53 protein-coding genes and 1 pseudogene (2 of these 54 running past the window's edge) are annotated in these 55,449 nt (G+C 65.4%); 32 read left to right on the top strand and 22 right to left on the bottom strand.

The window, feature by feature from the left end; genetic code table 11:
- The 6 genes and pseudogenes from ACP4XC_RS00530 to ACP4XC_RS00505 all read left to right on the top strand — a co-directional run.
- Positions 1-597, top strand: partial view of an acyltransferase family protein gene (locus ACP4XC_RS00530; RefSeq protein ID WP_427172935.1) — the final stretch only. 615 nt of this gene lie to the left of the window's left edge; only the last 597 of its 1,212 coding nucleotides appear in the window; the start codon falls outside the window, past its left edge; its stop codon occupies positions 595-597.
- Positions 594-1,073 (top strand): annotated as a pseudogene (locus tag ACP4XC_RS00525) (VanZ family protein); the annotation flags it as partial. The gene ACP4XC_RS00530 and the pseudogene ACP4XC_RS00525, both read left to right, overlap by 4 nt.
- A gap of 87 nt (positions 1,074-1,160) precedes the next feature.
- Positions 1,161-1,757, top strand: coding sequence for an acyltransferase (locus tag ACP4XC_RS00520; protein WP_427174971.1), 597 nt, complete (start codon positions 1,161-1,163; stop codon positions 1,755-1,757).
- Positions 1,758-1,766: 9 nt separating this feature from the next.
- Positions 1,767-4,385, top strand: coding sequence for a WecB/TagA/CpsF family glycosyltransferase (locus tag ACP4XC_RS00515; RefSeq protein ID WP_427172934.1), 2,619 nt, complete (start codon positions 1,767-1,769; stop codon positions 4,383-4,385).
- Positions 4,382-5,782 (top strand): O-antigen ligase family protein, encoded by a 1,401-nt coding sequence (locus ACP4XC_RS00510; RefSeq protein WP_427172933.1) that lies wholly within the window; start codon positions 4,382-4,384, stop codon positions 5,780-5,782. Before ACP4XC_RS00515 ends, ACP4XC_RS00510 begins: the two co-directional genes overlap by 4 nt.
- A complete protein-coding gene (locus ACP4XC_RS00505; protein WP_427172932.1) occupies positions 5,760-6,593 on the top strand; it encodes a Wzz/FepE/Etk N-terminal domain-containing protein in 834 nt (277 codons plus the stop codon). Before ACP4XC_RS00510 ends, ACP4XC_RS00505 begins: the two co-directional genes overlap by 23 nt.
- A 101-nt stretch (positions 6,594-6,694) precedes the next feature.
- Here ACP4XC_RS00505 and mscL read toward each other — a convergent pair whose 3' ends face one another.
- Positions 6,695-7,183: a large conductance mechanosensitive channel protein MscL gene (gene mscL, locus ACP4XC_RS00500; protein WP_427172931.1), complete on the bottom strand. Its 489-nt coding sequence runs from the start codon at positions 7,181-7,183 to the stop codon at positions 6,695-6,697.
- 194 nt (positions 7,184-7,377) lie between these two features.
- On the opposite strand from mscL, the gene ACP4XC_RS00495 reads away from it, so the two are divergent.
- Positions 7,378-8,454 carry an FUSC family protein gene (locus ACP4XC_RS00495; RefSeq protein WP_427172930.1) on the top strand — a complete coding sequence of 359 codons (1,077 nt, stop codon included), beginning with the start codon at positions 7,378-7,380 and terminating at the stop codon, positions 8,452-8,454.
- Positions 8,455-8,493: 39 nt separating this feature from the next.
- On the opposite strand, the gene ACP4XC_RS00490 is transcribed toward ACP4XC_RS00495, so the two are convergent.
- Positions 8,494-9,813: an MFS transporter gene (locus ACP4XC_RS00490; RefSeq protein WP_427172929.1), complete on the bottom strand. Its 1,320-nt coding sequence runs from the start codon at positions 9,811-9,813 to the stop codon at positions 8,494-8,496.
- Positions 9,814-9,935: 122 nt separating this feature from the next.
- On the opposite strand from ACP4XC_RS00490, the gene ACP4XC_RS00485 reads away from it, so the two are divergent.
- Both ACP4XC_RS00485 and ACP4XC_RS00480 read left to right on the top strand, forming a co-directional pair.
- Positions 9,936-10,715 (top strand): IclR family transcriptional regulator, encoded by a 780-nt coding sequence (locus tag ACP4XC_RS00485; protein ID WP_427172928.1) that lies wholly within the window; start codon positions 9,936-9,938, stop codon positions 10,713-10,715.
- 93 nt (positions 10,716-10,808) lie between these two features.
- Entirely contained in the window at positions 10,809-11,996 is a 1,188-nt protein-coding gene (locus ACP4XC_RS00480) for a 4-hydroxybenzoate 3-monooxygenase (RefSeq protein WP_427172927.1), read from the top strand.
- A gap of 19 nt (positions 11,997-12,015) precedes the next feature.
- On the opposite strand, the gene ACP4XC_RS00475 is transcribed toward ACP4XC_RS00480, so the two are convergent.
- Both ACP4XC_RS00475 and ACP4XC_RS00470 read right to left on the bottom strand, forming a co-directional pair.
- On the bottom strand, positions 12,016-12,450 hold the full coding sequence (locus ACP4XC_RS00475; protein ID WP_427172926.1) for an acyl-CoA thioesterase: 435 nt from the start codon (positions 12,448-12,450) through the stop codon (positions 12,016-12,018).
- Between the two features lie 161 nt (positions 12,451-12,611).
- Entirely contained in the window at positions 12,612-13,115 is a 504-nt protein-coding gene (locus ACP4XC_RS00470; RefSeq protein WP_427172925.1) for a GNAT family N-acetyltransferase, read from the bottom strand.
- Positions 13,116-13,267: 152 nt separating this feature from the next.
- Between ACP4XC_RS00470 and ACP4XC_RS00465 the strand changes: the two genes are divergently transcribed.
- Complete coding sequence (locus tag ACP4XC_RS00465; protein ID WP_427172924.1) at positions 13,268-13,771, top strand: MarR family winged helix-turn-helix transcriptional regulator; 504 nt, start codon at positions 13,268-13,270, stop codon at positions 13,769-13,771.
- A gap of 70 nt (positions 13,772-13,841) precedes the next feature.
- Here ACP4XC_RS00465 and ACP4XC_RS00460 read toward each other — a convergent pair whose 3' ends face one another.
- Together ACP4XC_RS00460 and purB are read right to left on the bottom strand one after the other, a co-directional pair.
- A complete protein-coding gene (locus ACP4XC_RS00460) occupies positions 13,842-14,519 on the bottom strand; it encodes a histidine phosphatase family protein (RefSeq protein ID WP_427172923.1) in 678 nt (225 codons plus the stop codon).
- The gene (gene purB / locus ACP4XC_RS00455) at positions 14,516-15,958 is read right to left on the bottom strand and encodes an adenylosuccinate lyase (protein ID WP_427172922.1); all 1,443 of its coding nucleotides are present in this window, start codon (positions 15,956-15,958) and stop codon (positions 14,516-14,518) included. Before purB ends, ACP4XC_RS00460 begins: the two co-directional genes overlap by 4 nt.
- A gap of 196 nt (positions 15,959-16,154) precedes the next feature.
- On the opposite strand from purB, the gene ACP4XC_RS00450 reads away from it, so the two are divergent.
- Together ACP4XC_RS00450 and ACP4XC_RS00445 are read left to right on the top strand one after the other, a co-directional pair.
- Positions 16,155-16,463 carry a hypothetical protein gene (locus ACP4XC_RS00450; protein ID WP_427172921.1) on the top strand — a complete coding sequence of 103 codons (309 nt, stop codon included), beginning with the start codon at positions 16,155-16,157 and terminating at the stop codon, positions 16,461-16,463.
- Positions 16,463-17,896 carry a hypothetical protein gene (locus ACP4XC_RS00445; RefSeq protein ID WP_427172920.1) on the top strand — a complete coding sequence of 478 codons (1,434 nt, stop codon included), beginning with the start codon at positions 16,463-16,465 and terminating at the stop codon, positions 17,894-17,896. Before ACP4XC_RS00450 ends, ACP4XC_RS00445 begins: the two co-directional genes overlap by 1 nt.
- Before the next feature lie 8 nt (positions 17,897-17,904).
- Here the strand turns inward: ACP4XC_RS00445 and ACP4XC_RS00440 are convergent, their stop codons facing one another.
- Positions 17,905-18,330, bottom strand: coding sequence for a phage holin family protein (locus ACP4XC_RS00440; RefSeq protein ID WP_427172919.1), 426 nt, complete (start codon positions 18,328-18,330; stop codon positions 17,905-17,907).
- A gap of 59 nt (positions 18,331-18,389) precedes the next feature.
- Between ACP4XC_RS00440 and hisC the strand changes: the two genes are divergently transcribed.
- The 4 genes from hisC to ACP4XC_RS00420 all read left to right on the top strand — a co-directional run bounded on the left by hisC (position 18,390) and on the right by ACP4XC_RS00420 (position 23,574).
- Complete coding sequence (hisC, locus tag ACP4XC_RS00435; protein WP_427172918.1) at positions 18,390-19,508, top strand: histidinol-phosphate transaminase; 1,119 nt, start codon at positions 18,390-18,392, stop codon at positions 19,506-19,508.
- A 150-nt stretch (positions 19,509-19,658) separates the two neighbouring features.
- Positions 19,659-20,900, top strand: a complete 1,242-nt coding sequence (gene pdhA, locus ACP4XC_RS00430; RefSeq protein ID WP_427172917.1) for a pyruvate dehydrogenase (acetyl-transferring) E1 component subunit alpha — start codon at positions 19,659-19,661, stop codon at positions 20,898-20,900.
- Positions 20,897-21,877, top strand: a complete 981-nt coding sequence (locus ACP4XC_RS00425; RefSeq protein WP_427172916.1) for an alpha-ketoacid dehydrogenase subunit beta — start codon at positions 20,897-20,899, stop codon at positions 21,875-21,877. Before pdhA ends, ACP4XC_RS00425 begins: the two co-directional genes overlap by 4 nt.
- A gap of 86 nt (positions 21,878-21,963) precedes the next feature.
- A complete protein-coding gene (locus ACP4XC_RS00420; protein WP_427174970.1) occupies positions 21,964-23,574 on the top strand; it encodes a dihydrolipoamide acetyltransferase family protein in 1,611 nt (536 codons plus the stop codon).
- Positions 23,575-23,724: 150 nt separating this feature from the next.
- Here the strand turns inward: ACP4XC_RS00420 and ACP4XC_RS00415 are convergent, their stop codons facing one another.
- Complete coding sequence (locus tag ACP4XC_RS00415) at positions 23,725-24,063, bottom strand: hypothetical protein (RefSeq protein ID WP_427172915.1); 339 nt, start codon at positions 24,061-24,063, stop codon at positions 23,725-23,727.
- A 218-nt stretch (positions 24,064-24,281) separates the two neighbouring features.
- Between ACP4XC_RS00415 and ACP4XC_RS00410 the strand changes: the two genes are divergently transcribed.
- Entirely contained in the window at positions 24,282-25,883 is a 1,602-nt protein-coding gene (locus ACP4XC_RS00410) for an AMP-binding protein (RefSeq protein WP_427172914.1), read from the top strand.
- Between the two features lie 69 nt (positions 25,884-25,952).
- Here ACP4XC_RS00410 and ACP4XC_RS00405 read toward each other — a convergent pair whose 3' ends face one another.
- From ACP4XC_RS00405 to ACP4XC_RS00390, 4 genes are all read right to left on the bottom strand, one after another.
- On the bottom strand, positions 25,953-26,384 hold the full coding sequence (locus ACP4XC_RS00405; RefSeq protein ID WP_427172913.1) for a universal stress protein: 432 nt from the start codon (positions 26,382-26,384) through the stop codon (positions 25,953-25,955).
- Between the two features lie 56 nt (positions 26,385-26,440).
- Positions 26,441-27,733 carry a PLP-dependent aminotransferase family protein gene (locus tag ACP4XC_RS00400; protein WP_427172912.1) on the bottom strand — a complete coding sequence of 431 codons (1,293 nt, stop codon included), beginning with the start codon at positions 27,731-27,733 and terminating at the stop codon, positions 26,441-26,443.
- A 68-nt stretch (positions 27,734-27,801) separates the two neighbouring features.
- Positions 27,802-28,620 (bottom strand): GerMN domain-containing protein, encoded by an 819-nt coding sequence (locus ACP4XC_RS00395; protein WP_427172911.1) that lies wholly within the window; start codon positions 28,618-28,620, stop codon positions 27,802-27,804.
- Positions 28,621-28,823: 203 nt separating this feature from the next.
- Entirely contained in the window at positions 28,824-29,390 is a 567-nt protein-coding gene (locus ACP4XC_RS00390) for an NAD(P)H-dependent oxidoreductase (RefSeq protein ID WP_427172910.1), read from the bottom strand.
- 123 nt (positions 29,391-29,513) lie between these two features.
- Here ACP4XC_RS00390 and ACP4XC_RS00385 point away from each other — a divergent pair, with 123 nt between their 5' ends.
- Positions 29,514-30,194 (top strand): TetR/AcrR family transcriptional regulator, encoded by a 681-nt coding sequence (locus tag ACP4XC_RS00385; protein WP_427172909.1) that lies wholly within the window; start codon positions 29,514-29,516, stop codon positions 30,192-30,194.
- Between the two features lie 10 nt (positions 30,195-30,204).
- Entirely contained in the window at positions 30,205-31,254 is a 1,050-nt protein-coding gene (locus ACP4XC_RS00380) for a Gfo/Idh/MocA family protein (RefSeq protein ID WP_427172908.1), read from the top strand.
- A gap of 30 nt (positions 31,255-31,284) precedes the next feature.
- Here the strand turns inward: ACP4XC_RS00380 and ald are convergent, their stop codons facing one another.
- Complete coding sequence (ald, locus tag ACP4XC_RS00375; RefSeq protein WP_427172907.1) at positions 31,285-32,403, bottom strand: alanine dehydrogenase; 1,119 nt, start codon at positions 32,401-32,403, stop codon at positions 31,285-31,287.
- Between the two features lie 234 nt (positions 32,404-32,637).
- Here ald and ACP4XC_RS00370 point away from each other — a divergent pair, with 234 nt between their 5' ends.
- A complete protein-coding gene (locus tag ACP4XC_RS00370; RefSeq protein ID WP_427172906.1) occupies positions 32,638-33,858 on the top strand; it encodes a PucR family transcriptional regulator in 1,221 nt (406 codons plus the stop codon).
- A 66-nt stretch (positions 33,859-33,924) separates the two neighbouring features.
- Here the strand turns inward: ACP4XC_RS00370 and ACP4XC_RS00365 are convergent, their stop codons facing one another.
- The 4 genes from ACP4XC_RS00365 to ptsP form a co-directional block, all read right to left on the bottom strand.
- Entirely contained in the window at positions 33,925-34,215 is a 291-nt protein-coding gene (locus ACP4XC_RS00365) for a hypothetical protein (RefSeq protein ID WP_427172905.1), read from the bottom strand.
- Between the two features lie 166 nt (positions 34,216-34,381).
- Entirely contained in the window at positions 34,382-34,831 is a 450-nt protein-coding gene (locus ACP4XC_RS00360; protein WP_427172904.1) for a helix-turn-helix domain-containing protein, read from the bottom strand.
- Positions 34,832-34,943: 112 nt separating this feature from the next.
- Entirely contained in the window at positions 34,944-35,222 is a 279-nt protein-coding gene (locus ACP4XC_RS00355; protein WP_427172903.1) for an HPr family phosphocarrier protein, read from the bottom strand.
- A gap of 34 nt (positions 35,223-35,256) precedes the next feature.
- Positions 35,257-36,942 (bottom strand): phosphoenolpyruvate--protein phosphotransferase, encoded by a 1,686-nt coding sequence (gene ptsP / locus ACP4XC_RS00350; protein ID WP_427172902.1) that lies wholly within the window; start codon positions 36,940-36,942, stop codon positions 35,257-35,259.
- Between the two features lie 162 nt (positions 36,943-37,104).
- Between ptsP and ACP4XC_RS00345 the strand changes: the two genes are divergently transcribed.
- The 5 genes from ACP4XC_RS00345 to ACP4XC_RS00325 all read left to right on the top strand — a co-directional run bounded on the left by ACP4XC_RS00345 (position 37,105) and on the right by ACP4XC_RS00325 (position 42,861).
- A complete protein-coding gene (locus tag ACP4XC_RS00345) occupies positions 37,105-37,833 on the top strand; it encodes a TetR/AcrR family transcriptional regulator (protein WP_427172901.1) in 729 nt (242 codons plus the stop codon).
- 56 nt (positions 37,834-37,889) lie between these two features.
- Positions 37,890-39,869 (top strand): PTS mannitol transporter subunit IICBA, encoded by a 1,980-nt coding sequence (locus tag ACP4XC_RS00340; RefSeq protein WP_427172900.1) that lies wholly within the window; start codon positions 37,890-37,892, stop codon positions 39,867-39,869.
- Entirely contained in the window at positions 39,869-41,017 is a 1,149-nt protein-coding gene (locus ACP4XC_RS00335; protein WP_427172899.1) for a mannitol-1-phosphate 5-dehydrogenase, read from the top strand. Before ACP4XC_RS00340 ends, ACP4XC_RS00335 begins: the two co-directional genes overlap by 1 nt.
- Positions 41,018-41,160: 143 nt before the next feature.
- Positions 41,161-41,610 (top strand): MarR family winged helix-turn-helix transcriptional regulator, encoded by a 450-nt coding sequence (locus ACP4XC_RS00330; RefSeq protein ID WP_427172898.1) that lies wholly within the window; start codon positions 41,161-41,163, stop codon positions 41,608-41,610.
- A gap of 27 nt (positions 41,611-41,637) precedes the next feature.
- Entirely contained in the window at positions 41,638-42,861 is a 1,224-nt protein-coding gene (locus tag ACP4XC_RS00325) for an MFS transporter (RefSeq protein WP_427172897.1), read from the top strand.
- 124 nt (positions 42,862-42,985) lie between these two features.
- Here ACP4XC_RS00325 and ACP4XC_RS00320 read toward each other — a convergent pair whose 3' ends face one another.
- The 3 genes from ACP4XC_RS00320 to rraA form a co-directional block, all read right to left on the bottom strand.
- On the bottom strand, positions 42,986-44,425 hold the full coding sequence (locus tag ACP4XC_RS00320; RefSeq protein WP_427172896.1) for a sugar porter family MFS transporter: 1,440 nt from the start codon (positions 44,423-44,425) through the stop codon (positions 42,986-42,988).
- A 368-nt stretch (positions 44,426-44,793) separates the two neighbouring features.
- A complete protein-coding gene (locus ACP4XC_RS00315; protein ID WP_427172895.1) occupies positions 44,794-46,458 on the bottom strand; it encodes an MDR family MFS transporter in 1,665 nt (554 codons plus the stop codon).
- Between the two features lie 130 nt (positions 46,459-46,588).
- On the bottom strand, positions 46,589-47,101 hold the full coding sequence (gene rraA / locus ACP4XC_RS00310) for a ribonuclease E activity regulator RraA (protein WP_427172894.1): 513 nt from the start codon (positions 47,099-47,101) through the stop codon (positions 46,589-46,591).
- A 168-nt stretch (positions 47,102-47,269) separates the two neighbouring features.
- On the opposite strand from rraA, the gene ACP4XC_RS00305 reads away from it, so the two are divergent.
- The 5 genes from ACP4XC_RS00305 to ACP4XC_RS00285 all read left to right on the top strand — a co-directional run bounded on the left by ACP4XC_RS00305 (position 47,270) and on the right by ACP4XC_RS00285 (position 52,486).
- Positions 47,270-48,586 carry an MFS transporter gene (locus ACP4XC_RS00305; protein WP_427172893.1) on the top strand — a complete coding sequence of 439 codons (1,317 nt, stop codon included), beginning with the start codon at positions 47,270-47,272 and terminating at the stop codon, positions 48,584-48,586.
- A gap of 149 nt (positions 48,587-48,735) precedes the next feature.
- Complete coding sequence (locus ACP4XC_RS00300; protein WP_427172892.1) at positions 48,736-49,311, top strand: TetR/AcrR family transcriptional regulator; 576 nt, start codon at positions 48,736-48,738, stop codon at positions 49,309-49,311.
- 312 nt (positions 49,312-49,623) lie between these two features.
- Complete coding sequence (locus ACP4XC_RS00295; protein ID WP_427172891.1) at positions 49,624-50,826, top strand: NAD(P)-dependent malic enzyme; 1,203 nt, start codon at positions 49,624-49,626, stop codon at positions 50,824-50,826.
- Positions 50,827-50,977: 151 nt separating this feature from the next.
- Positions 50,978-51,478 (top strand): DUF456 domain-containing protein, encoded by a 501-nt coding sequence (locus ACP4XC_RS00290; protein ID WP_427172890.1) that lies wholly within the window; start codon positions 50,978-50,980, stop codon positions 51,476-51,478.
- Positions 51,479-51,520: 42 nt separating this feature from the next.
- Entirely contained in the window at positions 51,521-52,486 is a 966-nt protein-coding gene (locus tag ACP4XC_RS00285) for a hypothetical protein (RefSeq protein ID WP_427172889.1), read from the top strand.
- A gap of 167 nt (positions 52,487-52,653) precedes the next feature.
- On the opposite strand, the gene ACP4XC_RS00280 is transcribed toward ACP4XC_RS00285, so the two are convergent.
- Positions 52,654-53,112 (bottom strand): Lrp/AsnC family transcriptional regulator, encoded by a 459-nt coding sequence (locus tag ACP4XC_RS00280; RefSeq protein ID WP_427174969.1) that lies wholly within the window; start codon positions 53,110-53,112, stop codon positions 52,654-52,656.
- A gap of 405 nt (positions 53,113-53,517) precedes the next feature.
- Between ACP4XC_RS00280 and gluQRS the strand changes: the two genes are divergently transcribed.
- Both gluQRS and ACP4XC_RS00270 read left to right on the top strand, forming a co-directional pair.
- Positions 53,518-54,414, top strand: a complete 897-nt coding sequence (gene gluQRS / locus ACP4XC_RS00275) for a tRNA glutamyl-Q(34) synthetase GluQRS (RefSeq protein WP_427172888.1) — start codon at positions 53,518-53,520, stop codon at positions 54,412-54,414.
- A 9-nt stretch (positions 54,415-54,423) separates the two neighbouring features.
- Entirely contained in the window at positions 54,424-55,101 is a 678-nt protein-coding gene (locus ACP4XC_RS00270; RefSeq protein ID WP_427172887.1) for an HD domain-containing protein, read from the top strand.
- 26 nt (positions 55,102-55,127) lie between these two features.
- Here ACP4XC_RS00270 and ACP4XC_RS00265 read toward each other — a convergent pair whose 3' ends face one another.
- A protein-coding gene (locus ACP4XC_RS00265) for a carboxylesterase/lipase family protein (protein ID WP_427172886.1) crosses the window boundary here: on the bottom strand, positions 55,128-55,449 show its final stretch. Its footprint extends 1,190 nt past the window's final position; only the last 322 of its 1,512 coding nucleotides appear in the window; its start codon lies off the right edge, out of view; its stop codon occupies positions 55,128-55,130.

The following is a 55,449-nucleotide window of genomic DNA, read 5'->3' as shown; positions in this document are numbered from 1 at the left end:
GGCCAATTCGATCGGTTCACTCCTGCGTACCTGGTGCTCTTCGTAGTCGGAAGCGCTGCAGCGTGGCTGGTCCGCCGGGGACAAGGGGCCAGAGCAGGGGCAGCGGTGGCGGCGCTCTTGGGGACGGCCGTCCTAACCTACATGGTTCTCGCGGGCAGCCAACGCACAACATCTGCGTATTTCTGGGTTGACTTAGTCGTTGGCTTGGCAACTGCAGCGCTTTTTGTCGCGCTGGCACAAGGGCGGGTGCAGTGGTTGGCACGCATCATTTCCATCCGCCCGCTTGCGTTTGTAGGATCATTTGCTTTCAGCTTGTACCTGATCCATGCGCCGATTTTGGCGATGATCACCACCTACGTAGTGAAGCTTTCACCGTTGCCAGATGACAGTGCGTTCGGGCTCTTGCTTCTTATAGGCGTTCCGGCATCCCTCGGCGCCGCGTATGTCTTCTTCCTGCTTTGCGAGAGGCCCTTCCTGAAGATCCGTAGCTTCCCTGAGCTGGTTACCGCTCTTCAGCTGTCGTTCCGGAGGAAGGGGATCGGCGGTCACCGCCCGGTGCCTGTCGTCGCCAGAGATCCAGGGGGCAAACGACGATGAAAACCGTCACTAAATCCGGCCTCGGAGATCCCAAGGTCCCGTGGGGCCGTGCCCGCGATGGGCGCACTTCTGACCGCAATCGGGATGCGGCCACCATCAGACACCGTGGGATTATTCTGACGTTGCTGGGCCTATATCTCGCTGCCCTGGCGTGCATCGCATTCTGGCCCACGCCCGTGGACCGCCCGCTGGCCGGTTTCCTTGACGACATGCTCACAGTCCTGCATCGTTATCCGCTGACCGCAGGAATCCGATACGGCCATGTGGAGGGCGTTGCCAACGTCATTCTCTTCACTCCATTCGGCGGGCTGATCGCCTTGCTGCTGCCGCCGCGCCGCTGGTGGCTTGCCGTCCTCACGGGCCTGCTCGCGTCCACTGGAATCGAAACCATCCAGTACGTCCTGCTGACCCAGCGCCAGGCCAGCCTCCGGGATATTGCTAACAACACGCTGGGCGCAGTGCTCGGTGCCGTGGCTTGCAGGCTGATGCGCCGCCAGCGTCGCGTACGCAAGAACGAGCAGCACCCTGGCACAACAAATGCTTCCGGGAGGAGCGACAGCGACATGATAACCATCGCCAACACCGCCGACGTGGCGGATACTGCCGTCATCGGAGACGGGTCGCGGATCTGGCATCTCGCGCAGATCCGCGAAGACGCCACGCTTGGGAGCAACTGCAATATTGGCCGGGGCGCCTACGTCGGTCCCGCTGTCCGGCTGGGAAACAACTGCAAACTGCAAAACTATGCCCTGGTTTATGAACCGGCACGCCTGGCCGATGGCGTATTTATCGGCCCCGCCGCTGTGCTCACCAACGACCTACACCCGAGGGCCATCACTCCCGACGGAATTCTCAAGAGTCCCAACGACTGGGTCGCCGTGGGGGTCACCATCGGCAAGGGCGCATCCGTCGGAGCCCGTGCTGTCTGCATCGCCCCGGTACTCATCGGTGAATGGGCCACGGTGGCCGCCGGTGCCGTGGTCACCCGGAACGTTCCCGCTTACGCCGTGGTGGCAGGCGTTCCGGCCCGCCAGATGGGCTGGGTGGGGGAGGCTGGCCACCCTCTCAAGCACGAGGACGGCGGCAGCTGGCTGTGCCCGGCCACCGGCCGTCGCTATCTCGAAACCAAAGGGCAATTGCTGCCCGCAGAAATTTCATGAGGGGGCGACGTGGAGAAGCTGGATAGCAACAAGGTAATACTGGGCGGCACGCCGGTGGATCTGATGGATCCGGAGCCGGCATTGGAACGGATCCTTGCCCGGGCAACGAGCGGGACGGCTAGGCCGCTGGGAGTGGCCTCGGTCAATTTGGACCATCTGCACCATTTCGGCACCGGCGGCCGCTGGGCGGGTACCCTGCATGCTGATCCTGCCAGCGCAGTGGACTGGCTCTACCTCCTGGACGGCGCGCCGCTGGTCTCCCAGTCACAGCGGCTTACTGGCCACCGCTGGCCGCGCCTGGCCGGAAGCGATCTAGCGTCGCCACTTTTGGCACGGGCTGAGCAGGTGGGGCTGAGGGTCGGTTTTCTCGGCGGTTCAGGGGAAAACCAGAGGATGCTGGCACAAAAGGTCGGCCGGGAACACCCCGGGCTCCAGGTTGCCGGGATGTGGTCCCCAAGCCGGGAGGAGCTCAATTCCGCCCAGGAGTCGCAGCGGATCGCCCGGGATATTGCCGACTCTGGCACGCAAGTACTTTACGTGGGACTGGGAAAACCCCGCCAGGAACTCTGGATAGACCGTTATGCGGAGCTGACCGGGGCAGCCGTGCTGCTGGCCTTCGGTGCAGCGGTCGATTTCCTTGCCGGAACGGTCCACCGTGCACCCCAGTGGGCAAGCGACCATGGTTTGGAATGGGGCTACCGGCTCGCATTGGAACCCAAGCGGCTGGCTGGCCGGTATTTGATCGATGGACCACCGGCATACCTGAAACTGCGAACAGCTTCGCGCGCTGTCCCGCGGGCGCTTGCAGAGACCGTGTCATCAGGGATGCCCGCGGCTCGAACTCCCGGCCGCTTCACCGGGCCCGACGGGATGGCTGACGCCGTAGTCATCGTTGTCACTTACAACAGCGCCGGAGGTGTGGACTCGTTGCTGGAGAGCCTGCGGGCCGAAACAGCGGACCTGACCCTGCGTGTCCTGGTCGCGGACAACTATTCCGGCGACCGCACCCTGGAACTGGTGAGCCGCATGCATCCGGACGTCATTGCCTTTTCCACAGGCGGCAACCTGGGATACTCCGGTGGCATCAACGCCGCTATGCGAAGGGCCGGTGAGGCCGGCACCGTGGTGGTGCTGAACCCGGACGTAAAGGTGGAACGAGGCAGTCTGAAGGCGATGTTGGTTCGCCTGCATGCGTCGAGGGCCGGAGCCGTGGTGCCCCGGTTGCTGAACGAGCATGGTGCAACGAGCCCCTCGTTGTACCGGGAACCGAGCATCACCAAGGCCGTAGGGGACGCACTTCTGGGCCGGCACGCCCCCAACCGCCCCGGCTGGCTTGCCGGTACGGACTTCAACTCCGAAAGCTACGCTCATCCGCATACGGTCGAATGGGCAACCGGCGCTGCGCTGATGGTTCGTCGTGGCGTGGCCGACTCATTGGCTTGGGACGAGTCCTACTTCCTTTATTGGGAAGAGACGGACTTCTTCCGCAGCCTGCGGACCATGGGCGAAACCATCTGGTATGAACCCGCTGCCACCATGACTCATGCGGGCGGAGGTTCGGGAAGCTCGCCGAGATTGAACGCTCTGCTGGCTGTCAACCGCATCCGCTACGTTCGCAAATACCATTCGACGGCATACTCAGCCGTCTTCCAAGGTGCGGTGGTACTCTCCGAAGCCCTGCGTTGCTGGAAGGCTGATCGGAAAGGCATCCTGCGGACGGTGCTCGATGAAGCCAGCTGGTCCACTCTCCCCGGCGCCACGAGGGACAGCGACGACGGAGACTTCCCGCCCGGTTCCGTGATTGTACCGGCTCACAACGAGGCAGGTGTTGTCGCGCGGGTGCTGGCCCCGCTGGCCCCACTGGCGGCTGCTGGGCAGCTGGAAGTCATTGTGGTCTGCAACGGTTGCACAGATGACACCGCGGAGATCGCGCGGGGTTTCGATGGCGTGAAGGTTCTCGAGATAGGGCAGGCCTCCAAGCCGGCGGCGCTGAACGCAGGGGACGCGGTTGCGCTGCACTGGCCCAGGCTGTACCTGGACGCGGACGTCCAGATCAGTGCGGCCGCCGTGCGGGAAGTATTCCAGGCATTGGTTCCGGGGGGACTTCTTGCAGCCAGGCCGGCTGCACATTATGACCTGGAGGGCGCCCACCCGCTGGTCCGCTCCTACTACCGCACTCGGCTTGCTCTGCCATCGTCCCGGTACAAGCTGTGGGCCGGGGGCGCCTATGCTCTTTCGGAGCAGGGGCGCAAGCGCTTTGGGGCGTTTCCGGAATCGAACGCGGACGATCTGTTCGTGGACCGTCTTTTTGAGGCGGAGGAAAAAGCTGTCCTCGACGTCGATCCCGTGGTGGTTCGTCCACCGCGAACCGTCAAGGCCCAACTGGCCGTGCTGCGGCGTATCAACAGGGCCAATGCAAAGCTGAACAGCTGGACAGGTGAGCCGAGCACGGCTCGTCAGACAGGAGTGGAGGTTCTGCAGTCCGTTCGTGGCCCGCTCTCTGCGGTAAACGCCGCGGTCTACCTGGGATTTGCGATGGCGGGCCGCCAAGGTGCTGGAGACTCGGGAGGCTGGGCGCGCGACAACAGCAGCCGGCAACCGCCAATGGGCGGAAGCAGGCGCTCATGATCTTCACTGCGCTGGAGCCGACCGCTGGAAGGGTCAGGCAAAACGGGCCACCGTGGCTCCTCAAGTCCACCCTGTTCGCCGTTATGGTGTTCCCTCCGTACATGGTGCTCGAGCCGGTCGGGGCCAGCGGAAGCCTACCGGAGATGATGGCGTTAACCCTTTTCGGAATTTGGGCAGTCTCCGCGGCCCTGGGTCTCCACGACCCGGTGGGTTTCCGGCACCCGGGACGGGCGGCGGTTCTCTTACTGCTGTTGGCCTCGTGCATAAGCTACGCTCATCTATACGCAGGTCTGAGCGGGGCCAGCACCGTGATTGGACGAGCGGCGGCGGACCGTTGGATGCTGTTGACCATTGCTGCGACGGGAATCGTATTTGTCACCACCGAATCGGTGCGCACCGCTAAGGACGCGATGGTGCTGGTCCGTTGGGTGCTGGCCGGCGGAAGTGTGTGCTGCCTCGTGGCGGTCATTCAGTTCATCACCCACACGAATCCGGTCGGTTGGTTACAGGCGGTCATGGTGGGCTTCATTGATAACCATTCCGGCACTGCGTTCCAACCGCGGGCCTCGTTTATGCGCGTTTCCGGGACTACCATGCACCCCATCGAGCTCGGCGTGGTCAGCGCCATGCTTCTCCCTCTCTCTGTCTGGCGGGCGTTGTACGACGTCGAGGGTCGCAAGCGGCTGCACTGGATTGCTGTGGGCCTGTTTGCGCTGGCGAATGCCATGACCGTCTCGCGGTCCGGCCTGCTCGGCCTCATCATTGCGTTGGCCATCACCGTTCCGTTCCTGCCCCGGCTGGCCAGGCGGTGGGCGGGGGTGATTGTTCCCATTTCAGCGGCTGGCCTGTTCGTCGGGGTTCCAGGTCTGATCGGCACCCTCTTCAACACCTCGACCGCCGGCAGCTCGGACTCATCCATTACGTACCGCACGGAGGACTATCCGATGGCGTTGCGTCTGGTCGCGGACCGGCCCTGGTTCGGGACCGGGCCGGGCACGTGGATCCCAGCGCGAGCCATTGACACTTTCGACAACGAGTACCTGTTCGTGGCCGTGACAATGGGCGTCATCGGGTTGGTGGCGTTCATTGCCTACCTCGTAATCCCGGCACTCGCCGCACTGGCCGCCGCACGTAATGCGGAAGGCAATGAGCTCAGGTTGCTGGCAGCCTCGGCCGCTGCCGCGGGGCTCATTGCCGCGGTGTCCTCGGGGACGTTCGACTCGATGTCCTTTCCAGTCTTTGCCTTGCTTTGTCCGTTTTTCATAGGTCTGTCAGGGGCAACCTGGCTGATGGTTAAGAATCAACTGGACCACCGCCTTAGCACTCCTTCGGGAACTAAGCCGGCAGCGGTCCCTGGGGGGGTAGGAAAATACGATGGATCCGATTTCTGTACTTAAAACTCTGTGGCGGCACAAGTGGGTGGCGCTCCCCGTGGTGATGCTGACCGTCGTCGCCTGCGTCTACGTGATGTTCATTGCTCAGCGCACGTACCAGGCCACCATGACCTACGCGCTGATCACGCCGAAGATGCCCACCGCGGCGGAGATGGAGAAGAACCCGCAGCTAGCCAACGTCAACGGGGACAACCCCTATTTGAGGAGTCCGGACAGTACCCTGCTTTCACAGGTACTCATCACCAAGCTCGGGGGGCAGGACACCGTGCAACGCTTGCAGCAGCAGGGACTCGGCACGGAATACACGGTCTCACAGGCAAGCACTTTCGGGTCGGGAATGCTGTTGCAGATCTCGGCCTCGGGAACCTCGCCCCAACAGGCCGTCGAGACCGCCATGTCGCTGGGCAAGCAGCTCACCACCACACTGCACGATGTGCAGAAGATCAACGGTGCGGATGAAAGCTACTTGTATTCGGCCCTGGCGGTGGACGGGCCGGGGCAGGCCAAGGAAATGTTCTCGAGTAGGCTTCGCACCCTCATAATAGTGGCCGTTGCCGGAGCCGTATTGGTGTTCGGGGCTGTATCCATCGCCCGCTCACTGGAGCTGGCCAGCGCGCGGCGGCGTATCGCAGGCAGACCCGCGAAACATGCGGGTCGTGGAGAACCGGAGCCCGAGCAGCAGGAAGCCGCTGGCGTTCGCCCGAGCTACGGACCGAACCACGGCCGGTCGGACGATTCCTCGGACGAGCCCAGCGACTTCAGGTTTGAGAGTCGCCAGCTGGTCACTGTCCCGGACCGGGAAGACAGGACGTGAACCTGGGAAGGGCGCGGGCGCCTGACCGGCCCCGGGTCCCGGACCGGGCCCACCGCCGGCGGGACCACGGCCGGCGGGACCACAGCCGGCGTGAGTGCAGCCTAGTTCTGGTCGGCGTCAGAGCGCCTCCCGGCCCCTCGGCCGGTGCCCACAAGAAGCTCGTCGTCAGTGGCGGCCGGTCTGGCCCCGGCCGCCAGCTGCGTCAGCAGATCCCGGATCTCGGCCAGCAGGGCAGTGTCCGCCGGCAACGGCTTTTCGCCAGGTTCGGCTGTGGCCAGCCGGTTCTTGACCAAGGTGTTGATCTTGTTCATGGGCGCCACAAAAATGAAATAGACCACCCCTGCGGTGATCATAAAGGTTACGAACGCCGTAATGACCCCGCCAAAATTGACGAAGGTCTTGTCGTTGCCCGGCCAGATGTGAAAACCCAGCCCATCGGCCTCGACTCCACCTGCCGCAGCAATGATCGGGTTGACGATATTCGTGGTGAAGGCGCCCACCAGGGCGGTGAACGCGGTGCCGACAACCACGGCGATGGATAGTTCGATTACATTGCCGCGCAGGATGAAATCCTTGAACCCTTTGAGCATGGGGTGCCTCCGGTGTGCCTCTAGTCTGGGAATTTAACCGACAAACGTTACCACCGGAGTGCCTTTGGGACGGGGTGCAGGCGGGGACTGCGGCATTGTGCTCGTCCAGGGCGCCGGGTCCCACGGCGTAGGATTTTAGGTGGACGCCATCGCCGCCGCCAGACCTGCCCCTGCAACGAGAGCGCGACAACCGAGTGAACTTATTCGCCGAAGTGTTCACCATCGGCCCAGGCAACAAGGACCATCACGTCGCCCTCCGGTGCGCCGTCGGCGTCTTTGTGCCGCTGATTATCCTGGTGATGCTCAACCGGCTGGACCTCGCGATTTTTGCTTCCTTCGGCGCCTTCACCGGGATCTACGGCAGGGGCGAACTGCACCGCAAGCGGCTGTTCATCCAGCTGCGCGCTGGGTCCCTGATGCTGGTGGTCATGTTGCTGGCCACGCTCTCCGCCAGGGCAGGCCACGTCCTGGGGCTTTCCGACTCCGCAAGCACCTGGGCGCAGGTGGCGGCCACCACGGCCGTCGCCGGAGCGTGCTCGCTCATTACCGCCTGGTGGCGGCACCGCCCGGCGGGATCCCTCTTCCACATCTTCGCCTTCGCCGCGATTGCTTCCATTCCGCATCAGCCGCCCCTCTGGCAGTGCATGCTTGTGGCCGTCCTGACCACTGCGTTCTGCCTGCTCATCGGAATCAGCTCCAGGCTGGTGCGAAGCCGGCGGACTCCGTGGACAATGCCCCAGCCGGCCCGGCTCACCCCGCAGGAAAGGCGGGCCGCGCTGCTGGAAGCGGTGGGTTACCTGGTAGCCGCAGGACTTGCCGGAACCCTGGCCACGCTGGCGGGCTTGTGGCTCGGGTTCGGGCACAATTACTGGGCCATGGTGGCCGCCGTCGTTCCACTGGTGGGCCGCTCAACCCGGCACCGGATCAGCCGCGGGATCCAGAGAATCATCGGGACCGTGCTGGGGCTGATAGTGCTCGCCGGAATCCTGTTGCTGCACCCCGCGCCATGGCAGACGGTTCTGGTGATCGCCGCCTGCCAGTTCGGGGCCGAGCTTTTCATCGCCCGCCAATACGTCCTGGCGCAGATCTTCGTGACACCATTGGCGCTGATCTCCACGCTTCTCGCGGCGCCCACCGCACCGGAGACCCTGCTGCGGGACCGGATCGTTGAAACAGTCATCGGCGCCGCCGTCGGCATTGCCGTGGTGGTGGCGCCCGCAGCCTGGCGCAGGTTGCGGGCGCGTACCGCGGGGGAGCGAGTCAGCCCCTAAGGCGCCGCTCGTGAGGGAAGACCCGTTGGCAGCGCTCCGCTACGAAGGCCCGACGGCGGTCCGCTTGCCGGATACTGCTGCGACGGTCTGCGGCACCAGCACGAGGGCGGCCACAGCCAGCACAGCCGCCGTGGCAAAGACGTAGAAGCCCCAGGGGTACGCAATTCCGGCGGCCACCAGCGTACCCGTCACGGCCGGGCCGAGGATGGCGCCGAAGCGACCCACGCCAGCCGCAAAACCAAGCGCCGTGCCACGAAGGCGGGCCGGGAACAGCTGGCTGACCCAGGCGTACACCAGTACCTGGGAACTGAACACAAAGACGCCAGTGACAAAGACTGCCGCGTTGAGCAGCAGCTCGTTCTGGATCTTGACGCTGAGGACGGCGAGGAACAGGGCGGAGAGACCGAACCACAGAAGCACGATCCTCTTCGTTCCGTGCCGGTCCGCCAGGACGCCGGCAATGACCAGGCCGACCACGGCGCCTACGTTAAGCACCAGGAGCAGCGACAAGCCGGCGCTGAGGGTGTACCCGGCGATGGACATGAGCTGCGGGAGCCAGGTGTTCAGTCCGTAGACAAGCAGCAGTCCCATGAAGGATGCCACCGCGACGCCGGCCGCGACCAGCGGGTACGGATTCTTGCCGAGGTCCCGGAAGCTGGCTCGTTCGGCAGGAGCGGAAGCAGCACGGGTGCCGCCCGCAGCTGCAGGCTCGGGCGCGCGTGCCGCGGCAGGCTCGCCCGCACGGCGTGCCGCGGACGCGGGCATTGGAACATGGATCACCGCCGGAAGCGTCTCAGGCAGCTTGAACCACAGGAAGGGAACGAGGGCGAAACCGGCAACACCGCCCACCACGAACATCGTGCGCCAGTCCGGAATAACCATGATGGCCAGGAACGCGGTAGCCACGGCCCCGGCGTGGTAGCCCGTCATGGTCCGGGTGGTGGACTTGCCCGCCGAGCCGGCGGGCGCGTAGTCGTTCATGTAGGCCAGGGCGGCGGGGAGGCAGGCACCCAGGCCCAGCCCCGCGAGCAGCCGGAAGGTGCTGAAAATTGCCACATTCGGGGCAAAGACCACTGCGATGGTGAAGATGGAGAACCACGTCACGCAGGCAACCAAGAGGTTGCGCCGGCCGAAGCGGTCCGAGAGTGGCGCGATGAACAGCGCGCCAAGCCCCACGCCAACAAGCGAGATGGTGGCCGCGAACGTGGCGCCGACGGCGTCGAAGCCAAGTTCGTGCGTCTTGATGAGGGTGGGGATGACGGTTCCAAGCACCACCAGGTCAAAACCATCCAGCACCATGGCCAGCCAGCACAGCCACACGGGCCAGCGCGATTTGTTTTCCAATGACGACGTTGACATTGCTACCTCAGTGTTGTTTGGTACCTGAAATCGGCTCCGGCCGAACTTTCCCTATCCTGAGAGTTGTACCACTCAAGGGTGTCGTGTGGGACACTGTGAACCATTCAATGGAAGTGGGCTGTATGGCAAACTCGGGCTCCGGCGACTCGGTGGTGGACCGCGTGGTGCGCGTCATCGCAGCGTTCCCCGAAGGCGTCACCACCCTCCCGCTTTCGGAACTGGCCGGGCGGGCAGGACTGCCGCTGACCACGGCGCATCGGCTGGTCCGGCAGCTGGCCGGGCACGGCCTGCTCGAGGTCGGCGCCGGCGGTTCGGTGCGGCTCGGGCTGCGCTTGTGGGAACTCGTCAACCGCAATTCGCCCACGCTGGAACTCCGCCAGGCCGCCATGCCCTTCATGGAGGACATTCAGCAGGTCTTGAACCAGAACGTGAACCTCGCCGTCCTTGATGGCTGGGAGGCGCTCTTCATCGAGCGGCTTTCCCGCCGCGGCTCCGTGGCCAACCGGGCGCAGGTGGCCGGCCGGATGCCGGTGCACGTGTCATCGGCAGGGCTCGTGCTGATGGCCAACCAGCCGCGGCACGTGCAGGCCGAGTACCTCGAGGGCTTTACGGATTCCAGCGGCACCCTGACGCTGGAAGAACTGCGCGTCCTGCTCAGCGAAGCCGCGCATCAGGGGTATGCCCAGCTCGCAGGCGTGGTGGACCCGGATACGTGGGGCATTGCCGTCACGGTGATGGATGCCAGGAATCGCACCGTGGCGGCGATCGGCGTCGTGGTTCCGTTGCGGGAAATGCGGTTACAGGCGTTGGTGCCCGCGCTCCAGACCGCGGCCCGGGGCATCGGCCGCCGGCTCGGCGAGACGCAGGCCACCGCCACATTCCATTCAACAGAATTGCTGTAACGGGAATCACGCCTTCGGGCGCACACTGTTAGCCAGATCATCCAACTGGCCCCGGACAGTCCGCCGCGGCCCCGCAATGAAGCGAGGAACATCATGGCAGCCCGTAAAGTCATCACCACCCAAGTGGCTATCCTGGGGGCCGGGCCTGCAGGCCTGATGCTCTCCCACCTGCTGGCGAAGGCCGGGGTCGAATCAACAGTGATTGAGATCCGCAGCCGGCAGGAAATCCAGGAAACTGTCCGTGCCGGCATCCTTGAGCACGGCACTGTCAACATGCTTGTGGACAGCGGCGTCTCGGACCGGGTCCTGCGCGATGGAGACCGCCACGACGGCATCGAGCTCCGCTTCAACAACGAAAGCCACCGGATCGACTTCCAGGATCTGGTGGGGGAGTCCGTATGGCTCTACCCGCAGACCGATGTTTTTATGGACCTTGCGGCACGCCGGGAGGCCGACGGCGGCGACGTCCGCTACAGCGTGACAGACACCACGATTCACGACATCGAGGGCAATCCCAAGGTCTGGTTCACGGATGCCGACGGCGTGGAATACGAACTGCAGGCCGAATTCATCACCGGAGCCGACGGGTCCCGCAGCCATTGCCGCTTCCAGATCCCGGAGATGCAGCGCAAATGGTACTTCCATGAGTACCCCTTCGCCTGGTTTGGCATCCTTGCCGAGGCTCCCCGCAGCTCGGATGAACTTATTTACGCCAACTCCAGCAACGGCTTCGCCCTGATCAGCCAGCGGACCGAGACCGTCCAGCGCATGTATTTCCAGTGCGATCCCAACGAGGACGTGAACAACTGGAGCGAGGACCGCATCTGGGAGGCCTTCCGCAGCCGCGTCAACGGCAATGGCTTCGAGCTCAAAGAGGGCCCGGTCATCGACAAGATGGTGCTGAAATTCCGCAGTTTCGTCCACACACCCATGCGCCACGGAAAGCTCTTCCTCGCGGGAGACGCTGCCCACACGGTGCCGCCCACGGGTGCGAAGGGACTCAACCTGGCCATCCACGATGTCAAGGTGCTCTTCGAGGGCTTCGACAGCTACTACAAGAGCGGCTCCACCGCCCTTCTGGATTCCTACAGCGAGCGTGCCCTGGACCGTGTCTGGAAGGCCCAGCAGTTCTCGTACTGGATGACCTCCATGCTGCACACTCCGGCCGACGCGGACGACTTCTCCCGCGCCCGTCAGCTCGGCGAACTGAAGTCAGTGGTCTCGTCCCGCCACGGCAGGGCGTACCTGGCCGAGGCCTACACCGGCTGGCCAGCCGCCTAGGCCGGATGCCTCAGACCCCTCAGTCCTGCTCCAGGGTCCCAGTCAGGTGATGGGTGGGGATGCGGTCGCGGTCATAGGTGATCTCCGTGTAGCCGTGGGGCTCGGGCTTTCCGGTCGGGCTGAGGTTGACGAACACGATCTCCTCGATGGTAAGGATGCTCTGCCGCGTGATCATGTTGCGCACTTCCGCGCGCATCGTCAGTGAGGTCCGGCCGAAGCGGGTGGCGGTCAGACCCATCTCGATGAGGTCACCCTGCACAGCCGAGCTGACGAAGTTGATCTCCGAGATGTATTTGGTCACGGCCCGGCCATTGCCCAGCTGCAGGATGGCGTAGATGGCCGCTTCCTCGTCGATCCATTTGAGCAGGCTCCCGCCGAACAGCGTGCCGTTGGCGTTGAGGTCTTCGGGACGCACCCATTTGCGCGTGCGGAATGTGATGTCTGCCGGTTCCATAATGCGAGATTAGCCGACGGCGGTGCAGCGCCCCCAGTGTGACGGCCTGCGCGCCCCCCCGGGCCGGACCGGCCCTCAGCCCGGGGCCGGAGGCGGAGCCCGCCGTCGTCCGGCCTGTTTCCCTCCGGGCAGGCGAACGCCTGCCGTGGGCCGGGACGCCCTCAGGCCATGGCCGTGTGGGCAGCACTGTGGGAGTCTATTTTCTTCGCATAGCAGTACGAGTGCTCCACGCTGATGTAGGGCCCGAAGTTGGGCACTTCCTCGAACCCGGAACTCTCGTAGAAGTGCCGTCCGTCCGGCTGTGCCGAGCCGGCTTCGGCTGTTATCGAGCTGATGCCCATGCTGTGCGCGTGGGCCTCCAGCGCTGCGAGGATGGAGCTGGCCACTCCCGAACCGCGGGTGTAGGGGATCACGTAGAGTCGCTTGATCTCCGCCGTTGTGGCGTCCAGCATTCTCAGGCCGCCGCATCCAACGGGCTGGCCGGAACTCTTCTCGTAGGCCACGAGAAACACGGCCGTATCCACCTCCGACGGCGGTGGTCCGGCCTCGTGGTTGCTGGTGCCGAAGCGGGCGTCGAGTTCCGCCTGCTGCGCGGCGCGAAGGTCGGCGCCGACCGGGTTGGCCCAGGTGACTTGCCTGATGTTGAGCCGGGGGTTGGTCTGCATCTCTGCCTCGATTCGCCGAAGGGTTATGCAAAATAAGCCTAAGAGCCAGCCGTTTCCACGTTGTTTCCTGCTCGTAAGCGTCCGGAGAACTGTTCAGGGCCAGGCAGAAATTCGTAAGCCTGCCTGGCTATCAGCACGGTTAGTATTGTGCAATGTCCTCGAACAGCAGCGCCGGCTCCGGGTATTGGTACGGCCCTGACGGGCAACTCCACCACAGCGCCGCCGTCCTGCAGTCCTTGCGCGACTACCGCGCGGCCGAGGTGGCGACCCGCCGCTCCACACGGGACTCCATGGGCATGGGAGAGACGGACATCCTTGCCTTGCGCTACCTCCTCCGCGCCGAGGCGTCGCACAAGACGGTCGTGCCCAAGGATCTGAGCTCCCTCCTGGGCATCACCAGCGCGTCAACCACCTCGCTCATTGACCGCCTCGTCGCCGGCGGTCACGTGCGCCGGGAACCCCATCCCACGGATCGGCGCTCGCTTGTTATTGTCCCCACGGCGGAGTCGGACGGGGAAGTCCGCGCGACGCTTGGAGCAATGCACGGGCGCATGATGGCGGTTGCGGAGGGGTTGACGGAAGAGGAGGCCCGGATTGTGGTCCTCTTCCTGCAGCGGATGCGCCACGCCATCGAGGACCAGCCGGACCAACTGTAGGTGGGTGGACCCGGCGGACCTGCGGCGCAGTCAGCTCCTGCGAGGCCGCTGTGCCGCCGGGCGCGGGAGGTTACTGCTGAAGCGGCCGTCCGGTGGGGTCCTCCGCAGCCGGATCGGCCAGCGCCAGGCCTCCCACGGGGCTATCGTCCCAGTGAATCAGCTTCCACCCGCCGTCGGGATCCCCCTCAAGCGCCACGATGCCCGTGTTCGCCAGTACGTGTTTGACCGCAAACTCCGGCTCGACATTGACCGCCCGCAGTCCGGCCCAGACGCGGATGGCGGCCCCATGGCTGACCACCGCGACGGCTCCGCTGTCCCCGAGTTCACGTGCACGGGCCGCAATCCGTGAGATGGCGGCGTCGTACCGTTCAAAGAAGTCATGGCCGCTCGGGCCCGCGGGCATCCGGCGGCCCAGTTCTCCGGCCGTCCATGCGAAGGCAGTGCCCATATAACGCTTGTGCGATTCGTGGTCGGTGAGTTTTTCCAGCGCCCCGGCCTCGATCTCGTGCAGGCCTTCCAGCACCTCGATCTCCAGCCCGCGCAGCCGGGCCAAGGGAGCCGCCGTGACCTGCGTGCGGATCAGGGTCGAGGCGTAAAGAGCATGGATCCGCTCATTCACCAGGGCGCGGGACAGCGCATGGGCCTGACGCTCGCCCAGTTCCGTGAGGCCTGGGCCTGGGTGCGCCGTGTCCAACTGCCCCAGGACGTTCCCCGGGGTCTGGCCGTGGCGGATGAGCAGGAGCCTCATTTGAGGTGGTCCACCAGCTCGTCCGCGATGCCTGTGTAGGTGCCGGGCGTCAGTGCCAGAAGACGGGCTTCGGCCTCGCTGGACAAGCCAAGGCTCTGCACAAACTCCTGCATGCGGGCCGCGTCCACGCGCTGCCCCCGGGTCAGGTCCTTGAGTCGCTCGTAGGGGTTCTCCATGCCTTCGACGCCGGCGATGGCCTCGGCGCGCATCACCATCTGGATGGCCTCGCCCAGGACTTCCCAATTGGTGTCCAGGTCCGCGGCCAGCACGTCCTCCGCGACCTTGAGCCGGTCCAGGCCCTTGGCCACGTTGGAAATGGCCAGCAGCGAGTGGCCGAAGGCGACGCCGATGTTGCGCTGGGAGGAGGAATCGGTGAGGTCCCGCTGCCAGCGGGACGTGACCAGCGTGGAACCGAGCACGTCCAGCAGCCCGGAGGAGATCTCCAGATTGGCCTCGGCATTTTCGAAGCGGATCGGGTTGACCTTGTGCGGCATGGTCGAGGATCCGGTGGCGCCTGCCACCGGGATCTGCACGAAGTAGCCAATGGAGATATAGCTCCAGATGTCGGTGCAGACGTTGTGCAGGATGCGGTTGAAACGCGCGACGTCGGCGTAGAGCTCAGCCTGCCAGTCGTGGCTTTCGATCTGGGTGGTCAGCGGGTTCCAGGTCAGGCCGAGGCCCTCGACGAAGGTCTTGGAGACGTGCTGCCAGTCGGCACCCGGCACGGAGGCGACGTGGGCGGCGTAGGTGCCGGTGGCGCCGTTGATCTTGCCGAGGTATTCGGTCCGGGCGATCCGGTCCAGCTGGCGGGTGAGGCGGTGGGCGATGACGGCCAGTTCCTTGCCCAGGGTGGTGGGAGTCGCCGGCTGGCCGTGGGTGCGCGAAAGCATCGGCACCGCGCGGTTGTCCTCGGCCATGGTGCTTATCTGCGCCACCAGGGCACGGGCGGCGGGCAGCCACACGTCCTCCACGGCACCCTTGACGCCGAGGGCGTAGGAGAGGTTGTTGATGTCTTCGGAGGTGCAGCCGAAGTGCACCATGGCGGTGAGCCGCTCGATGCCGATGGCCGGAAGGCGCCGGCCGATGTAATATTCGACGGCCTTGACGTCGTGGACAGTGACGGCTTCAATCTCAGCCAGCTCCGAGACGGAACCAGCGTCGAATTCGGTGACGACGGCGCGCAGCTTCTCCTGCTGCTCCGCAGTCAGCGGTCGGGCCCCGGGGAGGACGCTGTTGGCGGTCAAATGAATGAGCCATTCAACTTCCACCGCCACACGGTCGCGGTTCAGCGCCGCCTCGGAGAGGTAGTCCACCAAGGGTGCGACGGCGCCCTGGTAGCGGCCGTCCAGCGGGCCGAGCGCAATCTTGTCCGGCGACGCGGCAAGTGCGAGGCGACCGGAGGGCGTACGGGTGTCAGCTGTGGCGGCAGTTTCAGGCATGACCTGATTCTTTCACGAAGTCACGCCACCCCTTAAGCCCGCCCCAGCTTGTGACTGACCTCCCCTCAACAGGGGCGGCACAGCGGCAGTTCCTGGCACCTTGTCCACATACAGGCCGGAGGCCCTGTCCCCGGCACCATCGACATACATAGCCTCGGAACCAGACGAAAGCGAACCACAGGCAGGAGACCGGGAAATGAGCGGCGGCATCTTGGCGGCAGACGCGAACGCGGCGTGTACCGCGCGCAGTTACGAAGTGCAGTTGCTGGGTCGCCGGCTTGCTGTATGTGCGGATGCGGCGGGCGCGGTGCTGGCGCGGTTCCGTCAGGTCGAGTTGGAGGGGTGGCAGTCGCCCGCCGGAAGGGCCTACCGGAACACGGTGGCACTGCAAGCCGCCTGCCTCGGGCGGGTGCGGGATCGGCTGCATGAATCTTCGGCGCTCGTGGCGAGGCATGCGCAGGCCGTGGCGGCCTCGTCCACCCGCACCCCAAACGGCGGCTACTGATGGCAGAGGCCACCCCGTCAGATACCGGCGAACCCCTCGTGCCGAAATACGGCACGGACGGCAATCTGGAGATCCGAGGCGGAGTGGGCGGGATCCGGTTCCAGTTCGAGGAGTTGCTGGCCGGCGCGTCGGAACTTGATGCATTGGGCGAGGCCGTCTCGGCCGTTGAACGGGAGGCCAACCTGGTTTGGGAGCAACTCTGCCCATACCAGAACGACGCCCCCTTTACAGGAACGGCGGCATTGATCGCAGTGGGGGAGGCCAGGCAGGCCGCCAGGGCCGTCCGCGAGGAACTGCAGCTAATCAGCGCGAAGGTGCGCGCCAGTTACAGGGAATATGAGGCGGCGGAATCGCCCTCCAGGTTCGGGATAAACATTCCCCCCAGTGGCCTGATGTTCATTCCACAGCTGTTGGCGGATTTGTCGCTGACCCAATTTCCGGACCGGGACGCCGTCGAGGCCCTGATCACGCCCTTGTCCCTCGCCTTGATGATGGACATCGCCCCCCGGGAACTTGCTCTTTCCCTCAGTGCGGACATCGTCGCCGGGCGGGATGTTTCCGCGCATGGCCCGATGATCCGCAGACTCATGGAGACGCTTGCGTGGCTCAAACCACGGCCCGTCGAAGCCATCGAAGGGATCACCGAGAACGTCGCCGTCGACACATCGCCCGCAGGCCTCCTTGCCATGGTCAGAAGGCTCGAAGAGCGGGATGACGGTCAGATCGACGTGGTCAGGGTGGAGGACGGCGGCCGCCGGACCTTCATCGTGGTCATCCCCGGCACACAGCCGGAGCAGCCTGCCGGTGGCACCAACCCCTTTGATGAAGCCGGCATCGCTGAGGGCTTGGGCTACGGATCCGAGTACATCAGCGCCGCCATCCGCGATGCACTAAGGCAGGCCGGTGCTGAGGCCCATGATCAGGTGGTGGCTGTCGGCTATAGCCAGGGCGGAGTGCACGCCATGAACCTCAGCCGGAACAAGGCGTTCCTCGCCGAATTCGACCTCAAGTACGTGATGACCGCCGGCTCTCCCGTAGGCGCTATCACGCCGGACCCGGGAATCAGTACTCTTCACCTCGAGCATCTTCAAGACTGGGTTCCGGGCGCTGACGGCGCTCCCAGCCCGGACACCAAGGACAGGGTAACGGTCACGTTGACCAACCGAGTGCAGACCGCTGCCGGCGAAGACCGGGGCCTGGGGCCCGGGCATCAGCTAAGCGGTTACGAGGAGGGCGCAAGGGCAATTAATTCCAGCGCAGATCCGTCGCTGCTGGCTTCAAAAGCGGCGTTGTCGGCGGCTCTGGGGGCAGGCGGGGCGGGAACGGTGACGCGCTTCGCGCTCAGCCGAACGCCCCGGGAGCCCGCGGTACATCCGCCTGGCACGGACCGGCGTCCCCCTGGGCGGGACGTGCGGCCAACCGGCGGAAGATAGATCCGCAGCTACCGCCGGACCCCCGTGATGCGTCCGGCGACCAGGGAAATGACGGTGATGATGATGGCCGCCAGGACGGCGGTCCAAAAGAACGAGTCGATAGTGAAGTGCACCGGCGTGTAGCTGCTCAGCCATGCCGTCAGATACAACATGGCCGCGTTGATGACGATGGTGAACAACCCGAGCGTGAGGATGGTGATCGGCAGGGACAGCAGGCTGACGATCGGCTTCACGAGGGCGTTGACCAGACCAAAGATCAACCCGATGAACAGGTAGGCCAGAACAATGCCCAGAGGGTCAACGCCCTGCGTCACCCCGCTTTTAGCCACCGCGTCCGTGGCGGCCGTGGTAGTAATGTCCAGTCCCGGAAGGATCCAGTTGGCGATCCAGAGAGCCAGTCCATTAATGACCACCCGCACGATGAAAGAAAGCATGGCTAATGCTTTCACACCGCGGAGGAAAGCGGCAGGCACGGAGAAGTAGGCTAGTTCACATGACTTCATCAGAGAACGCCGCCGGGGGAATCAGACCGCGGCCCGTTGTTGACCGGCTTCCCCGTTATGCGGCGGGCAAGCCTCCCGCCGTCGTCGAGGGCCTGACGAGCTACAAGCTTTCCTCCAATGAGAACCCGCTGCCGCCCATCCCTGCAGTGTTGCAGGCAATTGCGGCGCAGACGGACTTCAACCGCTACCCGGACCCGCTTAGCACCAGGCTCCGGACCGCCTTGGCGGAGTTCCTGGATGTTCCGGCCGAAGACGTCGTCGCCGGGGCCGGCAGCCTTGGCGCACTCAACCAGTTGCTGGCCACTTTTGCCGGGCAGAACGACGACGGCAAAGCCGATGAGGTCATCTATGCCTGGCGTTCGTTCGAGGCGTACCCCATCTGCGTCGGCCTCGCCGGGGCTGAGAGTGTAAGGATCCCGCTGACGGCGGACGGGCGGCATGACCTGGAGGCCATGGCCGCCGCAGTGACAGCGCGGACCAAGGTGATCTTGTTGTGTACGCCCAACAATCCCACTGGTCCTATCCTTGCCACGCGGGAAACAGAGAGCTTCATCAAGTCCGTCCCTGCGGACGTGGTGGTGGTGATCGACGAGGCCTACCAGGAGTTCGTCCGCGCTGAAGACGCGGTGGACGGCATTGCCATGTACCGCAAATACCCCAACGTCGTGGTGCTCCGGACCTTCTCCAAGGCGCATGGCCTCGCGGGCCTCCGCGTAGGGTACAGCGTGTCCAATCCCGAACTGACCCAGCACCTCAGAGTGGCCGCCACGCCGTTCTCGGTCTCCCAGATTGCCGAAAAAGCTGCGGTAACTTCACTTCAGCACTATGACCAGGTTGTAGAAAGGGTACAAAGCCTGGTGGACGAACGTCAGCGTGTGACTGCCGGGCTCAAGGAACTGGGGTGGTTTGTTCCTGACGCACAGGGCAACTTTGTATGGCTCAACCTGGGTGAAAATAGCTCGGAATTCGCGGCTCTCGCGGGCGAACACGCCTTGTCGGTCAGGGCGTTCGGAGAGGAGGGTGTCCGGGTGAGTATCGGTGAGCCGGAAGCGAACACCCGTTTCTTGGAACTCTGTGCGAACTATACAAAGCCGCCACGGCGTTCCTAGCGCTTAACATGAAGCCCCCGCGCCCCTTACTGCCGATAAAGTAAGGGGCAGTAAGCCAAAATATATGCCGAATCTGGAATGTATTCCACTGTCGGCATATATCCCAGCGATTATTGCGACGCATTCATTTGCGGCAGGCAAGGAGACGGTATGGGCGCCACACATCTGCCCGCTACCGAGTTCGACGGATCAGCGGTAGACGATCAGCTCGAGGCGGAAGCCGAAGCTGCTCTGGGCGAGCCCGCGGCCCAGATGGTGCAACTCCTCGGACCCGACGGGCGCCTGGGCGAGGACACCGTCTTCTCCGAATACGCCAATCGGCTTGATGCCGCGAAGCTGCGTGGCTTCTATGCGGATATGGCGGCGATCCGGCGGTTCGACCAGGAAGCCACGGCGCTTCAGCGCCAGGGCCAACTTGCCCTCTGGGTTCCGCTGACCGGCCAGGAGGCCGCGCAAATAGGCTCCGGAAGGGCGAGCCAGCCGCAGGACTACATTTTTCCCACGTACCGGGAGCACGGCGTGGCGCTGACCCGCAACGTTGACCTCGCGGAACTCCTCCGTCAGTTCCGCGGCGTGTCCAACGGAGGCTGGAATCCCAAGGACACCAATTTCCACCTTTATACCCTGGTCCTTGCCGCCCAGACCCCGCATGCGGTGGGTTATGCGATGGGCATCCAGCGCGACCAGCGGCTGGCCGAGGCCGCCGCGGCAGCCGGAGAGACGGCAGGCCAGGAACCCGAGCCCAAGGCCGCGGTCGTTGTGTACTTTGGCGACGGGGCCAGCTCGGAAGGCGACGTCCACGAGTCCATGGTGTTCGCCTCCTCGTACAACGCTCCCGTGGTGTTCTTTTGCCAGAACAACCACTGGGCCATTTCCGTGCCGACGGCCGTGCAGACACGCATCCCGCTGTCCAACCGCGCGAAGGGATACGGTTTCCCTGGCATTCGGGTTGACGGAAACGACGTCATTGCCGTGCACGCCGTCACCGAATGGGCGCTGGAGCACGCACGCCAGGGCAACGGCCCCGTGCTGATCGAGGCGTTCACCTACCGCGTCGGGGCGCACACCACCGCCGACGACCCCACCAAGTACCGCGAGTCCTCCGAAGAGGCAATGTGGCGGGCCAAGGATCCACTGGAGCGGCTGGAGAAGTACCTCCGCGCCGAGGGGCTGGCTGACGACGAGTTTTTTGCCGAGGTTAAGGCCGACGGCGACGAGCTCGCCGCCTACGTCCGCAAGACCACGTACGATCTCGAAACGCCGGACATCCGGAGCGCTTTCGCCAATACCTACGTTGAGGCGCACCCGCTCGTGGCCGAGGAGTTGGCCTGGTTCGAGGAATACAGCGCAGGATTTGCCGGCGAGGCAGAAGACGAGGCAGGCAACCGATGACCACAATGACCATCGCCAAGGCCATTAACGAAGGCCTCCGGGCCACCCTCAGAAACAACCCCAAGACGCTGCTCATGGGCGAGGACATCGGACCGCTCGGCGGGGTGTACCGGGTCACTGACGGCCTGATAGCCGAGTTCGGCGCCGACCGGGTTGTGGACACACCCCTCGCGGAGTCCGGCATCATCGGCACCGCCATCGGCCTTTCACTGCGTGGCTACCTCCCCGTGTGTGAGATCCAGTTCGACGGCTTTGTGTTTCCCGGCTTCAATCAGATCACCACCCAGTTGGCCAAAATGCACTCACGGAGCAACGGCAACCTCACTGTGCCTGTGGTCGTCCGCATCCCGTACGGCGGCGGCATCGGCTCAATTGAGCACCACTCCGAGTCCCCCGAGGCTTTGTTTGCCCACACGGCAGGCCTGCGCATCATCACGCCCTCCAATCCGCACGACGCCTACTGGATGACCCGGCAGGCCGTTGAGTGCCAGGACCCCGTCATCGTGTTCGAGCCTAAACGCCGCTACTGGCTCAAGGGCGAGGTGGACACTGAATCGGCAGGTCTTGCCGATGACCCGTTTAAGGCCCACGTTGTCCGCGAGGGCGCCGACGCCACCGTGGTGGTCTATGGGCCACTGGTCCCTGTTGCGCTGGCCGCCGCGAACGCCGCTGCGGAGGATGGCCATAGCATCGAGGTTATTGACCTGCGCTCCATTTCGCCGATCGACTTCGACACGGTCACGGACTCCGTCAAAAAGACGGGCCGCCTGGTGGTTGCCCACGAGGCACCCACATTTGGCGGCATCGGCGGAGAAATCGCGGCCCGGATCAGCGAGCGGGCCTTCCATTCCCTCGAAGCTCCAGTGATTCGCGTGGGCGGCTTCCACATGCCGTACCCGGTGGCCAAGGTGGAAGAGGATTACCTGCCGGACATCGATCGCATCCTTGAGGCGCTGGATCGTTCCTTTGCCTACTGACCTTTCGTTGCCTGCTGATCTGCCGCGGCATGCTGACCGGCACCTCTGCCGCTCTGCCGCCTGAGCTTTCCGAAACCGAGGACCCCATGACGCTCAATAAGTTCAACCTCCCTGACGTTGGCGAAGGATTGACCGAGGCCGAAATAGTCTCCTGGAAGGTCAAGCCCGGTGACACCGTGGCTGTCAACGACGTCATTTGCGAGATCGAAACGGCGAAGTCGCTGGTGGAACTGCCGTCCCCGTTCGCGGGCACGGTAACGGAGCTGCTGGTGCAGGAGGGCATCACCGTCGAGGTGGGCACCCCGATCATCAGTGTCTCGGACGCCGTTTCCGGCGAGCCCACACCGGCTGACGTTCCCGCGCCAGCCGTGCCCCCCGCGGCATTATCCGAAACTGTCCGTGCCCCCGTACCCGCCACCACGGCCGCCGCGCCCATGTACGGCACGCTTGCCGCCGACGACACCAGCGAAGCCCCTACCCCCGCAAAGGGTGACTCGACAGCTCGTCCGGCGGATGACTCAGGCCGTCCCCCGGGCGGTCCGCTGGTGGGTTCGGGACCCAAGGCCGACGCCGTCAAGCGGCGCCCGCGCAAGGCGGCCCCCGCCGTCGCGACCGTTTCAGCCCCCGCGGCCCCGACGGCGATCAGGACTGTTTCTGCCCCGGCCCCGGCTGCTGCTGCGGCCCCGGCGCCCCTGGTCGAACCGGTGGAAAGCCAGGGCATCTGGATCAGCGCCGGTGCCGGCTCCGCCGCGGATGCGGGCAGCGAGCGGCCCACGTTTGGCGGTGCCATCAGCGGACTCGTAAACAGGGTGCTGGCCAAGCCTCCGGTGCGAAAGATTGCCCGGGATCTTGGCATCGATCTGGCGGACGTGGTTCCCACCGGCGCCCGCGGTGAAGTGACCCGCGAGGATCTGGTCAGCTACCAGGCGCAGCGCGACGCGGAGGTGGACAAGGCCGATACGTTCTGGGGGAAGTCGGGCCGCCCGCAGGAGCAGCGCATCGAGCGGATCCCGGTCAAGGGCGTCCGCAAGGCGACGGCGAAGGCCATGGTGGAGTCCGCGTTTGCCGCTCCGCATGTGAGCATCTTCGTGGACGTGGATGCTAGCCGGACCATGGAATTCGTCAAGCGGCTCAAGGTCTCGCGTGACTTCGAGGGCATCAAGGTTTCACCCCTCCTGATCCTTGCCAAGGCGGTCATCTGGGCCGCCGCGCGCAACCCCAGCGTCAACGCCACCTGGGTGGACGGCCCCGACGGGTCCGCCGAGATTCATGTCAAGCACTTTATGAACCTGGGTATCGCCGCGGCCACTCCGCGCGGGCTGATGGTGCCCAATATCAAGAACGCCCAGGACCTCTCCCTCAAGGAACTTGCGCTCGCCCTCAACGATCTGGCCACCACTGCCCGCGCCGGAAAGACGCAGCCGGCGCAAATGCGGGAAGGAACCCTGACGGTCACCAATATCGGTGCCCTGGGGATCGATACCGGGACCCCCATCATCAACCCGGGCGAAGTGGCCATCGTCGCCTTCGGCACCATCAAGCAGAAACCCTGGGTGCTGGATGGAGAGGTCATTCCACGCTGGATCACCACGCTCGGCGGGTCCTTCGACCACCGCGTGGTGGATGGTGACCTCTCGGCGCGCTTTATGGCCGACGTGGCGGCCATTCTGGAGGAGCCGGCACTGCTGCTGGATTAGCGGACTCTCCAGCCGGGCTGACCCCCGACGCGAAAGAACCCTGCTGCTGAGCATCTCAGCGGCAGGGTTTCTTTATTATGCTCAGTTCTCTCTATGTCCTGTCCGCTTGCAGTCGGCCGTGGCCATGCCGCGGCCAGCTCCGAGCACGGGTCAGTATGCCGGCACGGAGGAGAGCATCTGCGCCAGTGCGGGGTTTCCGGCCATACCCGCAAGCGCGTAGGTGGCGCCGATCATGGTCGTGGCAAATGCCGCCACGCTCGCTGAAACGATGGCGAAAAACTTCCAGTCTTCGCGCATGATGCTCCGGAAAGTATCCGGCAGGTTCAGTCCGGGCATGATCAGGTTGGGCGCGCTGTCCACAGAGCCGTCGTCCAGAAGGGCGATGACGCAATTCCGGGCACGGTCCACCCGCATGGAGCTGATGTGGTTGCCGTGGCGGGCGAGAAGGATGTCGTGGCCGACCAGTTGGCGGCGCTGAAGCGTGAGCAAGATGTTCCCCTGAGTTGGTTGATTTCCGGACGTCCGCTCCATCGGGGGCATCTACAATTTTACCGCCGCAGCGGCTCTCATCCGGGCGAAAACCGGGTGAGAACGCCCACCAGGAGGCGTGATCAGGGTCAAGTCCCGGGCCGCGCCTCTTGACACCCCGCATTAGAGTGGCACCAGCTGCCGCCGACTCCGGCGGGCGCGGATCAAAGGAGATGTGCGTGTTCTCGAGCCCCTTCCCGGACGTGGAGATTCCGGCACTGAGCATTTACGACTACCTCTTTGGCGGACTCGACGAGGCCCACCTCGACCGGACCGCCATCGTGGACGGAACCAGCGGGGCGGAGACCAGCTACCGGCAGCTGCTGCAGCAGATCAACGCGGTGGCGGGTGCAGTTGCCGCGCAGGGGCTGGGCCCGAACGGGGTGGCGGCCATGCTCTGCCCCAACGTTCCGGCCTTTGCCGCCGTTTTCCACGGACTCCTCCGGGCAGGCGCCACGATCACCACCGTCAATTCGCTTTACACCGCCGATGAACTGGAGCACCAGCTCCGGGACGCGGGCGCCACCTGGCTCTTCACGGTTTCCGCCCTGCTCCCCGCAGCCGAAGATGCCGCGGCGCGAACCGGAATTCCGGCAGAGCACCTCGTGGTGCTCGACGGCGCCCCGGGCCATCCATCGCTGCGGGACCTGCTGGCTGCGGGCGCTCCCGCTCCGCACGTCACGTTCGATCCGGCCACCCACGTGGCGGTGCTGCCCTATTCATCCGGAACCACCGGCCGCCCGAAGGGGGTGCGGCTGAGCCACCGCAACCTGGTGGCGAACGTGGAACAGTCCAGGGGCTTGTTGAATGTCCGCCCTGAAGACCGGCTCCTGGCGTTGCTGCCGTTCTTCCACATCTACGGCTTGACTGTCCTGCTGAACCTGGCGCTGCGCGAACGTGCCTGCCTGGTTACCATCCCCCGGTTCGACCTGGGGGAGTTCTTGCGCATGATCCAGGATCACAAATGCAGCTATCTGTTCATCGCCCCGCCGGTGGCGGTGGCCCTATCCAAGCACCCGCTCGTGGCGGAGTACGATCTCAGCACAGTGCACACGACCCTGTCCGGGGCGGCTCCCCTCGACGGCGAACTCGGGGCCACGCTCGCCGAACGCCTCAACTGCCGGGTGCTGCAGGGCTACGGGATGACCGAAATGAGCCCGGTGTCCCACCTCATTCCGCAGGATGCCTCGGACGTTCCCGTTAGCTCGGTAGGATTCACCGTTCCGAACATGGAGTGCCGCCTGGTGGACCCCGCCACGGGCGAGGAGATCGGGGTTCCGGCGGAGGGAACCAGCCCGCCCGGCCATCTGCTGTGTCGCGGCCCGAATGTGATGCTGGGGTACCTGAACCGGCCTGAGGAGACCGCGGACACCCTTGACCGGGACGGATTCCTGCACACCGGCGACGTAGCTACCGTCCGGGCCGACGGTGTGGTGACAATCGTGGATCGGCTCAAAGAGCTCATTAAGTACAAGGGGTATCAAATTGCCCCCGCCGAACTCGAAGCCCTGCTGCTCACGCACCCCGGGATCGCCGACGCAGCTGTGATTGGAACGAGCGACGCCGACGGCCAGGAGGTGCCCATGGCGTTCGTGGTGCGGCAGCCGGGGGAGGCCGGGGCAGCCCTTGACGGGGCTGCGGTGGCGGACTTTGTGGCGGCGAGGGTGGCCCCGTTCAAAAAGCTCCGGCGGGTGGCGTTCCTCGAGGCCATCCCCAAGTCGTCCTCCGGCAAGATCCTGCGCCGCTTGCTGAAGACGGCCGAGCCAGCTGCCACCCCCTAGCGTTCCCTCGCGGTGGCTTTCGCCTCGGCCGCGGGCCTGGCCGCCAACTGCTGCGTTGGCCCTCGCCTGCTAGTCGACGACGTCCGTCTTGGCAATGTAGACGTCGCAGGGAGCACTGTGGGCGACGGTGTTCGCAACGCTCCCCAGCACCCGGCCAAGCCCGCGCATACGCCGGTTTCCCACCACGATCATCCGGGCGCCCGTGCGCTCGGCTTCCTTGATCAGTGCCTCCGCGGGTTTTCCGCGGGCGGCGGCGTAGGTGACGTTTGTGCCGGCGGCGCTTAGGCTGTCCGCCACGCTTTTGGCGACCTTCTCGGCGTCGCCGGCGTCGGAAACAATCCATTGATCACTGCCGCTGCCGAAGACCTCGGTCCTGTCACTGTCGAACGCGCTGACCACGTGAAGGGTTGCTCCGAGGGAGGCTGCCAGGTCCCGCGCCGTGTGCGCGGCCCTCAAGGCGGTCTCGCTGCCGTCAACGCCGACAACAATAATTCCGGTCATAGTCATGCTCCTCAGGTTCAACGGACTTCCAAACCAAGTATCAACGATGCTTCAGGCTACAGGGACGCGATGGCTTCCCGAAGAACCGGTGCCAGCCGCCGGACGCCTTCACGGATGGACTCCGGCGGGACAGCGCTGAAGGCCAGCCGGATTTTGTTCGACGGGAGATCCGAATGCGTGAAGGCGGCCCCCGGAATGAAGACCACGCCGGCGTCGATCGCCTTTTGCAGTAGCGGGTACGTATCCACTCCGTCTGGAAGAGTGACCCAGATGAAGAAGCCGCCCTCGGGCCGTGTCCAGCTCAGTCCTTCCGGCATGTATTCCTCCAGGGCGGCAAGCATCGCATCGCACCGCTCCCTGTACAGGCCACGGTACGTTTCGATCTGGCCCCGCCAGTCATAGTCGCGCAGGTAGGCGGAGACGAGCATCTGGTTCAGCGTGGGCGGGCACAGCGTCACCGCTTCGGACGCCAGGTAGTAGCGGCGCTGCAGATGCGCCGGGACCAGGGCCCACCCGATCCGGAGGCCGGGTGCGAAGATCTTGGAGAAGGACCCCATATAGATAACGTCATCAGGGTTCGACGCCCTCAGCGGAGCCAGGGGTTTTCCGTGGAACCGAAGGAGTCCGTAAGGGTTGTCTTCAAGTATCAAAATATTCGCGCGGCGGCATATATCTACCACCCGCTGCCGGCGTTCTTCAGCCAGGGTAATGCCGGAGGGGTTGTTGAAATTGGGGATGGTGTAGAGGAACTTGATGTTCTTTCCCGCAGTTTGCAGGGCGGCTATGCGGGCTTCCAGGAGGTCCGGAACGAGTCCGTGCTCGTCCATGGCCACGGCAGCCACTTCCACCTGATAGGCCTCGAAGGTGTTCAGTGCGCCCACGTAGGTCGGGTCCTCCACCAGGACGACGTCCCCTGGGTTGCAGAAGACCTTGGTGGCAACGTCCTGGGCTGACTGTGAGCCAGCAGTTATCACCACGTTCCGGGCCAGCGCGTCTCGGATTCCCTCGGCTGCCATCACCTCGCAGATTTGGGTCCGGAGTTCCTCCGTTCCTTGTCCTCCGCCATACTGCAGGGCGGTCAGGCCCTGCTCGGAGATGATCCTGGCCGCGGTCTGTCCGAGCCGTTCCAGTGGGAGTGACTGCAGGTAGGGGCTTCCCCCCGCCAGTGAGACCAGGCCCGGCCGCATGGAAATGTCGAAGACGTCGCGGACGGCGGACTGCTTGATGTTGGCTGCGCGCTCCGAGAAGAGTTCCTCGTGGCGGTGGGCGGACGTGGCCGCTCGTTCGATGGCGTCAATAGCTTCGGCCGGCAGCAGCTCCGCTGCGGCATCAAGTGTTTCGTGGGTCACAGTGACAGGATACAGCCCATGTTGCTCTCAGGAAAACGTTTGTTTTCTGAGAGATCCTTCTGCGGGTGCTACGGCAGGCCGAGAGCCGCGGTCAACGGGCGCCCGTCCACATAGATCTCCGTACGGGCCGCCCCAACAGCCGCCACCGCTGTGTGGGTGAGCTGTGCCTCCACCCTGGGGACATCGCATTCGCCACGGAGCTGGAAGTCGCCGGTCAGATTCACCACGACCGTGGTGCCGTCGAAATAGCCGGAGACGAAGGACAGCGTGGAGTCCGCGAGGGAGTTATAGAGTCCGGCGGGGCCTTGCGTGTGGCTAAAGAGAATGCTGAAGGAGGTTTGGAGCGGCTCATCGCCGGCTGCAGGTGCGCGGTAGATGGCAACAAGGCTGTCGTTGCAGCCGAATCTCACTCCGCTGCTGCCGCCGTCGTCCACTGCCACGAAGTAAACCGGCGTCCCGTTGGCCGGCCTGCCCGTCTGTCCGGCGAAGTTGCCGCCGGCCTGTGCGTTCGGCAATGTCTCGGCTTGCGCCCAATTTTCAGGCGTTGCGCTGAGGTCCGCTGACGCGCTGCTTCCGCCGGTGGCTTCTGCGCGGCGGGGGGCCGCGGCGCCGGTCGAGGCGCCGGCAGGTGCGGTGGTGCCGGCGCCCGGCGTGGCAGAACCGGCGGCGGACTGCGCCAGGGCACTCCGGGCGACGCCGGGCGCTGCCTCGGGAAGGGGGAGAGGTTGAGGCTGAGGTAGTCCCGTCGGCGACACCCCGGCCGCGACGCCGGAGTTGGCGAGGGTTCCGGCGTCCTCCGCCGTGGTCCCTGCGCAGGATGCCAAGCACAGCGGAAAGGCCAGGAACGCGGCGATGACGGCCGCCCGGGCACCCGGCGTGAACTTCATGAGGCACCGCACTTCCAGCTCCAGTCCGTCCCCCGTATCCACGTTACGGCGGTGCCCCGTTATGTGGAATATGGATTGGGTGACGGTTCTGCGTCAGCTCCGTCACGGATCGGTGACGGCGTTTCCCGTGCGGCTGGCCGAACTGCGGCGGGCAGCCAAACACCCCCGGCATTGTGCGCCGGGGGTGTTGACTGCGGTCCGGATCAGGCTGCGGCCGGAGCGGCCTTTGCCTCTGCCAGGGCGTCAAAGATGCCCTTGATCTGCTCGACAACCTCGGCGTCATCCTTCGGGTGAACCTCAGCGAAGCGGATCATGGAAGCAGGGACGGCCAGCTTGACCTCCTCGAGGACCTGGGCGCCGGCGATGCCAACGGCTTTGCGCGCCTCGTCCTGTGCCCAGACGCCGCCGTACTGGCCGAATGCGGTGCCGACGACTGCGGTCGGCTTGCCGCTGAGGGCACCGGCACCATAGGGCCGGGACAGCCAGTCGATCGCGTTCTTGAGCGAGGCGGGTACGGTGCCGTTGTGCTCGGGCGTGACGAGCAGCAGCGTGTCGGCGTCGTTGGCGGCAGCGCGCAGGGCTGCGGCTGCGGCGGGGACCTGACCTTCGACGTCGATGTCCTCGTTGTAGAACGGGACGTTGCCGAGGCTTTCGTGGATCACAACATCAACTTCGGCAGGCGCATTCAGCTGAATGGCCTCGGCCAGCTTCCTGTTGTGGGAATCGGCGCGGAGGCTACCGACGAGGGCGAGAACGGTGCTCTTGGACATTTGAACTCCTGGTATCGGGCCGCGGGATCCAGCGGCTGGATGATCGTGGAGGCTGTTTGGGGCCTTCACCCATGCTAAACGGACTACGGTCCGCATGTTATTCCCCGGTCTAGAATATTTCTTGTGACCCTCATCCCAGTCGGCGCAGGATCCCCTCGTGGCCCGGACCCTGAACGCAGCGACGCCGCGCGGAACCGCGAGCTGCTTCTCCGCGCTGCCCGTCAGCTGATCGAGGAATGTGGCGCGGATGCGCTCACGATGGACCGCTTGGCGGAGCGTGCGGGTGTTGGCAAGGGAACGGTTTTCCGGCGGTTCGGCAGCCGGGCGGGGCTTATGATGACGCTCCTCAGCGATTCCGAGGCCGCATTTCAGTCTCGTTTTATGTTTGGACCGCCCCCGCTCGGGCCGGGGGCGCCTCCCGTGGAGCGGCTCATCGCCTTTGGTGCCGAGCGGATCGCATATGTGCAGGAGTTTGGCGAGCTTGCGCGGGCTGCCGACGTGTCGGCCCACAACAAATTCGACGTGCCGGCCGCGGTCCTGGGGCAACGGCACCTCGAAATGCTTCTCCGCGCCGCAGGCGTGAACGCTGATCCGTGGCTGATGGCGACCTCGCTCAGCGCCACCCTCGATCCCGAGCGCCTCCTCAACGCCCTGCAGGTCCACAATGTGGCGCCTGAGCGGCTCGTGGAGTCCTGGCGTGAACTTGTCACCCGGGTTACCTGTTGTGGGGACCCGCGGTGCGCCGCCGGGGACGAAGTGCTGATACAACCGCTGAAACGGCCCGTCGATCCGGGGAAGGCGTAGCGTTGGCATCATGAGCATCCGTACCGCAGTAGCCGGCTTCGGGCTGTCCGGCAGCGTGTTCCATGCGCCCCTGATCGCCGCCAACCCGGCTTACTCCCTGGAGGTCGTTTCGACATCCGATGCCGGTCGGCAGTCGGCGGCAAGCGGCAGTTATCCCGGGGTCCGGGTGGTGGGCACCCCGGCCGGCATCCTGGCGCTGGCCGGCGAGCTTGACCTGCTGGTCCTGGGAACGCCGCCAGCCACTCACTACCCGCTGGCGAAAGCCGCGCTGGAGGCGGGGCTGGACGTTGTCGTCGACAAGCCGTTCACGGTGCGCAGCGCAGAAGGCCGGGAGTTGATGGAGCTGGCAGCGCGCCTGGACCGGGTCCTCACCGTCTTCCAGAACCGGCGCTGGGACGGCGACTACCTGACCGTTAAGGCACTGCTGGCCACCGGCGCCCTGGGTGCCGTGAGCCGGTTCGAGTCGCGGTTTGAGCGGTTCTCCCCCGAAGTGTCGAAAGCCTGGAAGGCGGAGGCGACTGCCAGCAGCGGCGGCGGGGTGCTTTTCGACCTCGGCACCCATCTCCTGGACCAGGCCCTGCAGCTCTTCGGTCCGGCGGAAGTGGTCCACGCCGAACTGGAGTCCCGCCGCCCTGGCGAACACGTGGACGACGACGTTTTCCTGGTCCTGCGGCACGAGTCGGGCGTCCTCAGCCACCTTTGGATGAACATGCTCTGCCCCCAGCAGGGCCCGCGGTACCGCCTGCTGGGAACTGAGGGCGGCTACACAAAGCACGGCGTGGACCCCCAGGAGCCGTACCTCGCGGCCGGGGGCAGCCCCCTGGACGCGGAATACGGCGTCGAGGACCGCGACTGGGCCGGGCTGCTGGGCCGGGACGGACACCTTGACCGGCTGCCCACCGAACGCGGCGCCTACCCGGAGTTCTACCGGATCCTCGCGGAGAAGATCAACGACGGCGGCGCGGGCTCGGCCCTGCCGCTGCCGGTAGATCCGGCAGGGCCGACCCACGTCCTCACATTAATAGAAAAAGCACGGGAACTGGCCTCGGAGAGGGCCTAACCAAGACTGCGCTGAACGACGAACTGGGGGTTACGCGGAGACCAGTTCGTGCCAGTCCGCTACGAGCGGCAGGTTGTGTGCCTCGGACACCGAGTGGTGCGCCACATGGCCGGCGGCGATGTTGAGCCCTGATGCCAGTGCGGCATCGCGCTCGAACGCGGCTTTGACGCCATTATTGGCCAATGCCACGCCGTAGCGAAGGGTGACGTTGGTCAGCGCGTAGGTGGAGGTGTTCGGCACGGCGCCGGGCATGTTCGCCACGCAGTAGAAGATCGTGTTGTGAACCTTGTACGTGGGTTCCTGGTGCGTGGTGGGGTGGGTGTCCTCGAAGCAGCCGCCCTGGTCCACGGCGATGTCCACCAGTACCGATCCGGGCTTCATCCGGGACACGAGCTCGTTTGTAACGAGCTTCGGTGCCTTGGCGCCGGGGATCAGCACCGAGCCGATCACCAGGTCCGCGTCCACCACGGACTTCTCAATCTCGTACTTGTTCGACGCGACCGTCTTCAGTCGGCCCTGGTACTGGGCGTCGAGCTCGCGGAGGCGGTTGATGTTGATGTCCAGGATGGTGACATCCGCGCCGAGGCCCAGGGCCATGGCCGCGGCGTTGGTGCCGGCAACGCCGGCGCCCAGGACAACCACCTTGGCCGGGCGGACGCCGGGAACGCCGCCAAGCAGCACGCCCTTGCCGCCGGCCGGAGCCATGAGGGACGTGGCGCCGACCTGAACGGACAGGCGGCCGGCAACCTCGGACATCGGGGCCAGCAGCGGCAGCGTGCGGCCTTCCTGCACGGTCTCGTAGGCGATCGCGGTGACGCCGGAGTTGATGAGCTCGTGGGTCAGTTCGGGCTCGGCGGCGAGGTGCAGGTAGGTGAAGAGGATCAGGCCCTTGCGGAAGCGGTGGTACTCGGACTTGATGGGTTCCTTGACCTTCATGACCATATCGGCGCGTGCCCAGACGTCGTCGGCCTCTGCCACGATCTCGGCGCCTGCGATGGCGTATTCCTCGTCCGTGATGCCGGAGCCGAGGCCTGCGCCGCGCTCCACCAGCACGGTGTGGCCGTGGGTGAGGAACTCGTGGACTCCGGCGGCCGTGATTGCTACGCGGAATTCGTTGTTCTTGATCTCTTTGGGGACGCCGATGATCATTTTCTGGGCTCCATCGTTGGTGGCCTCATGGGCCGGGTGTGCGGAAAACTCGTAGTTCCAGAATAAATCCGGTTGTGAGGCAGCTGACACATTGCGGCCGTCCGGCCCGGGGGAGTTCCCCGAATTTCCGGGGTTTTTGATTTCTCTGACTAGACATCTGTCGAGCCGCGCAACGTCAGGTGTCGCCTGCTGTCCGTTCACGTCCACACCCTTCCGGGCAGTAGTGTTGGCAGCATGCAGCAGCAGGACGTGGAACAACTCGTTGAGCGTGTGGCCTTGAAGCTTGGCCGGGGTCTTTCGCTGGAGGATCTGGACGGCGTGCTGCTCGCGTACAGCTCCAACCAGTCGCACGCGGACAGGGTGAGGGTCAATTTTCTCCTCAGCAAGCGCGTCCCGGTGGACGTCAAGGCATGGCAGTTGTCCCACGGTATTGCCACCGCAGTACGTCCCGTGGTTGTGCCGGCGAACGAGGAGCTGGGCATGCTGGGCCGTGTCTGCGTGCCGCTGCTGGTGCGCGGCTTCCGCGTGGGCTACCTCTGGGTGCAGCAGGACCTTGAAGATCAGAGCGCCACGACGATCCTCACCCAGCTTCCTGGCGTCCGGGAGGAGCTGGAAGTGCTGTCCGGCCTGCTCCTCGAGTCCAACACGGCCGAATCGGAGTTCAGGCGCCGGCGGGAGCAGGAGTTCCTGAATGCGTGCCGTGGCGAGGCCAACGCCGTTGCCGCCGTGGCCGGCTGGAAGGAAGTGCAGGGCCGCGGCCCGTGGCAGCTGGTGACGGTCCTGGACGCGGACGGCTGGGCGGAGGCCTCGGACCCGATAGCGTCCACACTGATTCACCGCGCGGCCGCCCTGCAGGCCACCGTTGGCGTGGACGCTGCTCTTTTCAGCGCCGGAACCGAAACCCATGCCGTGGTGTTGTTCCGCGAATCCAGTGGGCGCGCCGCCCACGCCCAGGTGTTGGTGCATTACCAGTTGGAACTTGCCAAGCGTGCCGGCCGGGAGGTCACCCGGATCATCCTCGGGACCAGCGAGGGGTTCGCGAAACCCCGTGAGCTTGCGGACGCCTACCGCCAGTCCAAGCAGGCCGCACAGGCCGCCGCGGTGGATCAGCAGCTGGGTGAACTAGTGGACTGCCGGTCCACCGGTGTGTATCAGCTGCTCGACTCGGCCGGCGGCGGCGCCGGGGCATGGGCAGATGCGGGCTCTGTGTACTTCCGGATGCTGGAGGACCACGACCGTAACGGAGAGCTGCTTCCTGTGCTCGAACTGCTGTACGACAATGACGGCTCCGTGCAGGACGTTGCCACGCGTTTGCACCTTCACCGAAGCAGCATCTACAACCGGCTGGGGCGCATCCGGCAGTTGCTGGGCGTCGATCCCCTTCGGGGAATGGTGCGCCTGGAACTCCACGCCGCGCTCAAGGCGCGGCGCTGGGCCAACCGGCCAAGGATCTAGCCGGCCGAGGATCCGGCAGGCAAGAAACCGTTAATGGGGCCGGTCCGAGGTTTGGGCGCGTGCGCCTCAGGCGCCGCCGTCGCTCTCCCTGTTGTCCGATTCGACAGCCATGGCGGAGTCCTCCCACGGGCCGCGGCCGGCGCCACGCGGATCCGGGTTTCGTTCACTGGGGCGCAGGTCCACGTCGCGCCGTCGTCTCGCCAAATAGCTGTCCATCCCCTTGGAGACGGCGACAAACGACACACAACTGGCCATAAATGCTGCTGTGTTGTTCAGCCCCATGGCCGTTCCGAGGCAGGCAGTCAACACCATGGCGGCGATGCCTGCCACGATATGCCACCCTCTGAACTTACCCACAAATAAAGGGTAACCCCGGGGTTTAGCGGCTTTTGGCGGTAGGCCGGGATCGTTGCTTGATCCTTATCACTGCTTCACAAACCCGACACCCGGGTGAAATCTCCCGCCACAAAACCCGGTCGTAAAACCAGCCGGAGGCGAGCAGGTTGGAACCCCAGGCGGGATCTCAGTGGCCGGAGTCTTCGGCCGTGCCCTCTTCGATGGGTCCGGTTCCCTCAGCCGCCGTTCCGCGGGCCTGCGCAGCGGCTTTGGACTTCTTTTGGGTCTCCAGCCAGCCCATGATGGCGGCGAGGGGGATGCGCCGGTGCGTGCCGCGGTATTCCACGGGGATTTCGCCGCGGTCCGTCATGTTCCGCAGGTAGGTGTGCGAGATCCCGGCAAGCTCCGCGGCCTGCGAGGTGGTGAGCATCTCCTCGACACTGCTGACGGTCACCGCCTCCCCGCGGCTGAAGCGGCCAAGGAGATCGACGACGGCGTCCCGCGCCACCGGAGGAAGCCGGTGCACGGTGCCGTCCACAAAGACCGTAATGTCGTGGCTGCCGTCGAGGGCCTGCCTGAGTTTGAGCGCTTCGTCGTCAGGAAGCCCGGCCGTCACCCGGGGTGCTTTCAATGCCATGGTGTGAATCCTAGCCCGGCCCGGATGAACCCGGCCACGGTTGAAGCCGGTGCACCATCGAGGCGGGGCCAGGCGGAGGGCGGGCGCCCCTGCAGGGCGCCCGCCCAGGGGCCTATACGGCGTCGAGGTCCGTCTCAAGAAGGGTGACCAGGGTCTCCAGCGCCTGGTCGGCGCCATCTCCCTCGGCCCGGAGCACAACAACATCGCCCTTGGCCGCCCCGAGGGTCATCAGCGAGAGGATGCTGGCGGCGTCGAGGGCTTCTTCGGCCGGCTCCCCCTGCATGGAGATGGTGACGTCAACCCCGACGTTGCCGGCTGCCTCGGCGAAGAGCGCGGCCGGACGGGCGTGCAGGCCGGACCGGCTGGCGATGGTTGCGGTGCGTTCGGGCATTGTTACTCCTGAGTGGGTCATTTCGAAGGGACTGTTAGAGGCCGAGTTCGTCGAGGACGGGAAGTTTTTCCCGGACCCAGGCGCGGGCTTCGGTGGCGCTGGGAGCGGACAGGGCCAGCTTGGCCAGCTCCTGCGCCTCGGCCAGCGTCACGGTTTTGAGCACGGCAGCCACCGCTGCCAGGGAGCGGGCAGTCATGGACAGGGTGGAGACCCCCAGGCCGGTCAGCACGACTGCGAGGGCGGGATCGGCGGCCGCCTCGCCACAGACTCCCACCGGTTTGTTGTGCCCTTCTGCCCGGGACCCTTCAACAGTCAGGCCCACCAGGCGCAGCACCGCCGGCTGCCACGGGGTGTTCAAGGCGGCAAGGGGTCCCAGCTGCCGGTCCGCTGCCATGGCGTACTGGGTCAGGTCGTTGGTCCCCAGGCTGGCGAAGCCAACTTCGCGCAGGATGGCCTCGGCGGTCAGCGCTGCGGAGGGAACCTCCACCATGACGCCGGGGGTCTTGATGCCGGCCTCGGCGCACATGGAGGCGAAGCGGGCGGCCTCCTCCGCCGTCGAAATCATGGGAGCCATGACCCAGACGTCGGCTTCGGACTGTTTCTCGGCCAGGGCGATGGCCTCCAGCTGGCGCTCCAGCACGCCGGGGGTGGTGAAGTCCGTCCGGTAACCGCGGACGCCCAGGGCAGGATTGGGCTCGGTGGAGTCGGTGAGGAAGGGAAGCGGCTTGTCCGCGCCGGCGTCGAGCGTTCGCAGGACCACCTTCTTGCCGGGGAAGGCATCAAAGACACCCTTGTAGGCGGCGGCCTGTTCTTCCACGGTGGGCTCGCTGTCCCGTTCCAGGAAGCAGAATTCGGTGCGGAAAAGCCCCACGCCCTGGGCGCCGAGCCTGGCTGCCGCCTCCGCGTCCTTGGCCCCGCCCACATTGGCGAGCAGCGGGACCGGGTGGCCGTCCGCCGTCGCGCCGCTGCCACTGAACTCGGCCAGCAGGGAGGCGGTGGTGGCCCAGGCCTGCGCCGCCGCACGCATGGAATCGTCCGGGTTGGCCGTGATCATGCCCGCGGCGCCGTCCACGTAAACTTCCGTGCCGTCCTGCAGTTCGTCCACGCCCACTGCCGCCACCACGGCCGGGAGGCCCAGAGAACGGGCGATGATGGCCGTGTGGGACTGGGGCCCGCCGCCAGCGGTGACCAGCGCCAGGATTTTGTTGGGGTCAAGGGTGGCGGTGTCCGCCGGGGCGAGGTCTTCGGCCACCAGGACGAACGGCTCGGGGGATGAGGGGATGCCCGGCGCCGGGACGCCGCGCAACTCGGCCACTATCCGGGCCCGGACATCCAGCACGTCGGTGGCTCGCTCGGCCATGTAGCCGCCCAGATTGTGCAGCATCTCCGAGACGGAGGCTCCGGACTCCCAGATGGCCCGCTGGCTGGAGGTGCCGCGGGCAATGAGCTTGGCCGCGCCCTTGATCAGCATGGCGTCGGTGGCCATGAGCGCGGTGGCCTCCAGCACCGCCTTGCCGTCGCCGGTGGCGTGCGCGGCGCGGGCCTTCAGCTCGTCAGAAACGGCCTGGGCCGCTGCCTTGAGCCCCGCGGTGGCGTCTTCCGGCGCGGTCCCCGCCGGCAACTGCTCTCCTGCCGGCGGTTCGCTGATGGGTTTGGGCATCTGGCGAACGGTGCCAATGATGCGGCCGGGGCTGACGCCAACTCCTGGGAAGTTCTGCACTGAAGGTCCTCATTCTCTGCCGGTAACCAGGCCACGCCCTTGTTGCCTAGGCGTTTGCCTAGACCGCCACGACGGCTACGTCCGACGGCTTGTTGCGGTGCCTGAAAAAATTGTATGTGATGCACTTCATATAGCGTTGCTATAGGTGCTAGGGTAGCGGTTATGAGTTTCGATGGCCAGCTTCCGCCCAAAATGAGGCTGCTGCGTGCGGCAGCCGAATTGCTGGCCAACTCCGCGGGGGCGCCCGTTTCCACCCGCCAGATCACGCAGCTGGCGGGAGTTTCGGCGCCCACCCTTTACCATCACTTCGGTGACAAGGAAGGGCTCTTCGACGCCGTCGTTGCCGCGGGTTTTGAGGAATATGTGGCGGGCGAACGCGATTTTGCGCCGTCCGGCCAGCCGCTGGAGGATATCCGGCGGATGTGGGACAACCACGTGCAGTTCGGGCTGAACCAGCCGGAACTGTACCTGGTCATGTTTGGCAATATTCGCCCCGAGAGCCGGCCTGCCATCGTCGCGGACGCCGAGGCGCTCATGGAGGAGATGCTGAATAAAGCGGCGGTGGCTGGGCAGCTGAATGTCCCTCCACGGGAAGCGGCCAGAAGCATTCTGGCAGCAAACGTTGGCGTGACGCTCATGTTGATCGCCGAGCCGGTCGCGGACCGGAACCTTGAACTCTCCACCATGACCCGCGACGCCATGATCTTCGCCGTTTCCGCGGTGCAGGCCAACGGCGCCGACATCGAAGACTCCGGGAAGTCTTCCGTGGTGGTGGCGGCTATCGCCTTGAACGCCGCGCTCCAGGCATCGCACTCCGATCAGCTTTCCAGCTCGGAACTCAAACTATTCCTCGAATGGCTCCACCGGATCTCTACCAGTTCCACCAATTAGTCGACGATATATCGAACCATCCTGCGGTGCAGCAGGATTCACGGTTAGGAAATCACATGGCAACAGAGACAGTTGCGAAACCCCGGACCAGCATGCGGGTTGGTGTCCAAAAGTTCGGGACATTCCTGTCCGGAATGATCATGCCCAACATCGGGGCATTTATTGCCTGGGGCATTATCACCGCCTTCTTCATCCCCGCAGGGTTCACGCCCAACACGGAACTGGCCAAGCTGGTCGGCCCGATGATCACGTTCCTGCTCCCGCTCCTCATCGGCTACACCGGCGGCCGGATGGTCTATGGGGTGCGCGGCGGCGTCGTGGGCGCGGCGGCCACCATGGGCGTGATCGTTGGTACCGACATTCCCATGTTCATCGGCGCCATGATCATGGGCCCGCTCACGGCCTGGGTCATGAAGCACCTCGAGAGCCTGTGGGAAAACAAGGTCAAGCCCGGCTTTGAGATGCTCATCGATAACTTCACCGCGGGCATCGTCGCAGCCGTCATGGGCATCGTCGGCATGCTGGTGATCGGCCCCGTGGTGAAGGCGTTCAGCAACGGCGCAAGCGCCGTCGTCGAGTTCCTGGTCCATAACGGACTGCTGCCCCTTACCAGCATCTTCATCGAGCCCGCCAAGGTGCTCTTCCTGAACAACGCCGTCAACCACGGCATCCTGACCCCGTTGGGCACCGAGCAGGCACTTTCGCAGGGCAAGTCCATCCTGTTCCTGCTGGAGGCCAACCCGGGTCCGGGAGTGGGCATCCTCCTGGCCTACATGATCTTCGGCAAGGGCATGGCCAAGGCCTCCGCCCCCGGCGCGGCCCTGATCCAGTTCGTCGGCGGCATCCACGAAATCTACTTCCCGTATGTGCTGATGAAGCCGATCATCATCCTGGCCTCGATCGCCGGCGGCATGACCGGTATCTTCACCCTTGTGGTCACCGGCGCCGGCCTGCGCTCTCCGGCGGCCCCGGGCAGCATCATCGCCGTGTTCGCCGCCACCGCCTCGGACAGCTACTTCGGCGTGGCTCTGTCCGTCGTGCTCGCCGCCACTGTCTCGTTCCTGATCGCCTCGGTCATCCTGAAATCCAGCAAGGACACCGAGGGCGACGAGCTCGGCCAGGCCACCTCCCGCATGGAGGCCCTGAAAGGCAAGAAGAGCTCGGTTTCCTCCGTCCTCACCGGAGGGGGCGCCGCTTCCGGCGCTGCTGCCGGCGGAGTGGCCGTCCTGGCCGGCCCGGTCCGGAACATCGTCTTTGCGTGCGATGCCGGCATGGGCTCAAGCGCGATGGGCGCCTCGGTCCTGCGAAACAAGATCAAGGCAGCCGGTTTCCCGGACGTCAAGGTCACCAACTCCGCCATCGCGAACCTCAGCGACACGTACGACGTCGTCATCACCCACCAGGACCTGACCGAACGGGCCAAGCCTGCCACCGCCAGCGCGGTGCACGTCTCCGTGGACAACTTCATGAACAGCCCCCGGTATGACGAGATCGTGGAACTGGTGAAGACCAGCAACGCTGCCTCATCCGAGAGTGCCGGCGCCGGAGTAGCCACGGCTCCCGCCGCTCCCGCCGCTCCCGCAGCAGAGGAGGAAGCTGGCCCCGCCGGCATCCTTGTGCCCGAAAGCGTGGTCCTCAGCGGCTCGGCACGGACCCGGGACGCCGCCATCGACGAGGCCGGACAGCTGCTGCTGGACCGCGGCGCCGTCGACTCCGGCTACCTGGACGCCATGCACGAGCGCGAGGAATCGGTGTCCACCTACATGGGCAGCTACCTCGCCATCCCGCACGGCACCAACGCGGCGAAGGACCACATCATGAAGTCCGCCGTCTCCGTGGTGCGCTATCCGGAGGGCATCGACTGGAACGGCAAAGAGGTCAAGTTCGTGGTGGGCGTTGCCGGCGTCAACAACGAGCACCTGCACATCCTGTCCTCCATCGCGAAGGTCTTCACCAACAAGGCCCAGGTGGCGCAGCTCGAGGCCGCCACAACGGTTGACGAAGTTCTGGCTCTCTTCGGGAAGGTCAACTCCTAGTGAAAGCTGTACATTTTGGCGCCGGGAACATCGGCCGCGGCTTTGTGGGCCTGCTACTGCACCAGGCAGGCTACGAGCTTGTGTTTGCTGACGTGGCGGATGAGCTGATATCGCAGCTCGCCGCCGCGGACAGCTACAACGTCCACGAGGTGGGGGAAAACCCCACGGTCCGCACGGTAGATAACTTCCGTGCACTGAATTCGGCCACGCAGGAAGCAGACGTTATCGCCGAAATCGCGACGGCGGACATCGTCACCACGGCTGTGGGGCCGCACATCCTGAAGTTCGTTGCGCCCGTGATCGCGAAGGGAATCGCCGCCCGGGCCGAAGGGCTTGCTCCGCTGCAGGTGATGGCGTGCGAGAACGCCATCAACGCCACGGATATCCTGCGGGATGAAGTGGCCGCGCAGTGGGATCCGGCCGCCGGCCCGCTCGAGGCGGCCGCCGTGTTTGCCAATACGGCAGTGGACCGGATCGTGCCCAACCAGGAGCCGGGCCAGGGCCTGGATGTCACGGTGGAAACCTTTTACGAGTGGGTCATCGACCGGACGCCGTTCGGGGACCGGGCTCCGGTGATCCCGGGTGCCACGTTTGTGGACAACCTGGAACCCTACATTGAGCGGAAGCTGTTCACCGTGAACACGGGCCATGCCGCCGCAGCATATTTCGGTTTTGAGGCCGGCCTGGAGAAGATCTCGGACGCCATGGCAGACCAGGACGTCGCCGCGGATGTGCGTGCCGTCCTGGACGAGACCAAGGAGCTACTGATCCACAAGCACGGGTTCAACCGCGAGGAGCAGGATGCCTACGTCGAGAAGATCCTGGGCCGTTTCACCAACCCGCATCTGCCGGACACCGTGAGCCGGGTGGGCCGGGCTCCGCTGCGAAAGCTCGGCCGGCACGAGCGGTTCATCGGACCTGCAGCGGAGCTGGCTGAGCGGGGAATCGTTCCCGAGGCCCTGCTGGGAGCAATCGCCTCCGCCCTCCGCTTCAACGATCCCGCCGATGCCGAGGCGGTGGAACTTGCGCAGATCGTGGCAACCTCCACTCCCGCCGAGGCCACCGAGAGGATCACCGGCCTCACCCCGGAGCACCCCCTGTTCTCCGGTGTCTCGGCCATAATCGAGGACGCCAAGGCGGTCGTCTAACCCGTCAGGCCACCGCACCCCCGGTCCCCGCCCGTTGCGCTACCACTTATGGTTCCTATTCGCCGCTCTTGGCGACCATGAGTGATAGCGCCACGGGTTTTTTCTTTGACTGTTAGGTGACCTAACTGTTAGGCTACCTAATTATGAACCGTAATGAGCCGGCCGACGCCGCCCTGCTGGCCCTCGCCCAGGACTTCCGCGAGGCGCTTCGCCACAGCATCTACCTGGTCCGCCGCCTGGATGCGGACGGCGAACTCACCGCCGCCCAGCTCAGCACGCTCAAGATGATGCTCGACGAAGGGGTCAGAGTGGGTGAGATCGCCCGCAATCTCGGCGTCAAGGTCCCCAGCGCCACCGAGCAGATCATCAAACTTGAGCGCGCCGGCCTCGCACGCCGCGAACCGGATCCGGACGACTCCCGCGCGGTGCGGGTGACCCTGACCGTGGAGGGCCGCGCCGCCGTCGACTCCGCCAACCAACGACGCAACGGTGTGATGGCTGGGATCCTCAGCTCCCTCACGGAAAACGACCGTCAGGCCCTGGCCGCGGCATTGCCCGTGATCGAAAAAATCAACGCCACCCTTCAGCACTAGGACAGCAAAGAATTAGGAGTGCACTCCATGGAAGGCCAGCTCGCAGAGACACTGCCGGCAGCAGAAACCCTCGAGGCTGAAAAGGCCTCGTTACTCAGGCAGCCCAAGGCGGTGTGGGCCACGGCCTTGGCGGCGGTGTTCGCCTTCATGGGCATCGGCCTGGTGGACCCCATTCTGCCCGCCATTGCCAAAAACCTGGACGCCAGCCCCAGCCAGGTGTCGCTGCTCTTCACGAGCTATTTCCTGGTCACAGCGGTCGCCATGCTCATCACGGGATTCGTCTCCTCCCGGATCGGCGGCAAGCGCACTCTGCTGATCGGGCTCGCGATCATCGTGGTGTTCGCGTCGCTGTCGGGCACCTCGCTCAGCGTGGGCGAACTCATCGGCTTCCGCGCGGGCTGGGGCCTGGGCAACGCCCTCTTCGTCGCTACCGCCCTTGCTGTGATCGTGGGGGTGGCCAGCGGCGGGGCGGGCACCGCGATCATCCTGTATGAGGCCGCCCTTGGCCTGGGAATTTCCCTCGGCCCGCTCCTCGGCGCCCTGCTGGGCGGATGGCAGTGGCGCGCCCCCTTCTTTGGAACAGCCGTGCTGATGGCCGCCGCGTTCATCGCGCTGGTAGCCCTCCTGCCCAAGACCCCGTTGCCCGAGCGGAAGGTCCGGCTCCGGGACCCGCTGCTTGCCCTGGGCCACAAGGGGCTGCGGACGACGGCGGCCAGCGGCCTCTTCTACAACTACGGCTTCTTTACCGTGCTCGCCTTCACCCCGTTCATCCTGGGCATGGATGCCTACGGCATCGGCGGAGTGTTCTTCGGCTGGGGCGTGGCCGTCGCCGTTTTCTCGGTGTTCGTGGCACCGGTTCTGCAGAACCGCTTCGGCGCCACCCGGGTGCTCACCGGAACCCTCGCCGTGCTGATGCTCGACCTCGTGGGCCTGGGCGTGGCCGCCGGCCACTCGGTGCCCGCCGTCGTGGTCCTTGTGGTGGTGTCCGGAGCGCTGCTTGGCATCAACAACACGATCTACACCGAGCTGGCCATGGGCGTGTCCGACTCACCCCGTCCGGTGGCGTCCGCCGGCTACAACTTCGTGCGCTGGATGGGGGGCGCGCTGGCGCCCTTCGCCGCCGCGCAGCTGGGCGAACACTTCGGCCCGCAAGTGCCGTTCTTCGCTGGTGCTGCAGCCATGGTGGTTGCTATCGGAATTGCCTTCAGCGGGCGACGGTACCTAACAGCCCACGAACCGCACGTGGTCTGACGCGTGGCCTGACGGCCTCCGGCCGGGCGCGAAGGCGCAGATAGCGCGGATACAAGGAGAAAAGCCCATGTTCTTCGTGAACATGGGCTTTCTCATTCGGGTCGCCGGCAACTCGCCGGGGCTTTTAAACCTTGACGGATCCCTTGGGCACAAACAGCGTCTCCGCCTGCTCCAGGGACATGCCGTTGGTCTCCGGAACCTTGAACATCACAAAGAAGAACGACGCCGCCGCGAACAGCGCGTACATGGCGTACGTCAGCGGCAGCGAAGCGGCAGCCATGACCGGGAAGCTGAGGGTAATGGCGAAGTTGGCGATCCATTGCGCCGCGGCGGCCAGGCCCAGGGCGCGGGCCCGGATCCGGGACGGGAAGATCTCGCCCAGCAGGACCCACACCAGCGGTCCCCAGGACGCGCCGAAGCTGACCACGAAGACGTTGGCGGCCACCAGGGCAACCGGTCCCCACGCGCCCGGCAGGGAAATCTGGTCACCGGTACCCTTGGCGGAAGCGAAGGCGAGGGCCATGGCCCCCAGCGAAACAGCCATACCCACGGAACCCGCCAGCAGGATGGGGCGCCGGCCGATCCTGTCCACCAGGGCGATGGCCACCAGCGTGACCAGGATGTTCGTGATGGAGGTGGCCACGGAGATGGCGAGGGAATCCTTCTCCTGGAACCCGACGGCCTTCCAGAGCGTGGTGGAGTAGTAGAAGATCACGTTGATGCCCACAAACTGTTGCAGGACGGACAGGGTGATGCCGATCCACACCACGGCCTGCAGCCCGAAGACCTTACCGCGCAGCGAACCCTTCTGGCCCGCCAGTTTGTCTTCCTCAATGGCTGCCTGGATTTCACGGATGTGCCGGTCCGTGTCCTCATGCGGGGCGATGGTTTCAAACACCTTGCGGGCCTGGTCCTCGTGGCCCTTGAAGATCAGGAAGCGCGGGGACTCAGGGAGGGTGAAGGCGATCCAGCCATACACCACAGCGGGCACGGCACCGGCGAGGAACATCCAGCGCCAGGCCTCGAGACCCAGCCAGAGGCCCTGATTCGCGCCGCCGGCCGTCGTGGCAAACAGCGCGTCGGACAGAAGGGCAGCGAAGATACCCGTGGTGATGGCCAGTTGCTGCAGGGATGCGAGCCGCCCGCGGACGTGCCGGGGCGAAATTTCGGAAATGTAGGCGGGGGCGATGACGGATGCGAGGCCAATGCCCAGGCCGCCCACCAGGCGCCAGAAGATGAGGTCCCAGACGCCGAACGCGAATCCAGTGCCGGCCGCGCTGACCAGGAACAGCACGGCACCGAGCTTCATTGCGGGGATACGGCCATAGCGGTCGGCAACCTTGCCGGCCAGGAATGCGCCGGCGGCGCAGCCCAGCAGGGCCACGGCCACGGCAAAGCCTGTCACAGCCTCGCTGAGGGCGAACTCGTCCTTAATCGCGTCCACGGCGCCATTGACCACGGAGGAATCGAAGCCGAAGAGGAATCCGCCCACTGCCCCCGCGATTGCGAGGCCGATCACCTTGCGGGGAACGCCGGGACGGCCTTCAATGCTGGATGTGGACATGGATCTCCCTCGGGATTTTTGATGCGTTGGGTTAGCGGTGCAATCATCGTTGACTACGGAAACCGGCCTTGTTGGCCGGCGCACACGCGCCACCAAGTGTGCCACTTCACGCCGTGAGGGTCCACTTGGCCTGGCGCGTCGCTGCACGAAAGCCAGCCGCCGACGTCGGTCCTGCGGTTTGGCTGCTGGGCCATGGCGGGCGCGTCGCGAGGCAGGCGGCGCCCCCTGCCGGGAGTCCCCGGAACGGCGACACGATGCCTGCCTGCGCGAGGCCCGGGGCAGCCGACCACGAGGCGTGATCACGGCGCCCTCGGCCGCAGGGGCTGCTCCTCGTCGTGCGGCCCCTGCGTTGAGTCACCCGCTGGCGGCTAGTGGGCCGGCACAGCCTCGGCTCCAGCTCGCTGAGCAGTCGCCTTGGGATCCGTGAGCTTCTTGTTCGGCAGGGCGAAGCTGATCAGGAAGGCGATCCCGGTGAGCACGGCAGCGGTGAGCATCACGGCGTCGATCGATTGTGCGAAGCCCTCGGTGATGGGCCGGGTGAGCACCGGATTGGCGGTGTGCAGCCAGCTGGTGTCGTTGAGTGAATCGTTGCTGGCCCCGTTCTTAAAGAAGTCATAGAGCTTGGCGTTGGCGGGATCAGCTGCCACCGCGGGGTCTTTGAGGACCTTGAGGTACTCGGCGTTCTGCACGGCGTCCCTCATGCCGGTGGCGATCTTGTCCGCGGCCAGGCTGAAGAGCATGGAGATGAACACGGCCGTTCCCACTGCGCCGCCCATTGAACGGAAGAACGCGGCGGACGAGGTGCCCACCCCCATGTCCTTTGCCGGCACTGAAACCTGCATGGCCAGGGTGAGCGGCTGCATGCAGAAGCCGAGCCCCATGCCGAAGAAGATGGCGATGAACCCGGGAACCCAGAGCGGGGTGTCCGCTCCCAGGGACAGTCCCATAACGATCGCGGCGGCCGTCAGGATGGCCGTGCCCAGGATGGGAAAGATGCGGTAGGTACCCGACGCCGAGATCGTGCGGCCCGCGGTGATGGAGCCGAAGAGTATCCCCACGGTGAACGTGATCATCATCAGGCCGGCTTCGGTAGGGGTGAGGCCCTTGACCAGCTGCAGGTACATCGGGAGCATGGCGATGGCGCCGAACATGCCGATGCCGATGATGAAGTTCAGCAGCGAGGACAAGCCGAAGGTGATGTTGTGGAAGAGGCGCAGCGGGATCAGCGCGTAGTCGCCCGCGCGCTTCTCGGCCAGCAGGAACGCGGCAATGCCCACCACTCCCAGGCCGTAGCAGAGGAAGGAGTTGACCGAGGTCCAGCCCCAGCTGCGGCCCTGTTCGGCCACGAGCAGCAGCGGCACGATCGCCAGGGTAATGGCGGCGGCCCCCCAAAAGTCGATCCTTTGTTTTACGTGCTTGGCTGGCAGGTGCAGGTAGAGGAACACCACCACAAGCGCCGCAAGGCCGATGGGCAGGTTGATGAAGAACACCCAGCGCCAGCCGTCGAAGCCGAGGATGCTTGCGGAGCCGGCGAAGGCGCCGCCCACCACCGGTCCGAGGACCGAGGAAATCCCGAACACCGACATGAAGTAGCCCTGGAACTTCGCCCGGTCCTTCAACGAAACGATGTCGCCGATGATGGTGAGGGCGAGGGCCAGCAGGCCGCCGGCGCCCATGCCCTGGATGCCGCGGGCGATGGCCAGTTCGGTCATGGAATGCACCGAACCCGCATACAGGGAGCCCGTCAGGAAGATCAGAATCGCGGCGAGGTAAAGGGGACGGCGGCCAAAGATGTCGCTGAGCTTGCCGTAGAGCGGTGTGGTCACGGTGGACGTGATGAGGTAGGCGGTGGTGGCCCACGCCTGCAGGGACAGCCCGTCGAGATCGTTGGCGATGGTGTAGATGGAGGTGGACACGATGGTCTGGTCCAGCGACGACAGGAACATGCCGAGCATGAGGCCAACCATGACGGTGATGGTCTGACGTTTAGTCAGTACCTCTCCGGGGGCTCGCACGGTGGTGGTTTTGGACATGACTGCTCCAGGGGAAGGTAAGGGAATTAAGCTTAATAGTTGCTTTCAGTAACTATCCTAGTGGAGCGTTTGTTCCCCTCGCCATGGGATCTGCGTCACTATTGCCCAAATGCGGCGCGGATCGGAGCCGCTAATCGCCCTTGGGCGGTTCCGGAGCGCGCTCCACGAGGATGCCGTCAGGGTCGCACCAGAGCATGACGCCGGGGAGGATCCTGACCCCGTCGATGTCCAGCTCAACATCCGTCTCGCCCGCGCCGGCCTTGGCACTCTTGCGCGGGTTGCTGCCGAGCGCCTTGATCCCGAGCGGCAGGTCGGCAAGGACCTCGCGGTCCCGGATGGCGCCGTTAATGACGACGCCGGCCCAGCCGTTGGCAACCGCGCTCGCGGCGATTTTGTCCCCCATGAGTGCCGTGCGCAGGGATCCACCGCCGTCCACCACCAGCACGGCGCCATTTCCCGGCGTGGCCAGGAGCGATTTGACCAGTGCATTGTCCTCCAGGCAGCGGATAGTCCGGGCCGGTCCGCTGAAGTGCGTGTAGGCGCCGAGTGACTGGAACTGGAGGGATACCGAATCGAGTTCCTCCCCGCGTTCGTCGTAAACATCAGCGGTGTTGAAGCTCTCGTTGCTGGGCGAGTCGGTCATTCGTTCTCCTCGATCTTCTAAACGGACGCCACGCCGTTTGCAGCGGCGCACCGGCGCCGGGTTGGCACCACAGTTGCACGGCTCCATAGTGGCCCATATTGGCACTGTGCCGCGATGCCCACGATAGTCTGGCGTGACGCCGATCATCAGTCCCTGGGGGAGCCCTAAATGAGTTTGTCCGACCTGCCGGGTCGCGTCCCGGATCCTTCCGCTGGTGCCACTTCGCCGGAAGGAAGCTCGACGACGGCGCTCGCCGAGCCCGAACGTCGTGTCCGCCCCGTGTGGACCGCCGGTGTGGTCCTGGTCAACGTGGGCATCAACGCCGCGTTTTTCGGCCCCATCCAGGTTCTGCTGGGCCAGCAGGCCGCGCATTTCAGCGAAGGCGAAAAAGAAGCCATTCTGGCGTTGGTTACCGGGGCCGGAGCGGCGGTGTCCCTCGTTGCCAACCCTCTGTTCGGCGCGTTCAGCGACCGGACCGCATCCCGCCTGGGACGCCGGGTGCCATGGGTGCTCTTTGGCGCACTCCTCGGCGCGGCGGCGCTGACTGCCCTGGCCGGAGCCCCGAACGTCGCCGTGATGACCTTGCTGTGGTGTGTCGTCCAGGCAGGCTGTAATGGCGCGTACGCCGCCGTTACAGCGGCGGTTCCGGACCGTGTGCCTGTGGCACAGCGCGGCACCGTCGGAGGCCTCGCAGCCATGGGCCAGACGGCCGGGATACTGATCGGCGCGGTGATCGCCGCCGTCGTCAGCGGGAACTTCGCTTTGGGATATCTGATCTGCGCCGCGGCCCTGGTGGCCGGCGTCGGGCTGTACTTCTTCCAGAACGACGACGCGCCGCTCTCCAGGGAAGACCGCCCGCCCTTCACCATGCTGGCCTTTGCCAAGAGCTTTTGGATCTCGCCGGGCCGCCATCCGGACTTCGCCTGGGCGTGGCTGACCCGGCTGCTCGTGAATACCGGCAACCACATGGTCACGCTGTATCTGCTGTTCTTCCTCTCCGACGCCGTCCGTCTCCAGCAGACGCAGGGTATGAGCGCGGAGCTCGGCGTGCTCATCCTCACGGGCCTCTATGCCGTCATGGTGATCATCACCAGCGTGATCGGCGGCCGGCTGAGCGACCGCATGGGCCGGCGGAAACCTCTGGTTATTGCCTCCTCGGTGGTCATTGCCATTGCTGCGCTGATCCTGGCCTTCGCTCCGACGTGGTCCGGCGCGATCGCAGGCGCCACAGTGCTGGGCATCGGCTTTGGCGCCTACCTCGCCGTGGACTTTGCCCTGATCACCCAGGTGCTTCCCAGTGCCCTTGACCGGGGCAAGGACCTTGGCGTTATCAACATCGCCAACTCGTTGCCCCAGGTCCTGGCGCCGCTGATCGCCTTCCCATTCGTAACCCTGTGGGGCGGCTACATTTCGCTCTACGTGGCGGCGGCGGCAATCGGGCTGCTGGGCGCCCTCTTCGTGGTGAAGATCAAGGGCGTGGACTAAAGCCGGGCACATTTCCCGGCGGGGGTGGGGACTGGCGTGGCAGTTGAGCCCCAAGTTCGGTGCCGTATAGTGGACTCGAATTGCTGCGGCAGAGCTGTGATGGGGATCCGCCTGACCGCTGTCCGAATCCCACTTCCGGAACGCTGCTGATGCTTGAAATCAATTCAGATAGTCCACCCATGGCGACGCCGCCGCTACTGCCAAGACAGCAGATCCGCTATGCCCGGATCCTGGATGCTGCCGGGGGATTCGCCCGCAAGGGTCTTGACTCCGTGACGCTGTCCGAGGTGGCGGCGAAGGCCGATGTCCCGCTCGGCACCTTGTACCGGTACTTCCCCTCCGCGGTTCATCTGATGCTTGCGCTTTACCGTAAACAGTTGGGCGAGTTGCAGGTGGGCAGTTGGCCTGGCGCCACCACCAACCCTGCGCACGCACTGGCCGGGGTGGTGATGGAGATCTTCCATATGCGGGTGATGCAGCCGGCGGTGGAGCAATGCCTGAGCCAGGGCGTCTATGCGAAGGACAAGGACACCACGGTCTTGTTGCGGGAGATTGATTCGATCGCGGAACAAGCCGTCACGGTGGCCAGTGGCGACGCCGTCAAATCCCGTGTGCTGCTGTTGACCGTCACTGGTCTGGTCCAGGCCGTCCGCTGCCGGCGGCTTTCGCTGTTCGAGGCGGAAGAGGACCTGAAAAAGGCGTGTTCCCTGCTGATGCGGTGTTGATTGTCCGTTCATTACGCGTAACAGGTCTAGACCACCCGGCGCCAAAAGCGGCCTATTTCGGTGATGTGCATCACTCGTTGTAATGGGGAAACGTTTCATCATGTCTCAGGGCCGTTCCGGGCGGCCATGGCCCCGTCCGATTTGTTTACCATTGCAGAACCGGAGAGCGGCTAGCCCGTACTTACAGGAGCTTCATCAACGGATCCGCTACCCCTGGGCCGCCGAATTTCCCTGACCGACCATCTTGAGCCCCCTATGTGCTTGAGCCTTTTCTCTGCCGTGGGTCCACGGCTAGCTCTAGGAGACAACGACGTGTCCATCGAAACCATCTCTCCCGCAGACACCGCCGAGCCCGTAAGCGCGCTGGCTGACGAGGACATCTTTGCCGCCCACCAGGGCGGCAAGCTTTCCATTTCCAGCACGGTTCCGCTGGCCAGCAAGCGGGACCTGTCCATCGCCTACACCCCCGGTGTAGCACAGGTCAGCCGGGCCATCCACGCCGACCCGTCGCTTGCCAAGACCCTTACTTGGGCCCAGCGCCTGGTTGTTGTGGTCAGCGACGGCACCGCGGTCCTCGGCCTCGGCAACATCGGCCCCAGCGCCTCACTTCCCGTGATGGAGGGCAAGTCGGCCCTGTTCAAGGCCTTCGGTGACCTCGACTCCATTCCGCTGGTGGTCAACACCACCGACGTGGATGAGATCGTGGAGACCCTCGTCCGGCTCCGCCCGAGCTTCGGCGCAGTGAACCTGGAGGACGTCTCCGCCCCGCGTTGCTTCGAACTGGAGGAAAAGCTCATCGAGGCATTGGACTGCCCCGTCATGCACGATGACCAGCACGGAACCGCCGTCGTGGTCCTGGCGGCGCTTACGGGCGCCGCGAAGGTGACCGAACGCGAACTTGAGGGACTCCGCGTGGTGGTTTCGGGCGCGGGCGCTGCAGGCATCGCCGTCGCAGAGATCCTCCTGACCGCCGGCATCGAGGACGTGGTCCTGCTTGACTCCCGCGGGGTCATCAACCGCGACCGGGCGGACATCGCCGCCGATCCCGGCAGCAAGAAGGCCCAGATGGCCCAGCGCAGCAACCCCCGCAGCGTTTCCGGCGGACCGGGCGAAGCACTACTCGGGGCGGATGTCTTTATTGGCGTGTCCTCCTCCCAGCTCGCCGAGGAGCACCTGAAGCTCATGAACCACAGCTCCATCGTGTTCGCCCTTTCCAACCCGGATCCCGAAGTCCTCCCGGAGGTCGCCGCCAAGTACGCCGCTGTTGTGGCCACCGGCCGCAGCGACTTCCCCAACCAGATCAACAACGTGCTGGCCTTCCCGGGAATCTTCCGCGGAGCACTGGACGCCGGCGCCCGCCGGATCACCCCGGCCATGAAGCTGGCTGCCGCCCGCGCCATTGCCGAACTGGCCGAACCCGACCTCTCCGCCGACTACATCGTGCCCAGCCCCCTGGACGCCCGCGTCGCCCCGGCTGTATCCGCCGCCGTCGCGGCCGCGGTCGAAGCGGAGTAGCCTTCCGCACCGGCGGTCCGGCCGGTGGTCCTGCCGCCTTTCGAGGCGAGGACGGCGGCGCATTCTTGAAAACGTGCGCCGCCGTCCGCGTTTAAGCATCCTGGCGCGTCCCGGTCAGCGCGTCCCGGTCGGAGAGACCTAGACTGTGGCAATGAATGCCCAGACTGTTGTGACTATCCTCTGTGGCCTGGCTATTCTGGCTGGCGTGGCCGGCATCATTATTCCCGTCCTTCCGGGCAGCGTCCTGATCGGACTGAGCCTGCTTGCATGGGCTGTCTGGGGCGGCGCCGGGACCGCTGGCTGGGTCGTCTTCGGAGTGGGCCTTGCGTTCGTGCTCGCCGGAATGGCGGCCGGTGCAGTCCTCACCGGGCGACGGCTCAGGCAGCACCGGATCCCGAACGGGAGCGTGGTGGGTGGACTGGTCCTTGGTGTGGTTGGCATGTTCATCATCCCCGTGGTGGGGCTGTTCGTCGGTTTTGCCGCCGGGCTGCTGCTCAGCGAAGCCCGCCGAACGCGGGACTTCAAGGCCGCGGCGGCTTCCAGCTGGGCCGCGCTGAAGGCCACCGGGCTGGGGATGTTGGTGGAGTTTGGACTGGCCTGCCTCGCCGCGAGCACCTGGTTGATCGGTGTGTGGGTGGCGGCGGCAAGCTAGGCTTCCCAGCGGCTGCCAAGCGTGCACCACTAGCATGGAAGAATGAGCGCCGGGCAGACCTCAGGACCGATCTTTCGAGACAACCGCGACCTCACGCCGTTCGGCAATGCACAGCTCCGCACGCCGGTGCGTGGGCTGGCGGACGGCGTGGGCGGGATCCTGCACACCGCCCTGGGCGGCCGAAACGGCGCGCTCCTGAGCGTGGACGGCCCCTTGCCCCGGCTCAGGCGACTCCCGGGGAAGCCAGCCAAGACCGTGTATGACGCGATCTTCCACAACGCGGACCCCAACGGGCTGATCGCCGCGGGCCGCGCTTATCCGGGCTGGGCCGGGCTCTGCTGCGTTATGGCCGGGCTTCTCGCCTACCAGCAGGGCGGATACCTGCGTGCCTCTGAACTCCTGCAGCGGGGCCTCACCACACGGAACGACGACGCCGCCAACCAGTTCGCGGCCGACTACCTGACGCGTGTGGTCACCCGGGTTGAAGTTGCCGAACGCATCGAGGTCCCCGTGCTCTTCAGCGAGGAAGCCGTGTTCCTGGCGCTTTCGCACTCGCTGCGGGAGACAGGCGCCCTTGAGGCGGCGCTGGAAACCGTGGTCTCCCTTCCGCCGTCGCTTCCCGCCGCCCTGGCCCGGTGCGCGGTGGCATTCTCGTTGGACCCGCATAAGGAAGTTGTGGTCTGGACGGAAGGGCTTCTGAACGCAGATGACCTCTCGGCCGCGCTTCTGCTGGTGCGCGCCCGCTCGCTCAGGCGTCTTGGTGCGCCCGCCTCTGCCAATTCGGCCCTGAAGGAGGTTCTGCGGCGCCGCAGGACCCACGTGGTGTTGCGGAACGATGCCATGACCGACCGCGCCCTGCTGGTGCTGGATAACGGACGGAAATCCTTGAATCCGCGGGACTGGCTGCGGGGAGGGGCCGCCGAACCCGAAACCTTTCAAGTCATCCGCCGTGACGTTGAGGAGCGCAGGCTCTGGGAACAGGAATGGAAGCAGCTGAACCGGGAATGACCCTGCGGTGCTGGCCGCACCACCTGCATGGGGGACCGCCCCAGCTACGAGAGCCTCTGGGCGGTCCGGCTCGGACCGGACGGCCGCGCCTCCGCCTTCACCGAATGGTTCATGGAGCGCAAGCTCCGAGAGGGTATGGCACCGCCGCCCATTTCCGCCGTGCGGACTCAGGCATCCAGCAGCCCGGTGGTCCGGTAGGGGATGACTTCGCGCAGGAACATGCTGGTGGATGTGCGCACAATGCCGGGGCACAGCCGGATCTCCTCGGACACACGATAGAGATCGTCCGGGCTTCTGGCCACCACCCGGATGAGCAGGTCGGTGTCGCCCGCGGGGGCGTGGCATTCGAGGACTTCGGGGATCTCACGCAGCGCCGCTATTGCCTCGTTGAGGTGGCTCTGGTCAAGCTCCGCGCTGACGGACGCTGCAACCCCGCGCCCCAGCGCTGCCGGCAGCACGCGGCTGCTGTTGGGCCGGAGGGCGCCCGACGTCGTCATCCGCTCAAGGCGCGACTGTACGGTTCCGCGGGCCAGGCCAAGCTGCTGGGCCAGCACCATGATGGGCAGCCGGGGGTCTTTATCGAGGGCCGCGAGAATCCGCCGGTCCGTCGGGTCGAGTTCCTGCAATCTGACCACTTCCTGACTAGCTGCTGGCTGCACATTGATCAGATTGATCAATGTGCCGGCAGTCTGTTGCGCCTACTGTAGGACTTCTGCTGGAATAGTGGCAACTAAGGGACAGGGCTACCGCCGAATCCCGCAGGCTACAGGAACCCCGGCACACCACCCGGTCCCTGGACAAGGCTTCCCGCAAGGAGGCTGCCGCTGATTGACTCTTGTTCACGCATCGTCTCTCCGCAAGCAGTGCAATGGGTCCGGAGACGCTCCCGGACCCTGCACGGCAAGAGCCCCTGAACCACCGACTCCGGCATCGGCCGGGATCGTTCGGTGGTTGAGGGGCTCTTGTGTGCGGCTCCAGGGTGCCGGCCGACCTGCAGGTTCCGGCCGGCCTGCTCCGCATAGGCTGGTGGCATGACATCAGCCGGCCGGTTCGCTCCAAGCCCCTCGGGCGAACTGCATGTTGGAAATCTCAGGACCGCGATCCTTGCGTGGCTTTTCGCCCGCTCCACCGGCCGGCGCTTCCTCATGCGGGTGGAAGACCTGGACCGGGCCAGGGCGGGCGCCGAGGCGGAGCAGTTCCGTGATCTCGCGGCCATCGGAGTGACCTGGGACGACGGCGTCGTGCGGCAGGCCGAACGCGAACCCCTCTACGACGAGGCGCTCGAACGGCTGACGGCGGCAGGGCTGACCTACGAATGCTTCTGCACGCGCCGCGAGATCCAGGAAGCGCCGTCCGCTCCGCACGCCCCGCAGGGTGCCTACCCGGGAACTTGCCGGAACCTGGACCCCGCGGAACTCGCGTTTAAGAGGACCAGCCGGCCGGCGGCTGTACGGCTTCGGGCGGCAGTTCACGAATGGACGGTCCGCGACGTGCTGCACGGCGCGTACACCGGCATGGTGGACGACTTCGTGCTGCGACGCAACGACGGGGTGGCGGCATACAACCTGGCGGTCGTGGTGGACGACGCCGCCCAAGGGATCGACCAGGTGGTCCGCGGCGACGATCTCCTGCCGTCCACCCCGCGGCAGGCGTACCTGGCCTCGCTCTTTAATATGCCTGTCCCGGAATATGCCCACGTGCCGCTGGTGTTGAACGCCCAGGGTGCGAGGCTCGCCAAGCGCGACGGCGCCGTCACCCTCGCCGACCTCGCGGTCCAAGGAGCCACCGCCGAGGACGTACGGGACCTCATCCTGGCATCGCTCCGGCTGCCGGCCGGCCCGCTGCAGCGCGCACTGTCGGCGTTTGATCCCGCAGCGCTGCCCCGGACTCCCTGGGTGTGGCGCGGACCGGACGCGAGCGGCGCGTAATCTGAAGCTATGTCAGAAACAGGAAACCCGGACGCCGCCAGCACCCCCCCGCCACGATTCACTGTGGAGACGGCCAAAGTACTCGCCGAGGTGGCACACAACCGGCAGAAGGACAAGCTGAAGCGTCCCTACCGGGAACACGTGCTGGCCGTGGGGGATGCACTGGCCGACTTCGACGACGACATCCGGATTGCAGGCTATCTTCACGACATTGCCGAGGACACGCCCATCACCAGGCAGGCCCTGCTCGACATGGGTGTTTCGGAGCGCGCCGTTGGCATCATCGAGCGGGTCACGAAGCGACTCCAGGACAACCCTGACGACTACCAGGCCGGCATCCGCTTTATCGCCGAAGACCACGACGCAGCACTGGTGAAGATTGCCGACAATGCGCACAACTCACTCCCGGAGCGGGTGCGGGCCCTGGCAGAGAAATGGCCGGACAAGCCTCCCGTCACCCGCTACGCCGACGCCCGGCCCGTGCTGTACGGGGCCGTTGACGTGGAGGAGGTCCGGAAGATCCTGGCCCGGGTGAACCCCTGGCTGCTTGAGGAGCTGGACGAGCAGCTGGACGAAGCTGACGATACCGACTACGCGAGCCTCTCCTACGAGTCCTACGAGCCTTCGGCGGCCGAGCCGGTCGGGACCGAAACTCCCGCGGAGGCCATGCCGGGCGTGGAGTCCTAGCTTCCGGCGTCATGTATGCCTGCCGGCTACCGGATGCCCTTCCACAGCGCCCGCTCCCAGGACCGGGGATCCTGTACCACCCGGGGGTCGGTGTCGAAGAGCATGGTGGACCGGCTCCCCGGCTCGTATCCAGGCCAGCCCGGATCCCCGGTGGCGGCGAAGGAAACCCATGCGGCATGCATGGCGTCCGCCAATCCCTGCGGTGGGTCCGCCCCCAGCAGCGGTCCAAACAGTCTGGAGTTCTTATCCAGGGTGTCAAAAACGAACGGCACTTCAATGCCGTGGACCGCGCCGAGGCCAGGGGCGGGCCACGCGAACTCGTACATGTACGTCCCGGCCGAGGTCATT

The organism is Arthrobacter sp. 92, from assembly GCF_050260325.1.
Lineage (GTDB): Bacteria > Actinomycetota > Actinomycetes > Actinomycetales > Micrococcaceae > Arthrobacter.
This window is presented reverse-complemented; position numbering and strand designations above follow the sequence as displayed.

What these genes read in the sequence shown, in the direction of transcription:
- ACP4XC_RS00520 (WP_427174971.1), top strand. Translation starts at nt 1,161, where the DNA reads ATGATAACCATCGCCAACACCGCCGACGTGGCGGATACTGCCGTCATC.
- ACP4XC_RS00465 (WP_427172924.1), top strand. Translation starts at nt 13,268, where the DNA reads ATGTCCTCGAACAGCAGCGCCGGCTCCGGGTATTGGTACGGCCCTGAC.
- ACP4XC_RS00330 (WP_427172898.1), top strand. Translation starts at nt 41,161, where the DNA reads ATGAACCGTAATGAGCCGGCCGACGCCGCCCTGCTGGCCCTCGCCCAG.
- ACP4XC_RS00340 (WP_427172900.1), top strand. Translation starts at nt 37,890, where the DNA reads ATGGCAACAGAGACAGTTGCGAAACCCCGGACCAGCATGCGGGTTGGT.
- ACP4XC_RS00505 (WP_427172932.1), top strand. Translation starts at nt 5,760, where the DNA reads ATGGATCCGATTTCTGTACTTAAAACTCTGTGGCGGCACAAGTGGGTG.
- hisC (WP_427172918.1), top strand. Translation starts at nt 18,390, where the DNA reads ATGACTTCATCAGAGAACGCCGCCGGGGGAATCAGACCGCGGCCCGTT.
- ACP4XC_RS00315 (WP_427172895.1), bottom strand. Translation starts at nt 46,458, where the DNA reads ATGTCCAAAACCACCACCGTGCGAGCCCCCGGAGAGGTACTGACTAAA.
- pdhA (WP_427172917.1), top strand. Translation starts at nt 19,659, where the DNA reads ATGGGCGCCACACATCTGCCCGCTACCGAGTTCGACGGATCAGCGGTA.
- ACP4XC_RS00470 (WP_427172925.1), bottom strand. Translation starts at nt 13,115, where the DNA reads ATGCAGACCAACCCCCGGCTCAACATCAGGCAAGTCACCTGGGCCAAC.
- ACP4XC_RS00485 (WP_427172928.1), top strand. Translation starts at nt 9,936, where the DNA reads ATGGCAAACTCGGGCTCCGGCGACTCGGTGGTGGACCGCGTGGTGCGC.
- ACP4XC_RS00460 (WP_427172923.1), bottom strand. Translation starts at nt 14,519, where the DNA reads ATGAGGCTCCTGCTCATCCGCCACGGCCAGACCCCGGGGAACGTCCTG.
- rraA (WP_427172894.1), bottom strand. Translation starts at nt 47,101, where the DNA reads ATGACCGACTCGCCCAGCAACGAGAGCTTCAACACCGCTGATGTTTAC.
- ACP4XC_RS00420 (WP_427174970.1), top strand. Translation starts at nt 21,964, where the DNA reads ATGACGCTCAATAAGTTCAACCTCCCTGACGTTGGCGAAGGATTGACC.
- mscL (WP_427172931.1), bottom strand. Translation starts at nt 7,183, where the DNA reads ATGCTCAAAGGGTTCAAGGATTTCATCCTGCGCGGCAATGTAATCGAA.
- ACP4XC_RS00285 (WP_427172889.1), top strand. Translation starts at nt 51,521, where the DNA reads ATGAGCGCCGGGCAGACCTCAGGACCGATCTTTCGAGACAACCGCGAC.
- ACP4XC_RS00475 (WP_427172926.1), bottom strand. Translation starts at nt 12,450, where the DNA reads ATGGAACCGGCAGACATCACATTCCGCACGCGCAAATGGGTGCGTCCC.
- gluQRS (WP_427172888.1), top strand. Translation starts at nt 53,518, where the DNA reads ATGACATCAGCCGGCCGGTTCGCTCCAAGCCCCTCGGGCGAACTGCAT.
- ACP4XC_RS00360 (WP_427172904.1), bottom strand. Translation starts at nt 34,831, where the DNA reads ATGGCATTGAAAGCACCCCGGGTGACGGCCGGGCTTCCTGACGACGAA.
- ACP4XC_RS00490 (WP_427172929.1), bottom strand. Translation starts at nt 9,813, where the DNA reads ATGTCAACGTCGTCATTGGAAAACAAATCGCGCTGGCCCGTGTGGCTG.
- ACP4XC_RS00480 (WP_427172927.1), top strand. Translation starts at nt 10,809, where the DNA reads ATGGCAGCCCGTAAAGTCATCACCACCCAAGTGGCTATCCTGGGGGCC.
- ACP4XC_RS00510 (WP_427172933.1), top strand. Translation starts at nt 4,382, where the DNA reads ATGATCTTCACTGCGCTGGAGCCGACCGCTGGAAGGGTCAGGCAAAAC.
- ACP4XC_RS00345 (WP_427172901.1), top strand. Translation starts at nt 37,105, where the DNA reads ATGAGTTTCGATGGCCAGCTTCCGCCCAAAATGAGGCTGCTGCGTGCG.
- ACP4XC_RS00395 (WP_427172911.1), bottom strand. Translation starts at nt 28,620, where the DNA reads ATGAAGTTCACGCCGGGTGCCCGGGCGGCCGTCATCGCCGCGTTCCTG.
- ACP4XC_RS00300 (WP_427172892.1), top strand. Translation starts at nt 48,736, where the DNA reads ATGCTTGAAATCAATTCAGATAGTCCACCCATGGCGACGCCGCCGCTA.
- purB (WP_427172922.1), bottom strand. Translation starts at nt 15,958, where the DNA reads ATGCCTGAAACTGCCGCCACAGCTGACACCCGTACGCCCTCCGGTCGC.
- ACP4XC_RS00390 (WP_427172910.1), bottom strand. Translation starts at nt 29,390, where the DNA reads ATGTCCAAGAGCACCGTTCTCGCCCTCGTCGGTAGCCTCCGCGCCGAT.
- ACP4XC_RS00425 (WP_427172916.1), top strand. Translation starts at nt 20,897, where the DNA reads ATGACCACAATGACCATCGCCAAGGCCATTAACGAAGGCCTCCGGGCC.
- ACP4XC_RS00355 (WP_427172903.1), bottom strand. Translation starts at nt 35,222, where the DNA reads ATGCCCGAACGCACCGCAACCATCGCCAGCCGGTCCGGCCTGCACGCC.
- ACP4XC_RS00270 (WP_427172887.1), top strand. Translation starts at nt 54,424, where the DNA reads ATGTCAGAAACAGGAAACCCGGACGCCGCCAGCACCCCCCCGCCACGA.
- ACP4XC_RS00290 (WP_427172890.1), top strand. Translation starts at nt 50,978, where the DNA reads ATGAATGCCCAGACTGTTGTGACTATCCTCTGTGGCCTGGCTATTCTG.
- ACP4XC_RS00325 (WP_427172897.1), top strand. Translation starts at nt 41,638, where the DNA reads ATGGAAGGCCAGCTCGCAGAGACACTGCCGGCAGCAGAAACCCTCGAG.
- ACP4XC_RS00320 (WP_427172896.1), bottom strand. Translation starts at nt 44,425, where the DNA reads ATGTCCACATCCAGCATTGAAGGCCGTCCCGGCGTTCCCCGCAAGGTG.
- ACP4XC_RS00370 (WP_427172906.1), top strand. Translation starts at nt 32,638, where the DNA reads ATGCAGCAGCAGGACGTGGAACAACTCGTTGAGCGTGTGGCCTTGAAG.
- ACP4XC_RS00305 (WP_427172893.1), top strand. Translation starts at nt 47,270, where the DNA reads ATGAGTTTGTCCGACCTGCCGGGTCGCGTCCCGGATCCTTCCGCTGGT.
- ACP4XC_RS00445 (WP_427172920.1), top strand. Translation starts at nt 16,463, where the DNA reads ATGGCAGAGGCCACCCCGTCAGATACCGGCGAACCCCTCGTGCCGAAA.
- ACP4XC_RS00440 (WP_427172919.1), bottom strand. Translation starts at nt 18,330, where the DNA reads ATGCTTTCTTTCATCGTGCGGGTGGTCATTAATGGACTGGCTCTCTGG.
- ACP4XC_RS00405 (WP_427172913.1), bottom strand. Translation starts at nt 26,384, where the DNA reads ATGACCGGAATTATTGTTGTCGGCGTTGACGGCAGCGAGACCGCCTTG.
- ald (WP_427172907.1), bottom strand. Translation starts at nt 32,403, where the DNA reads ATGATCATCGGCGTCCCCAAAGAGATCAAGAACAACGAATTCCGCGTA.
- ACP4XC_RS00380 (WP_427172908.1), top strand. Translation starts at nt 30,205, where the DNA reads ATGAGCATCCGTACCGCAGTAGCCGGCTTCGGGCTGTCCGGCAGCGTG.
- ACP4XC_RS00450 (WP_427172921.1), top strand. Translation starts at nt 16,155, where the DNA reads ATGAGCGGCGGCATCTTGGCGGCAGACGCGAACGCGGCGTGTACCGCG.